Here is a 56395-nt window from a genome sequence, read left to right as displayed (position 1 = left end):
GCATCGAAGGGCCCGCCGACGAGGTCGCCCAGTGGCTTGCGGAGACCATGCGGCTCTTCTCCGTACGCCAGCACCTGATCGTCAACCGCCGGCTCGCCATCCAGGATCTGGGCGGCTACCCGGGCGACCGCGCCGAGGTGCTGGCGGACTACGTGAATCCGATGCGGCTGGCGGGCGGCGGGGGCGGTACCGGGGCGGGGACGAGCGCGCCGGACTTCGTCTCCGGCGGGCGGTACACGTTCACGCTGTCGCGTACGGAGAGCGGCTGGCGGATCCGTACCGTGACCGTCGACGAGAAGTGGCGCGGCACGGCGGGCTCGCGCACCGCCGGCTGAGCCCGCCCTCCGGGTGCTTCCGCCTTCCGGCGCCGGGGAAGAACTGCGGAACGGGAGCCCAGGGGTGACACTGCTGACCAGGCGGGGACGAGGAGGCGCGGCATGCGGATTCCGGCCGGTCGGCGCGAGCGGTGGCAGCGGATTCGGCGGTCCGGCCGGTGGCACGCCTGCCTCGCGCTGTTCGCCGGTGCGCTTCCCGCGCTCGCCTTCCCCGCCCCTTCCTTGTGGTGGCTCGCCTACGTCGGTCTGGTGCCGTGGCTGCTGCTGATCCGGTCCGCCGGTACGGCGCGCCGCGCGGCGCTCGACGGCTGGCTCGGCGGGATGGGCTATCTGCTCGCTGTGCACCACTGGCTGCTGCCGAGTCTCCATGTGTTCCTCGTGATCCTGGCGGCCCTGCTCGGTCTGCTGTGGGCGCCGTGGGGGCTGCTGGTCTTCCGGACGCTGCGCGGGCCGGCGCGCGCGGGTTCCGCCGCGGCCGCGGTCGTGGTGGTGCCGTGCGGGTGGCTGATGATCGAGCTGGTCCGCTCCTGGGAGGGGCTCGGCGGTCCCTGGGGGCTGCTCGGCGCGAGTCAGTGGGAGGTGGCTCCGGCACTCCGCGTGGCATCGGTCGGCGGGGTGTGGCTGGTGAGCCTGCTGGTGGTCGCGGTGAACACCGCCGCAACCCTGCTGTTCGTGACCGCGGCCGCCCGGACGGTCGCCGTCGTCGCCGTCGTGGCGTGTGCCGTGGCGGTGTCGGCGATGGCCCGGTGGGCACCGCGGCCCGAGCCGTCGGGCGTGGCCAGGGTCGCCGTCGTACAGCCGGGCGTGCTCGCGGGACCCCGCAGTGTCGAGCGGCGGCTCGCCGTCAGTGAGCGGTTGACCGGCTCGCTGGCGGGACGCGGTCTCGATCTGGTGGTGTGGGGCGAGAGCAGTGTCGGTGTGGATCTCTCCCGGCACCCGGACATCACCGCCCGGATCGCGGCCCTGTCGCGCCGGGTGGGCGCCGATGTGCTGGTCAACATGGACGCCCTGCAGACCGACGGGGCGGGGCGGACGGGGATCTTCAAGTCCGCGGTGCTGGTGGGGCCGGACAAATTGACCGGAGATCGGTACGACAAGATGCGGCTGGTGCCGTTCGGCGAGTACGTTCCGGCCCGTTCCGTCCTCGGATGGGTCACGTCCGTGGGCAAGGCGGCGGGCAGGGACCGGCTCCGCGGCACCCGTCCGGTCACGATGGAGCTTCCCGGAGCCGACGGGGGGAAGGGACTGCGCATCGGGCCGCTGATCTGCTTCGAGTCCGCGTTCCCCGACATGAGCCGGCGGCTGACCCTGGACGGCGCGCAACTGCTGATCGCCCAGTCGTCGACCGCGTCGTTCCAGCACAGCTGGGCTCCCGAACAGCACGCCTCGCTCGGAGCGCTGCGAGCCGCCGAGAACGGCCGCCCGATGGTGCATGCCACGCTCACCGGCGTCAGTGCCGTGTACGGCCCGCAGGGTGCGCGGATCGGCACCCCGCTCGGTACGGATACGAGTGCGGCCGAGGTCTTCGACGTACCGCTGGCGTCCGGTACCACCCTCTACGTGCGGCTGGGCGATTGGCCGGTGCACGGGGCGGCTGCGGTGCTGGCCGTGTTCTGCGCGTACGAGGGGGTGCGGTCGCTCAGGAGGCGTGACGGGGCCGGGGCGAGGGGCGCCGAGGCGTCGGTGGCCGCCTCGCCCGGTGAGCCCCGGGGCTGAGCCGGGGTGGGCCGGAGGCCGGTCTCCGGACTGTCCCGGACCACTCGCCTGCACGCCTGCCGCGCCTGCCGCGCCTCGCGGCGCGGGATGCACGACGCCATCAGCCCCGCGAACGCCCGGCGGCGGCTCGTCGCACCGCCTACGCCACCGGGGATCCCGCGGCCACCGCGTTCTGATACGTCGTCGCAAGAAGCCGCGATCACGCTGGTCGTACCCGTGGCGCGGACACCCCCCTCGCACCCCTGACCAGCATTGACGCCCTGCCCATCACGGACTGCGGCGGCCGGGACCGCTTTTATTGAATATCGAATTCCGTTTAATGGCAGTGAAGTGCCGTGCAAAATCGGCCTTTATCAAGATGTGATCACGATACGAAGACCCCGGTTGCTGTCACCTCGCCGAGAAGTTAAGACTTGATCACCTCCACCCCCTCCCGCGAGGGGTCGCCCACACCCTTTCGAGACCGGGTTGAATGATGGCGGAAAATGTATGTGGAGTTCGGCGCGAGAAAAGGGTATTGATGAAATTCCGAATGCGTGCAGCGACCGTGACTGTCGGAACCGCCCTGGCCGTATGGGGGCTTGCTGCTCCCGTCCAGGCCGCCACCCCCACCGTCAACGGTTCCGTTCAGGCTCAGGGGACGATCCAGTGCACCCCGGAGAGCAAGACATATACCGTGAAATCGAAGCCCGCGCCGGTACTCTCCGGCCCGTCCAACAAAGCGACGCAGATCGACGTCGCCTACCCCGGAAACAAGGTGCGCAGCTATTACCACTGTGTCAATGGCGGCAACATGTACGTCTGCATCGGCCTCTGCAAAGTCGACGACAACGGCGTCAAGGGACGCTGGGTATTCCGTGGCTACCTGAGCTGATTTCCCACCGCGGTGCGGCTCACTCTCCCTGGACCCACCGCTCGATGACGGGCTGCGCGAGGGCCTGGCACGGAGAGGTGCCCGCCGAGCCGGGAGAACGGGATTCCCCCATGCCTCCACCGGCCCTGGGCGTCGGCGTGGCCGTTCGACGCCCGGTCCGTGAAGAGCTGCCGGCCGGCGGGGTTCCAGGAGCGGGACAGGCACGGGCTTCCAGGATCATGGGGTTTCCGACGCCCCACGACCCGAGTGAAGACCGTGCCTGTCGGCGCATCAGCGCCGATGCCACCCGCCGTTGACCGGCTCCGCGAGCAGTCCTGACGGACCATCGATCCCCTGGACGCGAAATCACACCCTTGACCAGCAGGAACAGCGGAACGCTACGGCCCTAGACGCAGTCCAGGTCGCGCAGGACACGCTCGCACAGCTCGTGCGTCTGCAACGCGTCCCTGGCGCTCAGCACCTTTCCGGCCCGCACGGCGTCCAGGAACGACAGCACGCTCTGCTCGATGCCGCGCTGACGGGCCACCGGCACCCAGTCGCCGCGCCGGCGTACGCTCGGCTGGCCCTTGTGGTCGATCACCTCGGCAAGGTTCACGACCTCGCGCTTGGAGTCCTGGCCGGAGACCTCCAGCCGTTCCTCGGTCGAGCCGCTGAGCCGGTTCATCATGCCGATCGCGGTGAATCCGTCACCGGACAGTTGCAGGACGACGTGGTGCATCAGACCGTCGCGGATCCTGGCCTGTACGACGGTGTGCTCGATCGGCCCCGGGACGAGGAAGCGCAGGGTGTCGACGACATGGATGAAGTCGTCGAGCACCATGGTGCGCGGTTCCTCGGGCAGGCCGACCCGGTTCTTCTGCATGAGGATCAGTTCACGCGGGTGCTCGGCGCACTGCGCGTAGCCGGGCGCGACCCTGCGGTTGAAACCGACGGCGAGGCTCGTCCCACGCTCCTCGGCAAGGTTCACCAGCCCTGCCGAATCGGCGAGTTCGTAGGCCAGCGGCTTGTCGACGTACGTGGCGACGCCGGCGTCCAGCAACCGGCCCACGATCTGGGGGTGCACGGGGGTGGGAGCGTGGACGAACGCGGCGTCCAGCCCCTCGGCGAGCAGCGAATCGAGGTCGGTGTGGCGCTGCCCGGACGGGATCCGGTGGGCCTCGGAGACCGCGGCCAGAGTGGCGGGGGTACGGGTCTGCAGATGCAGTTCGACCCCGGGCAGGGTGGTCAGAACCGGCAGGTACGCCTTCTGCGCGATGTCGCCGAGCCCGATGCAGCCGACCTTCACAGGGGTCTCCCTCTCACTGTTCGGCACCGGCCGGCGCGGTGTCACCGGGCGAGGGAGCCCCGTCGGGCTCTTCGAGCCGATGCCTACCGCGATGGCCTGTGCGCGTCCTTCGTCCGGGCAGCATACGTGTGCTGCGGCGGCTGCCAGTCGGCGATGCCGTCGAAGGTGCGCAGGACGAGAGTCGGTCCGAGCCGCGAGACGGCGGACATCAGGGCATCGCGCAGCATCACGGAAGGGACCCCGGTCAGGCGCATCAGCCGGGACGCCTTTGCGGCCTTGCGGACGACGGCCGTTGTGCGCGGCAGCCGGTCCGCGGTGTAGGCGGCCAGGCCCGCACCGAGGTCCCCGTCCGGCGTCATGTGGTGGGCGAGCACGATCGCGTCCTCGACCGCCTGGTTGCCGCCCTGGCCGAGGCTGGGTGCCATGGCGTGGGCGGCGTCTCCGACGAGGACGGTGCGGCCCCGGTGACAGGACGGCAAGGGGTCGATCAGGTGGTGCACGTCGTTGCGGAGCACCTGACCGGGCTCGGCGGCGGCGATGGTCGAGGGGATCGGGTCGTGCCAGCCACCGAAGCGGCGCATCAGCTCCGCCTTCTCGTCGTCGACGGCGTGGGCTCCGGCGGGGGCGACCGCGGCCCCGTAGGCGTAGATCCTGCCGTCCTTGAGCGGCTGGGTGCCCCAGAGGGCGCCGCGCCCCCACGTCTCGTGCGGCGCGAAGGGCCGCCCGGCCGCGGGGACGACCAAGCGCCAGGTGGTGAATCCGGCGTACGAGGGCCCGGGGTGGGCCGGGAAGAGTACGCCGCGTACACCCGACCTGATGCCGTCGGCACCGATCACGAGGTCGGCCTCGATGGTCCCGGACGCCGTCCGGACGACCGCACGCGCACCGCCCGCCGCCCCGGGGTCGAGCAGTTCTGCCGCAGTGTCGGTGCGGACGGCGGCTTCGGGCAGGCGGCTCACCAGACGGCCGACGAAGGTGGCCCGGTGCAGCAGGACGATGGGGCCGCCGAACCTCTCGGTCGCGGCGGCGCTGCTCGTACGGGAGAGCCAGCGCCCGCTCGGGGTGCGCATGCCGCCCGCGCCCTGCCAGGCGGCGAGGGACCTGATCTCGTCGCCGAGGCCGATGACGTCCAGGGCGCGCTGGGCATTGGGAGCGAGGGCGATGCCCGCGCCGACGGGTTCCAGGGAGGCGGCGCGCTCCAGAACGGTGACCCGCCAACCGCACTCGTGCAGGGCCACCGCCGCGGTGAGGCCGCCGATTCCGCCACCGACGACGACGGCGTGGGGTTGCTCCATCACTCCTCCTCGAAACTACACCTGTAGTGGCGATTGCACCGTACTACAGATGTAGTTCCACGGGTAGGTTGACCCCATGGCCACACGCACCACCGGCACCTCCCGGGCCGACCTCATCACCGATGCCGCTCTCGCACTCCTCGCCGAACGGGGGATGCGCGGACTGACCCACCGAGCCGTGGACGAGCGCGCCGGGCTCCCCCAGGGTTCGACGTCCAACTACGCACGCACCCGGCAGTCCCTGCTGGAGGCGACGGTGCGACGGCTGGCGGAGCGCGAGGCGCGGGTGCTCGCACCGGGCGAACTCCCCGTTCCTGGCGCCGGACAGGCACCCGGCCCGCACACCGGCCGGGGACGCGGCACACAGAACGGCCCGCACACCGGCCCGGAGGCGCTGATCGCCGCTCTCGCGCTCGCCCTGCACCGGTATCTCACCCGCCATCCCGAACTGCTCGTCTGCCGCTACGAGCTCGCTCTCGAAGCCACCCGCCGCCCCGAACTGCGGAAGTTCTTCGACGCGACGGGCCGGCAGTTCCGTGAGCCGCTGACGGCCCTGATGACGGCGGCCGGATCGGCCGAGCCCGAGCGGCACGCCCTGTCCCTGGTGGCCTGGTGCGAGGGGCTGATGTTCTCGTGCGCCGCGGGTTCGTACCACCAGTCCGTCCCGACCGAGGAGGAGTTGCGCACCGGCTTCGCCGAACTCCTGCGCGGGATGCTGGGATCCGACGGGGCATTGCGCTGACCGGAGTCACTCGTGCGGGCCAATCCGGGCTTCCCGGCTCACCGGGAAGCCGATCCGCCCAGCAGAGTTGATCAGGTGCAACGAACCAGAACCACCGTGAAGCTCCTGGTCGGCGTGGCGGTCACGACGCTGTCCGGCTGTGTGTCCGTGACCCCGCATCCGGACGTTCCGCCCCGGCCCGGGATCAGCAGCCCCGCCCAGGACCTGGCACCGCAGATCGCGCGGCCCCCGGTCCACGACAGCCTGGAGGTGGTACCGGCCCCGGGGCCGTCCGCCTCCGCCTCCGCCCCGACGGCCGGATCGCCTGCGGGTACCGGCCGCGCCGCCGCTCCCGTGCCGCGGCAACGGAACCGTCCCGGGGCGGCGCAGCCCCGCCGGCGTCATGCCCCGCCCGCCGTGACCGTGCCCGTCCCGGCCCTGCCGGCCCCCGTCGCCGGGAGGGACGTCTGCGCACTGGGACGGGGATACGGGCACTGGCCGGCCGGCAGCCCCCAGTCCCGGATCTGCGAGAACACCTACGGCCGCTGAGACCGGTACGGAAAAGACCCTGCCGGGTCCGGTACGGAAAGGAACCCGCCGAGCCCGGTACGGGAAGAACGAGCGGGTGGCCCGTCCGCCGTGGACGGGCCACCTCTCACATCTCCCGCAGTCACATCTCCCGCAGTCTCAGCTCCAGCCGTGCGATCGCCGCGCGGACCCCTCCCCCGTAGCCGTCGTCCGACCCGTCCTCGGCGAGCACACCGGAGGCGGCATGGGCCCGGTCCAGATGGGTCCGGGCCGCCTCGGGCCGCTGGAGCTTCACGTAGTCCGCCGCGAGGTTGAGATGGAGCGAGGGGTAGAACGCCCGCACCGCCGGCACGTCGGAGTGCTGCGCCGCCCGCTCGTCCGTCAGGCTGTCGGCCGCAGTCAACGCCCTCAGGTCCCAGGCCAGTTCATCACCGGGATCGTCCTGGGTGTCGGCCATGTAGTGGGCGAGGGTGCACCGGTGCAGGGCGTCGCCGTCCTCGCCGATCTCCGACCAGAGGTCGCCGAAGCGATTGCGGGCCTCCTCCCGGTCACCACCGTGCAGGAGCATGATCGCCTGGCCGATCCTGGTCATGACGGCATCCTTCGACGCCTCCCGCTGCTCCGCCACTGCGGCCTCCCTGTCCCTTGTCCACCCGTTCCCGGCCGACCGTTCCCGATCGACGCTAGCCGCAGCCGCGGCCAATCCCGCTGAGGCTCGGGCGGGCGTCCGGGCCTGTCCACCGGGCGCCCGCCACCGGCCGGGGCCGGGACCGCGGTGTCAGCCCAGATCGGGGATGCGCCAGTCGATGGCCTCGTGCCCCTGCGCCGCCACCGCCGCGTTGATCTGCCGGAACGGGCTGGAGCCGAAGAACTTCTTGGCGGAGAGCGGTGACGGGTGCGCGCCCTTCACCACCACATGGCGCTCCTCGTCGATCAGCGGGAGCTTCTTCTGCGCGTAGTTGCCCCAGAGCACGAAGACCGCCGGATCGGGCCGCGAGGCGACCGCGCGGATCACCGCGTCGGTGAACTTCTCCCAGCCCTTGCCCTTGTGCGAGTTGGCCTCGCCCGCACGCACCGTCAGCACCGCGTTGAGCAGCAGGACGCCCTGCTGGGCCCACGGCATCAGATACCCGTTGTCCGGGACGGGCAGGCCGAGCTCCTCCTTCATCTCCTTGTAGATGTTCCGCAGGGAGGGCGGCGTCTTCACCCCCGGCCGCACGGAGAAGCACAGGCCATGTCCCTGGCCCTCCCCGTGGTACGGGTCCTGGCCGAGGACGAGGACCTTCACCTTGTCGTAGGGAGTGGCGTCCAGAGCGGCGAACACCTGGTCGCGCGGCGGATAGACCGGCCCCTTGGCCCGCTCCTCCTCGACGAACTCGGCGAGCTCCTTGAAGTACGGTTTCTGCAGTTCTTCGCCGAGGACGCCGCGCCAGGACTCGGGCAGCAGGTCGGTGTCGGTCACGTCAACAACCTCCGGTAAGTAATACGTTCTCCATCCGAGAACCTACCGGGGGCCACTGACAACGGACCCCGCGAGCCCCGCCGGGCCTACCAGCTGGCCTTGCGGTACAGCTCCCACATCTGCATGACCGTCTGCGGGTCCAGGGCGCGCTCGCCGCCGCCGATGTCCTCGCCCGACGCGACGTACAGCTTGCCCTGCCACAGCGGCAGCAGCCGCACGTCGTCGACCAGGATCTGCTGGGCCCGTTCGAACTGCTTGCTGACCGCGCCCCGGTCGCTCTCCTTGCGGGTCTGCGGCAGCAACTGCTGGGTGATCTCGTCCTTCATGTACGGCATCCCGGTGATGCTGTCCTTGCCCACGAAGGGGGCGATGAAGTTGTCCGGGTCCGGGAAGTCCGGGAACCAGCCGCGGCCGAAGACGGGGTACGCCCCCTTGGTGAAGCCTTCCTGGAACTCCTTCCAGGGCTTGCTCTTCAGCGTGATCTTGAACAGTCCGGAGGCTTCCAGCTGACGCTTCAGTTCGTCGAACTCCAGCGCCGTGGAGGAGCCGTACCGGTCGGTCGTGTACCAGAACGTCATCGAGACGGGTTTGGTGAGGCCCGCTTTGACGAGGATCCGCTTCGCCTTGTCCCGGTCGGGGTCGCCATAGGCGTCGAAGAAGCTGGTGGTGTGTCCGGCGATGCCCTTGGGGACCATGGAGTACAGCGGCTCGGCCGTGCCCTGGTAGACCTTGGCCACCAGCGCGTCACGGTCGACGAGCTGGGCGACGGCCCGCCGCACGGCCACGTTCCCGGCGGCCGGATCCTCGGGGTTGAAGACCAGGAACCGGATGTCCGCGCCGACGGTCTCCACAATCTGCAGATTGCTGTTCTTGTCCTTGTTGTCTTCCAGGCTGACGACCTCCTCGGCGGTGAGGCCGCGGTAGATCGCGTCGATCTCGTTCTTCCTCAGCGCGGCGACCACCGGGGCGGATTCCTTGAAGTACCGGATGGTCACAGCGTCGTTCTTGCGGTTGGCGAAACCGTTGTAGCCCGGATTCCTCACCAGTTCGGCCCGGTTCCCCGGCTTGTACGCATCAAGGAGGTAGGGGCCGGATCCGGTGACCTTTCCGTCACTGCGGATCTTGTGCTTCGAATAGTCACTGGGCGCCACCAGCGACATCGCGGGCGTGGCGAGGATGAAGGGGAAAGTGGCGTCCGGCTTGGTGAGATGGAAGACGACGACGTCGTCCCCCCTCGTCTCCACCCGGTCGAGCGAGCCGAGCATGCCGACGGGGCCGCCCTTGACATTGAGCTCCGAGATCCGGTCGATGGAGTACTTCACGGCCTCGGCGTCGAGTGTGTCGCCATTGGAGAATTTCAGACCCTTGCGGAGTTTGCACCGGTAGGCCGTGCTGGTGGCGTCGGTGAACCTGCACGACTCCGCGGCATCGGGCTCGGGGCTGGTGCTGCCGCTCGGAAAGCTCACCAGGGTCTGGAAAACATTCCGCATCAGTTCCCAGGAGTTGTCCCACGCCGCCGCCGGATCCAGGGCGGAGGGTTCACTCGTCGTACCGACGACTATCTTCTGCTCCACTTTCGAGCCGCTGTCGGCAAGAAATCCGCAACCTGCCAGCAGAGAAAGGGAAGCAAGGACTGCAGCGGCCTGCAGACTGGCTCGGTAGAACACGTGAACGCTCCTCGATCAGCCATGGGTCGGCAGACCATACCGCAGCGCCCCGTCGGGTCAATCTCCAGGCCCGACAGGGCACTTGAGTCAATCAGGTCCAAAACCGCTCAGGCCGTTCTCAGCTCACGCCCGCGTTCAGGAAGATCCCGCCGTCGACCACCAGAGTCTGTCCCGTGATCCAGTCGGACTGGCTGGATGTGAGGAAGGCGGCGGCACCGCCGACGTCCTCGGGGACCCCCAGCCGGCCGAGCGGATAGGCCGCGGCGGCCTCCGCCTCACGGCCCTCGTACAGCGCCCGGGCGAATTTCGTCTTCACGACTGCGGGGGCGATCGCGTTGACCCGGACGACCGGCGCGAACTCGTGCGCAAGCTGAAGGGTCAGATTGACCATGGCAGCCTTGCTCATGCCGTACGCGCCGACGAACGGCGAGGCGGAGATACCGGCGACCGAGGCGATATTGACGATCGCCCCGCCGTTCTCCTTCTGCCAGGCCTTCCAGGTCTGCTGGGCGAACCCGAGCGCCGAGACCACATTCGTCTCGAAGACCTTGCGGGCGACATTGAGGTCGAGGTCCGCGATCGGGCCGAAGACCGGGTTCGTGCCGGCGTTGTTGACCAGGAAGTCGACCCGGCCGAACGTCTCCATGGTGTGCTCGACCGCCGCCACCTGGTGCGCCTCGTCGTGCGCCTTGCCCACCACACCGATCGCGCGGTCGGAGCCGAGCCGCTCGACGGCCTCCTTGAGAGCGTCCTCGCCCCGCCCGGTGATACAGACCCGGTCGCCGCGGGCCACGAGTGCCTCGGCGACGCCGTAGCCGATGCCCCGGCTCGCGCCCGTGATCAGCGCGACTTTCCCACTGTCCTGCACAGCCATGATGTCCGTAACCCTCCGGATCAGTTGAGCGGTCCGCCGGCTACGTACATGACCTGACCGGAGACGAAGCCGGCCTCGTCGCCCGTGAAGAAGGCGATGGCGTTGGCGATGTCCTCGGGGTGGCCGACACGCTGCACCGGGATCTGGGTGGCGGCGGCGGCCTGGAACTCCTCGAAGCCCATGCCGACCCGGGCCGCGGTCTGCGCGGTCATCTCGGTGACGATGAAGCCGGGGGCGACGGCGTTGGCGGTGATGCCGAACTTGCCGAGTTCCTTGGCGAGGGTCTTGGTGAAGCCCTGCAGACCGGCCTTGACGGCGGAGTAGTTGGCCTGCCCGCGGTTGCCGAGCGCCGAGGAGGAGGAGAGCGAGACGATCCGGCCGAACTTGGCGTCCACCATGTGCTTCTGCACGGCCTTGGCCATCAGGAACGCGCCCTTGAGGTGCACGTTCATCACGGTGTCCCAGTCGGACTCGGTCATCTTGAAGAGGAGGTTGTCGCGGAGCACACCCGCGTTGTTGACGAGGATCGTCGGGGCGCCGAGCTCGGCGGCGACCCGCGCGACCGCGGCCTCCACCTGGGCGCTGTCCGACACATCGCAGCCGACGGCGAGGGCGGTGCCCCCGGCGGCGGTGATCTTCTCGACGGTGTCCTTGCAGGCCGCCTCGTCGAGGTCGAGTACGGCGACTGCGCGGCCCTCGGCCGCCAGGCGCACCGCGGTGGCGGCGCCAATGCCCCGCGCCGCTCCGGTCACGACGGCGACGCGCTGCTCGGTGGTGGACATGCTTGGTTCTCCTCGCCCTTGGATCGCGGCTCAGCGGACGTCAGGGGGCCCGGCACGGATCGTCCGTGTGCGCGGAACCTCCCCGATAACTGAGCAACCGCTTAGTACCTTCAGCAGACGAGACGCTAGAAGCCCTGGCACCCGGTGTCAACGGCGCACGGCCGCAGGGGCGCATGTCACACCCGGCGGCGCCGCTGCCACCGTGGTCACGGGCGACACCACCGGGGTGGGGAGTCAGCGCACCAGCAGGTCCAGCAGCCGTTCGACCTCGGCCTCAGGGTCGTCCGTGAGGCCGCTGTGCACAGGGCTCGGCTGGACGACCGTGGAGCGCGGCGCGATCAGCCAGCGGAAGCGGCGGCCTGCGTCGTCCCCGGCGGCCTGACCCGCGTCCGAACCGCCGCGGCAGACACCCTCGACGGCACGCAGGGCGGCCCGCACACCGACCACATCGGCGGCCGGGTCAAGGGCCTTCAGTTTGACCTCGTCGAGATGGGTGCGGGCGGCGACGAAGCCCCGCGCGCGGCAGTAGACGACCACGCCCGCGTTGAAGAACTCGCCGCGCTGCACCCGCGGCACCACGCGCAGCAGCGCGTACTCGAAGACATCGCGCTCGCTCACCGTCGGCCGTCCTTGTCGTTCTTCTCCTTGGTGGGGTGCGGCCACGGGGTGAGGTGCTCGGTGAGCCAGCCGGGGGCCTGGGACGGCTTGGGCTCGGTGGGGCCCTCCAGCGTGATCCGCTCATGGATGGTCGCGGCGCGCGGCAACAGCGCCTCCACATAGGCGCGGCGCAGCTCGTCCGTGGAGTCGAAGCCGGGCTCGTCCACCAGCCATTCGTCGGGGACGTCGGCCGCGACCTCGGTGAGCAGTTCCTCGGTGACCAGGGGGGCGAGCTCGGCCGCCGCCGCCGCGATGTCGGGGGCGAAGGGGGCCAGCGCGTGGTCCGAGGCGTTGTACGGCTTGGCGGCGGATGTCCGGACGCCGGGCCAGTTGTGGTGCCAGATCATGGTGGCGCCGTGGTCGATGAGCCACAGGTCGCCGTGCCAGATCAGCATGTTCGGATTGCGCCAGGACCGGTCGACGTTGTTGATCAGTGCGTCGAACCAGACAACCCGGCCGGCTTCCCTGGAGTCCACCTGGTAGGCGAGCGAGTCGAAGCCGATCGACCCGGGCAGGAAGTCCATCCCCAGATTGAGCCCGCCGCTGGCCTTCAGGAGCTCCTGCACCTCCTGGTCGGGCTCGGCGAGCCCGATGACCGGGTCGAGCTGGATCTGCACGAGGTCGGGGACGCGAAGGCCGAGCCGGCGGCCGAGCTGTCCGCAGATGACCTCCGCGACCAGCGTCTTGCGCCCCTGTCCGGCACCGGTGAATTTCATGACATAGGTGCCGAGGTCGTCGGCCTCGACGATTCCGGGGAGCGATCCACCTTCCCGCAGGGGCGTGACGTACCGGGTCGCGCTCACTTCTTTCAACATTTTCCCAGGCCACCAAACGCTTCAACCTTGGAATCCACGATCTGCTCCTGTTCGCTCACCCTCGGAGCCGGCCCCGATCGGCCCGGGGGAGAATCCGGGGAGTTCGGTTGGCGCCTTGGTCCCTCTGGCTCCCCCGGCATTCCGTCGATGACGGTGCGTTCCCCTGCGTCCGACCTCCGGCATGAAGTGAGCATAGTAACCGAGAGTGACAGTCGGCGATGAGTGCCCGAGCCCCCGCGCCAACGCCACCGCGGGCTCCCTCACCTCCGGCGTGATGCGGAGCCGTGTGGAGCCGCGCTCGGCGCTCCTCGTTCTACCGAGTCTCAAGAGGCGGCCGACGGCTCCACCCTCGTGTGCGTCTCCGGCGGCACCGGGAAACGCCTCAGCAGCTCCTCCATCCAGGCGGCCGGATGGGTGGCCGACGCCGCGCCCCCGGGAAGGGCACGCGCTCTGCGGATGCCCTCGATCAGCGCCGCCGTGGCGGCCCTGGTGGTGTAGCGGTCGGCGACCCACCGGCGGCCCGCCCGCCGCACCTCGTCCTGGTCGGGCAGGTCGAGCAGCTCGAGCGCCTTGTCGGCCAACTGAGCCGTTTCGAGCTCCGGGATGCGCCACGCGGACGGCGAGTCGAACAATTCCGCACCGCCGCCACCGGCGTATCCGGTCACCAGGCAGCCGCTGGCCATCGCCTCGGCCGGGGGCAGGCCGAAGCCCTCGCCCTCGGGCGCTCCCAACGCGATGAACACCGACGTTTCCGAGAACACGCGAGCGACTTCCTCGTGGGGAACCGCGTGGATGTCGTACAGATCGATGCCGGTGGACCGTGGGTCGGCATGGAGCAGGCGGCGAAGCAGCGTGCTTTCGATCGGACGTTTGCGGGACATCCATGCGATGCGTCGAACCCGCCCGGTCGATGCCGGCCGGAACAGCTCGGTGTCGATGATGTTCGGCACCAGGTGCGGTTCGAACTCGGGCAGGGCGCGGCGGAGCATCTCGACGCCCGCCTGCGAGATCGCCCACAGAGCCGGCCGCACCGGCCAGCCCGGGTACGGGCCGGGGTCGGGGCAGGTCAGGAAGTTGAGGTAATGCCCCTGTGAATAGATGACCTTGTGCCCGCCGGGTGCCGGGTCGTGGCCCGGCACCACGCTGACCTCGTGCAGCACGAGCACGTCCTCGGGCCCCAGATCCAAGGTCATGCCGGACAGCGTCGGCACGTCGTCGTCGAACCACGTGTAGCGGAATCCCGGCGTGGGGGTCCAGCGGAACGCCTCGACGCCGGCAGCCCGCAGCAGCGAGACCTGTTGGTTCAGTACGCGAATGCCGCCCAGCGGAAACTGGAACTCGAACGACGCGTAGATGACTCGACCAGCCACCGTACCTCCCCGAGAGACAACGATCGGTGAGACCTCATCATGAGGAAATCTCTTCGAAGTTCTCTTCACACCATGCGAGTTGGCTCGTTGACGGCCCCATCGGCCTGGTCCCGAAGTTCGTTGCGAAAGCTGGGGTGAACGGCCCGGCGGCCATGGCTGCAACGGCACCGGAAACCAGGTCGAACGGCGTGCCGTCCGAAGCTGCGACGTCGGTAGGTGGATAGGTCTCGGTCGTAGGCGTAATTCGCAGGCGGATTGGCTGGAAGTGGCGCTGCCTTCTTGAAGCCACGTACTTGCTCAGCGGCTGGGACCGTTACTCGTACGTTCAGGGTGACAGCGAAGTCCACATGTGCCACCGGCCCCCTCGCAGCATCCTGCGTACCGTCATCGATCGGCTCCGGGTCCACCCACGGTCCCGAGGGCCGAGGAGCTCCATGGCGCCGAGGCGGCGTTGCGCCCGTTCGCCTCCGTGAGGGCCGGCGCCGGCCGACGGCCGTATGCGCTATAGTTGATCTTGCAAGTTCGCCGCAACCCGCGGCGACTGGCGCTGCGTTGGTGGTCCAAGGAAAGACGCCCCGCTTCCTGCGGGGAAATGCAGGTGCAAGGCCTGCCCAGCGCTCACTCACAAGGCCCTTCCCCGGCGGGGGAAGGGCCTTGTCACGTTCCCCGCGCTTCCTGGAGAACTTCCGCACGGCTCTCACCCGCGAAGTCCCCGCGACAGCAACCGCGAGGCGTGCGGCACCGTGCGCGCGGGCCGGACGCGGCGCCGGTCAAGTTGCCCTGGCGGTCGCACGGTCATCCCCTGCGCGTACGGGCCGGACGCGGCGAAGACAAATCCCCGCCGACAACGGTTGATTCCCATGGGCCGGAGGGGTGATGTCACCGACGGTTCCGTCCGGTGGGGCACCGGGGCAGGTGAGACCACCCCGGTGCCGACAGTCCGCCTTCGCCGCGGTGACAGCGCGCCTCAGCGGACCGTCACGTTGAAGACCGGCGAGGCCGTGGTGCCGCTGACCATGCGCAGGTCGTTCTTGCCCTTGAGCCCGAGCTTGACGCCGAGCGAGTAGGAGCCGTCCCGCGCGATGCTCACGGACGCGGGCAGGCTGACCCACTTGCCGTGCTGCTTCTGCTGAAGGGTCACCTTGCTGCCCGCCTTGAGTCCGGTGGTCTTGCCCGTGACCCGGAACAGCTGCCAGGCGCGGACGGAGGACACCGACGGCTTGGCCGTGATGCCGGCCTTGGCTGGCACGGCCTTCTGCGCGACGACCGGGGTTGCGGTGTGCGCGGCCGGGGTTGCTGCCATCGCGCTGCCCGCGAGGGCGAGGGAAGCCGCACCGAGAACACCGACGACGGCCAGGCGCAGGGAGCGCCGCTTCGAGATCATCACAGATCTGTCCCTTTCCATGGTGAGAACAGCCTTTCGCGCCAAAGGGCACCTACGTGTCGATTGGCGTAGTCACTAGAAACGACGGCACGGCGGAGGCAGGCGTTCATCGGAGTTTGTCGCTGTCTTGTAACAGCCGTGCAGGGCCGGGGAGATGACGCCTGGAACAGCTCGGCGCCGAGACGGCGGCCGACGCCCCCACGACCTCGAATGGACTCCGCCCTCCCGGCCGGATGGGCGCACAGTGACGGGCGAGGGGGTGGCGCACCCCACCGTCCACGTACCGCAACGGATGGGGAGGCTCGGGTCTGACCTGCGGAGGAATTACCAAACGGTGACCCTGCCGCTCCTGCCGGGGCGACCGAACGTTGCAATCATACGATTGGAAGAATCTGATCGAATACGTGAGGTTCAGACGTGGCCGACGAAATCTACTTCAGCAACAACTACAACGACCTGTCACAGCAGCACGGCACCGGTGCGGGTTTTCAGTTCGAGTTCCGGTGCTCGCGCTGTTCGGACACCTGGCGTTCGCCGTTCGAGCCATTCAGATCGGGCCAGGCGGCCAGTTGGATCGGCAAGGGAGCCAATGCCGCCTGGAGTCTGCTGGGTGGCAACGCCGGCACCATCCGCAATGCCGCCGACGGGTTGGCCGGTGCCACCTGGGGCGGCGCGAGGGACACCGCGTTCCAGCGCGCGATCGACAACGCGCAGGGGCACTTCAACCGGTGCCCCCGCTGCACCTCGCACGTCTGCGGACAGTGCTGGAACGTCGAGCAGGGCCTCTGCCTGCAGTGCGCCCCCGACACCGCCGCCGAGGCGGAGGCCGCCCGTCGGCGCGGGATGAACGACTTCGTGGCGGATCGGTCCTACGCCGCCGGGCAGATCGCCGGGCAGGGCTACGACGTGGGCGCACCCCGGCAGTTGGTCTGCCCGCAGTGCCGTACGGAGACCCGCGGCGGCGCGTTCTGCCCGGGGTGCGGCCACCGCCTCGCCCAGAACCCGCAGTGCGGTTCCTGCAGCGCAACCGTGCCGCAGGGCGCCGCGTTCTGTCCGGGGTGCGGTTCGCGGCAGTAGGGGTTCCCCATGAGGCGCTGCACCATGGGCGTGCGGCGCCTGGTCCGTACGCCGTTGCCGTCACACACGAGGGCCGGGTTCCCCGCCGCATGTTCGCGAGCCGCGGACCCGGCACGTGTTCTGTGGGGTCCCGGGTGGTCAGGGGTGACCTGTGCCGCCGAACCTGGACTGATCGCCGTCGAAGTCGGGCCGTACGTAGTTCGTGCCAATGAAGGTGGTCCGCCGCAGGTCAAGGTGGGTGGGCCGCTGTCGCGAGAGGCAGCGTGGGTGCGGATCGTCACCGACGAGGACGATCCAGCGGTCGTTCCGCAACCGTGTCAACGGCATCGCAGCACTGGCTCTTCGGCACTTTCCGTGAAGCGGACGATCTTGAGGTGGCCCTTCCTTCGGAGTGTGCCGTCGTGTCAACTGCTCGGATCCGATGCCACGCGTGCGGAACCACCTACGCCCAACTCACGCTCTGATAGACGGATTTCGTGGCGCCGACAGGGATGCTGCCGTACCGTCGCACCATGCGGATCGGACGGCACTTGTCGACGGTGGCGGTCCTGGGTGGCCTGCTGGTGAGCGGGTGCACCTCGTCGGGTGGGGCGGCGAGACCTGCTGCCCCGAGTGCCTCCGGTGACGAATTCGAACCCTCCTCCATGCAGCAGATCATGGACTCCCGGCTGAACCGGGGGGTCTCCGAGCTGAGCGAGGGTGTCGTCCACCGCCCCAAACCGGACCGCCCCCTGGGGATCTCACCCTGCCGACTGGTGGAGCTGGCCAGCGATGCGCGCATCACTGACGAGGGGGCGAACACACGCAAGGCGGTCCCCATTCCGGCCCTGTACGAACTGCGGTCGGAGCGCTTCAACCCCGGATTCAGCGTCAGCATTTACCTTCTGCCCCGGCGAACCGACACATCCAAACTGCTCGCCCAGGTGCTCACCGCGGCCCGCGGCTGCGGCCCTCGCACCGCCAACGCCCCGGCATCCACCATCTCCCGTTCCAAGGCGCCGGTTACCACCGCCGCACAGATCACCGCGGGTAAGCACGGCCCGGGGGTGGCCGTCCTCAGTGACGCCCGGTACCAGGCAGCGCCACCATCACCCGGGCCCGACTGGACTATCGGGCCGGACGGGAAGCTCGCCCTCGTCGGCAAGCTGCCCACTGCGTCGAGCCCGCCGCTCACACCGACCGACACGTCCGTGGAGTACGGCCAGGCGTTGGTCTACGGCACAAACGGCCGCTTCCTCGTCGAGGTGCTCAAAGTCGCCGAGAACAGGCCACTGGACCCGACCCCGGCGCCCGGCAAGCAGCCGAGCGGCCCGGCGTACACCAGGGCGCAGGAAATCCTCGAAACCGTACTGACTGGCTTCCAGGGCGTTCCCGAGTAGGCATCAAGTCCGGTGAAACCCATCGCGGCGATCCTCTTGCGGTCTACGTCCGCGCGGATACGGCCCTGCGAGCGGTCCACCGGTTCTGTGTGGTGGTCGCACCCGAGCAATTGTCAAATCTTATGGATTGGCGCCCCATGGCAATAGACCTCGACCGTTTGCCAAGTGATCTTGACTGGTCTCAGGCTTCTGTCACTTGATTTTGACTGGCCTCCCGGCGTTGTCTGGCAGCCGTCCGAATTTCTGCCAGGGCGCGCTCATGGTCGACCGGTGGAGGCTGGAACTGGCCCGGGGCCAGCCGGACGTGCTCCTGCCAGGAGTCCTGCCAGAACTCCACAGTCCAGTCGGGCCATCGCTCTGGCATCTCGTATGCTTCGGCCGACGCCCCGAGCACCCACCAGCCGACCCGGCGCTGCAGCGGATCGATGTGGATGCCGGCATCGGCGGGTACCCGGCACATTCCGTGTTCGGGGCCGCCCGACAGCCGGTGGAGCAGTGCGGCCCCCTCCCGGATCGGGTGGTCGGCGACATTCGCCACTGCATAGCAGCGGTCCGGGCCGACGGTCACCACTGCAGCCATCGGCTCGGGGTCGGCCAGCTCCTCGTCCTCCGGTTCCAGCAACGGTCCGCAGGAAGTGCCGCGCCCGCGGTCACGTACGTGCGCCGGGTCCAGTCCCAGGTAGGTCCGCAGCTCGGCGGGGCCGTCGTAGGCCCACCGCACGTCCCACCCCGGCCAGGCTTCCCGCAGCAGTTCCAGGGTCGCGGTCCGGTACCGCATCAAGGTGCTCTCCCTGGCAGTACGCGTCGTCCAGCCACCAGTCGTCCACCCCCAGGCGCTGGACCATCGAGAGTGCTTCGGCCGGTCCCGCCAGCAGGTCGAGGTCGAGGCCCACCGCACCCCAGCGGGAGAGGTACAGCTCCCAGGCTGTCCGGCGCTCCGGCGAGCTGCTGCCGGACACCGCCCTGGCCGTGTCCGGGGGACGCATCTCCGATCTGGGCGACGACCGCCGGATCCGCGGGCTCGCGGACTCCGCGACGACGGTGATCGATCTGAAGCGGCTGCGCGCATGGTTGGTGCCCGAGGTGTTCGGCAACGAGGGGGACGAGGAGGAGGAACCGCTGGACCGGATGCTCCTCTTCGCCCGCTTGCGCAGCGGCGAGCCGGTCTTCCGCACAGGGGACGCGGCGGCCCGCTGACCGCCGTACGCCGCCCGGGGCGACCGGGCGGCGTGGCGCCTACGGACGCAGCGCCGCCAGCACTCGGCTGCGGAGGAGCTCGTACTCCGCGCGGAGCCGCACGATCTCCGCGGGCCGTTCGATCACCTCGCCGCCGACCACCGTCTCGTGGGGGCCGAACTGCTCGCGTGTGAGATCGACTTCGATCCCCATGCCCAAGCGGTTCCACCAGTGGTAGTCCACTTGTTCACCGTCGACATGGACCTCGCCGCGGATCAGCTCACCGCCCAACAGGTCGTGCACCACCAGGGCGGTGACACCGCACTGGTCGCGCGCCGGGTTGTCCGGGCTCCAGTCCGGGCGGTGGTCCGGCGTTGTGGTGTCCGCGCCCCAACCGCCGCGGATGGCCTGCTCGAACTCGTTGAAGTTGCTCAGTGTCATGTCGCTCAGCCTCGCAGGCCCCTCTGACAATCACGCGCGGCCGATCGCACCCGACGCGCGGTCTCCCCCAGGTCCGGACCGCAGCCGGAACCGGGGCCGCGTTGTCCGGGGCCCGCCTGTCATGGTGTCTCCATGACGACACCGTTCGACTCCTCGATTGACGACCTTCCGGACGAAACCCGTTGCTTCCCCCGGCAGTTCGCCCGGACCCGCCGCTTCTCTCTGGGTGTGCCCCGGCAGTTCAGCGTCTCGCCGGACGGCGCGCGGGTGCTCTTCGTGCGGTCCACGTCCGGTACGGATCAGGTGAGCCGGCTCTGGCTGTACGAGGACGGCCACGAGCGGATGCTCGCCGATCCGCTCGGGCCGGACCACGGCGACGCGTCCTCCCGCGCGGTGCCGCCGGAGGAGCTGGCCCGCCGCGAACGGGCCAGGGAGACCTCGTCGGGCGTGGTGTCCTACGCCACCGACACCCAGGTGCGGATCGCGGCCTTCGCGCTCGGCGGCGAACTCTGGGTGGTGCGGACGGACGGAGGCGCTCCGCGCCGGATCGCCACAGCCGGTCCGGTGGTCGATCCCCGGCCGTCGCCGGACGGCACCCTGATCGCGTACGTCTCCGGAGGTGCGCTGCGGATCGTGTCGGTGGAAGGGGCCGACGACCGTGCGCTCGCCGCCCCGGACAGCGCGCGGGTGACGTACGGACTGTCCGACCATGTATCGGCCGAGTCGATCGGACGCCCGCGCGGCCACTGGTGGTCGCCGCGGAGCGATGCGCTTCTGGTGGCACGGGTGGACACCTCGATGGTGCGGCGCCGCTACATCAGCGATCCGGCCCACCCGGAGCGGCCTCCGCGCGAGCTCGCGTATCCGGCGGCGGGGACCGCGAACGCGGAAGTGTCGTTGCACCTCGTGCGGGTGTCCGGGGAGCGGCTCACGGTCCGACTGCCCGCGGCCGCCGGGGAGGACCACCCCGAGGGTGTGTGGACGGACCGGTCGTTCGAGTACGTGGTGACGGCGGCGTGGGACCGGCACGGCCCGCTGGTCTCCGTGCAGACGCGCGATCAGCGTTCGGTGCATGTCCTGGCAGTGGATCCCGCCACGGGAGAGACGCGGACCCTGAGCCGGGCCCATGACCGTGCGTGGGTGGCGCTGAGGCCGGGTACACCGCTGCGGCTCCCTTCCGGAGCGCTCGTCGTTCCCGCGCGGCCGGGGGGCGACACGCAGGGGCTGGCGGTCGGTGGCGGAAAGACGCCTCCGGGACTTGAGGTCCGTGAGGTGCTCGGCGCCGTCGGGGACAGGGTGTTCTTCACCGCGAGCGAGGAACCGACCGAGGTCCACGTCTGGTCCTGCGCGAACCGGCCGCCCGAAGACGGTCTCCACGGTCTCGTCCGGGTCAGTGCGGCACCCGGTGTGCACACGGCGTCGGTCGGCGGCCCCACCCTGGTGCTGGACAGCAGGACCCCGGACGGTCAGACGGTGTCCGTGCTGCGCGACGGGGTTCCGGTGGGGCGGATCGCGGTTCTCGCCGAGACGCCGCTGGTCACCCCACGGGCCGCGATGCTGAGCCTCGGGAAGCGTGAGCTGCGCAGCAGGCTGTATCTGCCGTCGTGGCACCGGGCGGGCGACGCCCCGCTGCCGGTGCTGCTCAGCCCGTACGCGGGTCATGGCATGCAGGTCGTCCTGAACGTGCGTACCTGGTGGGTCGCGGTCGCCCAGTGGTTCGCCGAGCAGGGCTTCGCGGTGCTGGTCACGGATGGCCGCGGCACTCCGGGGCGTGGGGAGGCATGGGAGAAATCGGTGCACGGCGACCGGCTGACGGCCGTGCTGGAGGACCAGGTCGACGCGCTGCACGCCGCTGCCGCACGGTATTCGGCGCTGGATCTGACACGGGTCGCCATGCGCGGCTGGTCGTTCAGCGGCTACCTCGCGGCTGCCGCCGTGCTGCGCCGTCCGGAGGTCTTCCACGCGGCGGTCGCCGGTGCCGCGCCGGCCGACCGGCGGCTCTACGACACCCATTGGGAGGAACGGTTCCTCGGCCACCCGGATGTACTTCCGGAGAATTACGAGCGCAGTTCGCTGCTCCCGGAGGCCTCCGGGCTGACGCGCCCGCTCATGCTGGTGCACGGAATTGCCGATGACAATGTGGCCGTCGCCCACACGATGCGGTTCTCCGCCGCGCTGCTGGCCGCGGGCCGGCCGCACACGGTGCTGCCGTTGTCCGGGTCCGGCCATCTGGTCACCCAGGAGGAGACGGCGAGCAATCTGCTGCTGCTGGAGCGAGACTTTCTCAAGAAGTCTTTGAGGTGTTGAACACGGGGGTCCCGCTGCGCGTACCCGCGGTCGGGCACGGACGTGGTGACCACCGAGGTCGTGAACAGAGAGCTCGCGAACATCCAAGTCGCGAGCGTCGCGGAAGGGAATGCCGGAATGAACACATCGCAGGACCACGAGGTACGCCCCGGGCGTCGGGCCGTTGTCACAGCGGTCGGGGCCGTCTCGGTGACGGCCGTACTCACCGCGTGCGGCAGTAAGAAAGAGTCGGGCGGCTCCGGCGGCTCCGGCGGCTCGGGCCGCTCGGGCGGCTCCGGCGGCTCGGACGCGGTCGAACCGGCCGCTTCCGGAAGGAGCCGCGGCGGCGACGTGCTGGCGAAGACCACCGACATTCCGGAGGGTGGCGGAAAGATCTTCGCCGACCGCGACGTCGTGGTGACACAGCCCCAGGCCGGTTCCTTCAAGGCGTTCTCGTCGAAGTGCACCCATCAGGGATGCGCTGTGTCGAGCGTGTCGGACGGCACCATCAACTGCCCGTGCCACGGCAGCAAGTTCGACATGGTGACCGGCAGCGTGACAGCGGGTCCGGCGCCCAAGCCGCTGCCCACCAGGGCCATCACGGTCGAGGGCGGTTCGATCACTCTCCCGGCCTAAGGGCTCTTGCCCCGTGAGGTCGGGCCCGGCCGGCCGCGCTCCGCCGGACGGGTCTTCGTCCGCCCTCGGCCGCGCCAGCAGCCGAGCACATCATCGGTGGTCGTGAGGGTGGCGACCAGGGCGAGTGTGTTGCGGATCATCGCGGGGGTGTAGTCGGCCGGCACCCCCGCGATGGCATCGGACGGCACCACCGCCGTGTAACCGAGATTCACCGCGTCGAACACGGCGTTGGGAACGGCGACATTGGCCGAGACCCCGGTGACGACGAGCGTCCGGCAGCCGAGGTTGCGGAGCAACGCGTCCACATCCGTACCGGCGATGGGCGAGAGGCCGTGCAGCCGGCGCACGACGAGGTCCTCGTCCGCCACCTCGATGGGCGCGGCGATCCGTACCGCCGTGGTGCCCGAGTGCTGTTGTACGGGCAGCCGTCCGGCGGCCCGGAAGAGGCGGGCGTTGTGGTTGGCGCCCCGCCCGTCGGGGCGACGTTCGGCCACCGCGTGCAGTACCTGGACCCCGGCCTCGTGGGCGGCCGCCACCAGCCGGGCGACGCGGTGGAGGGCACCGGAGGACCTGGCTTCCTCGGCCAGTTCGGGCAGTGCGCTGCCGGGGCCCACGACGCCCTGCTGGCATTCGACCGTCAGAAGCACGGTGGTGGCGGGATCGAGCTGCTCGGCGAGCTGTTCCTTCGGCGGCACGGCTGCCCCTTTCGGCGGCGGATCGGGCGCGCGAGGTTAACCGCCATTGCGTGATGAGGGAAGAGGCCTCATGATTTCTGACACATAGTCAGCTATCGGGAGGGGGCGCCCATGGCCGCCATTCAGCGACGGGGCCGTCGGATCATGATGACGGACGAGGAACGCGACAGTTATCTCGCCGAGCAGCGCACCTGCCGGGTCGCCACCGTGTCCGCGGACGGCCGCCCGCACCTCGGCGCCCTCTGGTTCGCCTGGGACGGCACCTCGCTCTGGCTGTACTCGATCACCCGCAGCCTGCGCTGGTCCCAGCTGCGCGGCGATCCGAGGATCGCGGTGGTCGTGGACGACGGGGTGGAGTACGCGGATCTGCGCGGCATCGAACTGTCCGGCGAGGCCGTCCCGGTCGGCGAAGCGCCCCGTACGGGCGAGTCCTGCCCCGAACTCGAAGCGCCGGAGAGGCTGTTCGCGGCGAAGTACTTCGCGATGGACACCATGCCGCACGACGGGCGGCACGCCTGGCTGCGGCTCACCCCGGAGACCATCACCTCCTGGGACTTCCACAAGCTCGCGGGCCCGTCCTCGACCTGAGCACCCAACGGCCCGGGAGAAGGACCCGCCCCGACTGATCGTGACAGCCGGCGCCTCCTCCGTGACCGCGAGGACGCGATGCCGTACACCAGCGGTTCAGCGATAAGCCCTGCCGCGTACGTAAGCGATGACGAGGGTGACCGCGGCGATGGCGCACACCAGCATGCCGATGGCCAGGAAGGCGTAGCCGGCCTCGCTGATGCCCGATTCGGTCTCGACGATGGCCATTCCGCCGCCACCGGGGATCCGGCGTTCCTTGTCCGGGTGGTCCGCGACGTAGAGGATCATCGCGGCGACCGCCGCCGCGCACACCGCGGCCCCGGCCAGCGGCCAGCCGCCCGCCCTGCCGTACCAGGGGACCCGCGGTTTCAGAGCGACGTGCGGGCACCGTGTCAGCAGGGCGCGCCCCAGGCCCGCGGCACGTCCGGCGAGTCCGTCCGTCCGGAGCCGAGTGCCGTCGTCGAGGCCGATCTCGATGCGGTACCCGTTGCCGAGCCGGGTCGCGAGGGCGTTCACCGCATCGCCGTCGACGTGGAGCGAGGTGACGCGGTTCCAGGACCAGCCCGCGGTCCCGCGCCGGGATCCGTGGACCAGACCTCCCTGGCGTACCTCGAAATACTCCCCGGGCTCGCCACGCACGGCCCGCGCGATCTGGGACACCGCAATTGCTACCGCGCCCAGCGCGAGGCCGAGCAACAGGCCGATCGCCTTGTTGCTGCCCGCCGACCCGTCGCCGGTCGCGGACACGCCCCACGCACCCACCCAGCCCGGCGGGATGGCTATGAGCAGCGCACAGCCCGCGTTCACCCACCGCTTCCGATGGTCCACCGCGTGCCGACTGATCACCGGGCCGAGGTCTTCGAACGCGTCCATTCCTTCGATACCAGTCACCGGGGAAGTCAAGCATCCGGATTGCCGGCTCCTCAAGATCCCATCAGGAGCAGGCAGTCGGCACCGTCGCGCTTGGATCTCCAGATGCTTGTCAATGACGAGTTGGCGTGTGCATCTCCCGGCCGGCCATCCGTAGCGCCGCCACCGCCGCCCTGATCGACGGGCGCCGGTCCGCGTCGGTACGCCACACGGCGTGGACGTGCCGTCGCATCTGCTGCCGCACGGGCACGAGCCGCACCCCGTCGGGCACCGGACCACGGCCCAGCCGAGGGGCGACGCAGACTCCCACCCCCGCCGCGATCAGGGCGAGCTGGGTGTGGTGCTCGCCCGCCAGATGCGCGATGCGCGGTTCGATGCCCTTCGAGCGCAGGGTGAACATCAGCCAGTCGTAGCAGAACTCGCCCTCGGGCCAGGACACCCAGTCGTCGTCGGCGAACTCCTCCAGGTCGACCTCCGCCCGGTCCGCGAGCCGGTGACCGGCCGGCATCGCGATGTCCGGTGCGTCGTCCAGGAGTTCGGCCTTGGCCAGTCCGCCGGGCACCGGCAGCCGCTTGTTGCTCCAGTCGAGCACCACCGCCAGGTCGACGTCCCCCCTGATGACCGCACGGATCCCGTCCTCGGGCTCCAATTCCCGGGTGCGTACGCGCAGTTCGGGGTGGTCGGCATGGAGCGTGCGGAGCACTGCGGGGAAGAGCCCGCGCGCCGCGGTCGGGAAGGCGGAGAGCCGGATCTCGCCCACCACCTCGCCGCGCTGCGCCTCGATGTCGGACTGGGCCAGCTCGACCTGGGAGAGAATCCGGGCCGCGTGGTCGGCGAGCAGCTGACCGGCGTCGGTGAGCCGGACACCGCGCCCGTTCTTGGTGAGGAGCTGCTGCCCCACCTCCCGCTCCAGCTTCGACATCTGCTGGGAGACCGCGGACGTGGTGACATGCAGCCCCTCGGCGGCGCCGCTGACCGAACCGTGCCGGGCGAGGGCATCCAGGGTGCGCAGGCGCTCCAGATTCAACATGTAAGCAATGCTACGCGGATTCCCGCATAAAATCTCACTTGTCCTACGTGGTTGTTTTCGCCATCGTTGACGGCATGAGCGCGCCCGCCAATCCGAGCCCCCCTCCTCCCGCCGAGTTCCCCGCCCCGCCCCGGCCTGCCGGGACGGCCGCCCCCTCCCCCGCTGCGACGCCTGCTTCGGCGCCCACTTCGGCCCCCGCCCCGGCGCCTGCCGCGCGTCCGCGGCTGGACTGGCGGATCCGCTTCGGAGCGCTCTCGCTCATCTGGGGCTTCAGCTTTCTCCTGATCAAGGTCGGGACCGAGGGATACGCCCCGTTCCAGGTCACCCTCGGCCGCCTCCTGTCCGGCACGGCGGTGCTGGCCGTCGCGATGGCGGTACGGCGGGAGCGGCTGCCGCGCGGCATCCGCACGTGGGGGCATCTGGCCGTCGCCGCGTTCTTCCTGAACGCGCTGCCGTTCTCGCTCTTCGCCTATGCCGAGCTGACCATTCCCTCGACGCTGGCCGGAATCTGCAATGCGACCTCGCCCCTGTGGGGCATGCTGCTGTCGCTCGTCGCGCTCTCCGAGGACCGGCCGACCCGTCGCCGCGTCGCCGGACTCGGGCTCGGTTTCCTGGGTGTACTGACCGTGCTGGGTGCCTGGCAGGGCTTCTCCGGACTGGACCTCAGCGGTACGGCCATGGCGCTGCTCGCCTCCCTGAGCTATCCGATCGGCTGGATCTACGTCCGCAGAACGCTGGCAGGCAGCAGTTCGTCCACCCTTTCCCTGACCGGCAGTCAGCTCTTCCTCGGTACGGCGCAGATCGCTCTGGTGACCCCGCTGTTCACCTCGGCACCCGACGGATTCCCACTGCTCCCGACCCTTGCCGTGGCCGCCCTGGGAGCGCTCGGCACGGGCCTCGCGGTGCTGGTCCAGTACGGCCTGGTGGAGGAGGTCGGACCGACGACCGCGCAGATGGTCACCTACTTCATCCCGGTCATCGCCACCGCTGCCGGAGTCGTCGTGCTCGGCGAGCGGCTGAGCTGGAACACTCCGGTCGGCGCCCTCGTGGTCCTGGCGGGCGCCGCCCTCACCCAGAGCAGGGCGCGCCGCGCCGGGGCAGGGGCTCAGCCGTAGTTCATCGGTTCCGCCGGTCCGGCCGCCGCCGCCAACGCGTCGGCCAAGGGCTCGATGTCGGCCTCGGTGAGCGGTGAGACGGTGAGCCGGACGCCCTGGGGCGCGGTCATCCGGAACCGCGCGCCGGGCGCCACCGCCCAGCCCGCGTGCAGCAGCCGGGCCACGGCCCCGGTCTCGTCGCTGACCGGCACCCAGACGTTCATGCCGCTGCGCCCGTGCGCCTCCACGCCCCGCCGCTCCAGCGCCCGCACGAGTGCGTCCCGCCGCTTCCCGTACGCCCGCGCCACCTCGCCGGGGTCGACCGCGCCCGAGGCCCACAGGTGGGCCACGGCCTGTTGCAGCAGCCTGCTGACCCAGCCGGGGCCGAGCCGCTGCCGACCCGACACCCGGTCGACCGTGACCGGGTCGCCGGTCAGCACGGCGACCCGCAGATCCGGCCCGTACGCCTTGGCCACGGACCGCACGAACGCCCACCGGTCCGTGGCGCCCGCGAGCGGGTGCAGCGGCACGTCGACGATGGCGTGTCCGTGGTCGTCCTCGACGAGCAGGACGCCCCGGTGTCCGGCCAGGACGCGCCGCAGCTCACGGGCCCGCTCGGCACCGATCGCGGCTCCGGTCGGATTCTGCGCGCGGCCGGTGACCACGAGCGCGCGGGCACCGGCGTCCAGCGCGCGTTCCACGGCACCGGGCAGCGGTCCGTCGTCGTCGAGCGCGACGGGAACGGGGCGCAGCCCCAGTGCCGGCACGAGGTCCAGCAGGCTTCCCCACCCCGGGTCCTCGACCGCCACCGCGTCACCGGGTCTGAGGTGCGCGACCAGTACGCGCTCGATCGCGTCCAGGGACCCGGAGGTCGCGACCACAGGACCGGCCGGCACTCCGTCGGCATCCAGGGCGGCGCGCGCGAGTGCGGCGAACTCCGGGTCCACCGGAGCCTGTCCGTACATTCCGGGCTTCCGCGCGTACTCGCCCGTGGCCGCCGCGAACGCCTCCCCCAGCGCGGGCAGCAGCGCCGGATCGGGGTTCCCCTCCCCCAGGTCCCGCACCCCGGGCGGCGCCTCGACCCGGAGCGAACCGCGCGCCGTACTCGCGGGGCGCGGTCGCACCCTGCTGCCCCGGCGGCCGGCCGTCTCGATCACTCCGCGCTCGCGCAGCGTGCGGTAGGCGGCCGCCACCGTATTGGGGTTCACCCCGAGCAGTTCCGCCAACTCCCGCATGGGTGGCAGCACTTGCCCCGGCGCGAGATCCCCCGAGCCGACCCCGCGCTCCACACTGGCGGCAATTTCCGATGCGCGCCGCCCCACGATCCGATACTCTCCTAGCACAAACTGGATTATGCACTAGTGCAATGGAGTACGCAATGTCGGACACCGCAACGCCGCAGCCCACGGGCCCGGACACCGGAGCCGGATACCCGCCGACCGGACGCACCGTCCCGACCCGTTCCCGCGAACGCGCGGCGTACGACCGGGAGCTGGTCCACTCGATACTCGACGAGGCGTACGTCTGCCATCTCGGCTTCGTCCGCGACGGCGCACCGGTCGTCCTGCCGACGCTCTTCGGCCGCGTCGGCGAGCGCCTCTACGTACACGGCTCGACCGGCTCCCGGCCGCTGCGGGAGACCGGCCGGACCGACCCCGGCCTGCCCGTCTGCCTGACCGTGACGCATGTCGACGGGCTGGTACTGGCCCGCTCCGCCTTCCACCACTCGATCAACTACCGCTCCGTGGTGGTCCACGGCATCGCCCGCACGGTGACCGACCCGCAGGAGCGGCGGACCGCCCTCGACGCGATCGTCGACCACGTGGTGCCGGGCCGGTCCGCGGACTCGCGGCCCGCCGACGAGAAGGAACTGGCCGCGACCGCGGTCATCCGCCTGGACCTCCAGGAGGTCTCCGCCAAGATCCGCACCGGCGGCCCCAACGACGAACCCCGCGACCTCGCGCTGCCGCACTGGGCCGGCGTCGTCCCGCTCGACCACGGCTATACGGCTCCGCTCCCCGCGGACGACCTCGATCCCGCCATCGGGGTGCCGGATTACATCACCGCGCTCTGAACCGCCACCGGGGTGGACGGGTCCGGCGCCGGAGGCACGGGCCCGTCCGCCCCTGCCGCTCAGGCCGGTACGGCCGCCCGGCGGCGGACGTGCGCAGCGCGGCGCGCCTCGTCGAGATCCTCGTCAGAAACGACCGCCCGCGCCGGGCGGCAGGCGGCAGGCGGCAGACGGCAGACGGCAGACGGCGATAGGTACGGCCGAATCCATGATCGTCAGATCACGTCACGGCGCGTCCGGCCGACAGCTCCCCCTCGGCGGAGCCATGCCCCTCGTCAGGTCCCGCCACGTACCCCTCGCGCCGTCGCGACGCGACGGGGCCGGAGGGCGTCCTCGGCGTCGCCGACTGGGCGATGAAGGCACCGATCAGCACCATGGAACCGCCGATGAGCTGCGGCGCCGACAGGTGCTCGCCGAGCATCACCCAGGCGAGCACGGTCGCGATGACCGCCTCCAGGCACGCGACGACACCCGCCACCGCGGGTGAGAGCAGCCGTACCGAGATCACACCGGTGATGTAGGCGACCACCGTCGCCATCAGCACGATCCAGACGAGCAGAAGCCATGCCGGCACGTCCGTGCCGTCCATGCCCGCACTGCCGCCCAGAACCGGCCAGTCCATGTTCCACGGCCGTGCGACCGCGGTGAGGACGACCGTACCGATCAGCAGCCCGTACGAGATGACACCGATCGGGTGCGGCGGCTCGACGCCTTCCGTCCGGTCCGCGCTCCCCTGGTCCGACAGAACGAAGTACCCGACCTGGCAGCAGGCGGCACCCAGTGCGAGCAGCAGCCCTGTCACGTCGAAGCTCAGCCCCGACCAGACCTCGACCACACAGGCGAGTCCCCCGACGGCGAGCACCACACCGATCGCGGCACTCCGGGTGACCGGACGGCGCTGGACGAAACGCACCCAGCCGAGGACGAGCGCGGGCGCCAGATACTCGACGAGAAGTGCGACGCCCACGGGGACGCGGGAGATGGCGGCGAAGTAGAAGGCCTGCACGCCCGCGACGGCGAGCAGCCCGAACCCCAGCAGCAGAACCGGCCTGCTGCGCACGAGATCCCGGTGGCGCCAGGCGACGGGCAGCATGACGAGGGCAGCGCCCGCCACCCGTAGCCACACCACATGGAGCGGATCGAGTCCCGCCTCGATGAGCGGCTTGGCCGCGACCCCTGAACCACCGAATGCGAACGCCGACACCAGGGCAGGTCCCAGGCCGGCGCTTCTCCCCTGAGACGCGTGCATCGGCACATCATGACAGCTGGCGTCAGGAGCGTCACCCCGGTGACCCCTGACGCGCACCCCCCGTCAGCCGCTCGGCTCCGCCGCGGCCTTCGCCATCGACTCCCCCAGCCCTGCGACGGCCAGGCCGTCCATGTAGTCGCGGACGCGGGTGATCAGTCCGTCATGAACATGCACGACCAGCAAGCCGGGCACGGTGAAGGTGCCGCTCACGGACGGCAGCGCACCGACCACGACGTGCTCGCCGATGATCACTTCCGGATCGGCGGTCTCGTGGATCTCCCACTCCTCGACGGCTTCCACCCGGACGGGACTCGCACCCCAGGCCGCCCGATAGCCGGCGCGCACCTCTTCGCGCCCCACGAAACGCGGGGGAAAGCCGGGGGACACGAACGGGAACTCGTGCAGCGCGTCCACGGCGTACAGGTCGGCGAGGTCGTCCGCGGACTTGTCGAGCATGGCCCGGTGGTAGCAGCCCAGCACCTCGCGCGGGGTACGGGCCAGGGGTTTCCTCGGACCTGGCACAGAACTCGCTCCGCTCCACTCCACTTGCTCGCTCCTCACTCACTCAACGCGTGTTGACCCCATGACCGTACGAGTCCGCGCAGGTTCGGTCAACGCCTGTAGAGTGAATCCGTGACCGCCCCTCGCGCCACCCGCGCCGACCGCCGTCGCGCCACCGAGGCACGCATCCTCGACAGCGCACGGGAACTGTTCGCCGAGCGGGGCTTCGACCGCACCACCATCCGCGCCGTGGCAGCCGCGGCAGATGTCGATCCGGCCCTGGTCATGCAGTACTTCGGGTCGAAACGCGAGTTGTTCACCCAGTCCGTGCAGGCGTCCCCCGCCCTGTTGGCCGGCGCCGACGCCGACACCCTCGTGGATCAGTTGCTCACCGCACTCGGCCTCAAGCTCGGCGGCCTTCCCGACGGCGCCCTGGCGATGATGCGCTCCATGCTCACCGATCCGGCCGCGGCCGATCAGGCCCGCGCGAGACTCGGCCGGCAGATCGACAGCATCGGTGCGGCGCTGCCGGAGGCCGACGACCCCGAACTGCGCGCCGCGCTGGTCGTCACCACCATGGTCGGCGTCACCATCGGCCACCAGCTCCTGGGCCTCGACGCCCTGCGCGACGCCCCCGCCGACCGTATTGCCGCCCTGCTCCGTCCGGCCTTCAAGGCCCTGACGGAACCGCCGCGCTGAATCGGCCCCGGGGCGTCGGGCCTCAGCCCCCGGTCTCCTGCCGTCCCTGGCCGGACGCCCCCGCGATCCGGGCCGCGAGCTGCCCCGCCTCGACGCCGGCCCGCTCCAGCACCTCGACGGCCCGGCACTCGCGGTCGGTGGCCAGCGCCACGAGCAGATCGAGCCCGCCGGCCCGCGCGTCGCCGCGCGACTCCGCCCGCACGCGGGCTCCGGCCATCGCCGAGGCGGCCGAGGGCGACCAGCCCTCCGCCCCCGTGTCCCGCACGGCGGAATCCGGATCCCTGACGACCGGAACGGCACCGGAGTCCTCCACCGCACCCTGCCAGCGGAGCCCGTATCCGATACTGCGCTGGACGAGGTACCCGAGCACCTTGGCCAGTTGCGGTCCGCCCTCGAAGGCTGCCCGCACCTCCGGATCCGATTCGATGAGGGAGTGCAGGAGATGCGCCGTGTCGATCTGCCGGTCGCCGTCGCGCAGTGCGCGCCTGCGGGCACCCGTCACCACGGCGGCCAGCTCCACAGTGAGTCTGGCGTCGAACCCAGCACGGTTCGGTGCGGGCTGCTGAGGGATCCGCGGCGTCCGGTTTTGCACATCTCTCACCCCATCAGTCCCGCGGCGCGGGAGCATCGCCAGAGGGGCCCATCTAGGCATCCCACGCAAGTTGGGCACACCCGAGCGGTTCCTCCTCCTTACGGATGAGATCTCGCCATTCCGGGATCCGATCCGGAAAAACGGCGCGCGCCGCCTTGCGCCGCGCCCCCGGAGCAACCGGGAGCCGCCCCGGGAACGTCCCAGAGGCCACACCATCCATACGGCGGCCGAAAGGGGGCTGCGGACGTGTCCTGGCTGGTCGCCCTGCCGGCGCTCGACGGACGGGAGTACGTATACCGGGTCCACGCACCGGCGGACGCACTGCGCGCCGACCTCTTCTGGGCCGCGTTCCACTGCCATGACGACGGCCCGCACCCGCGCGCCTGCGACCGGTTCGATGCCGCACTGATCTGGCGGGCGGCACTGGAGGAAACGGGACCACGGATCTGACGGTTCATCAGTATTGAATGTTCACGTCACTGCGGCTACGTTCCGCGACACCGTAACCCGCCGAGAAGGGGTGGTCGCATGGCCGAAGTCAGTGCAGAAGCACGCATCGAAGCACCGGCCGAGAAGGTCTGGGCCCAGCTGACGGACTTCACCGCGTACGGCCAGTGGAACGCCACCCACACCAGCTTCCCCAAGGGCGCCCCTGCGGCACTCGAACTCGCGGCGACCTACGAGGAGAACATGAAGCTCATGGGCTTCCCCGCCGAAGTGACCTGGACGGTGGCGGAACTGGAGACCGCGCGCCTGCTGGCCACCAGGGGCAAGGGGCCGATGGGCGTCAACCTGGCCATGCGCTACTCACTGACGCCCGACGGCGATGCGACCACGGTACGCATCGACGGGGAGTTCACCGGCGCGGCCGTCTCCCTGATGGCCGGCAAGCTCAAGGACTCGGCGACCGCCGCGCTCACCGAGTCGCTGCGCAGGCTGGACGGCCTGGTCGCCGCCTGACGGGCGCCGGACGGACCGGAAGGGGCCTCGCGGCTCGGCCGCGAGGCCCCTGGCACCTTTGCGCGTTGCACCTTTCACCCGCGGGCTCAGTGCTCGTCGGCGAGGATCAGATAGAGCTTCTTACGGGCATCGCCGATGACCGCGAGGGCCTTCTGACGCTGATCGGCCGAGCCGGTCTTCCAGACCTGACCGAACGCCTCCATCAGACCGAAACCGGCCTGCCGGATCTCGTTGACGCTCTCCCAGTCGACCCCCCGCCCGGCATCCTCCCAGGGCGCGTCGGGACCCGACTCCGCCTCGGTGCGGCCCGTTTCGGTGAGCGTGAAGAGCTTCTTGCCGCCCTCGCTGGCACTGACGATCAGGCCCTCGTCCTCCAGCAGCTGAAGAGTCGGATAGACCGAACCCGGACTGGGCCGCCAGGCCCCGCCACTGCGCTCGCCGATCTCCTGGATCATCTCGTATCCGTGCATCGGCCGGTCCTTCAGCAGCGCCAGGATCGAGGCACGTACGTCACCGCGGCGCGCCCTCCCCCGGCCACCGCCTCGACCGCGCCCGCCACCGAAGGGGCCGCCCCCGAAAGGACCGCCGCCGAACGGCGGACCGAACTGCCCGAAGGCCGCCCGCCGCCCCTCGAAGCCGCCCCAGCCTTGATGGCCGGGCCCGCAGTGCCCATGTCCATGCCCGTGCTCATGCTCGTGTCCGCGTGAACGCATCGCCACACTCCTTCCATCGTTGATCTGTCGCGATGCGTCAACGATATATCGGAACCGATCGCTTGACAATCTCCTCGGCTGAGGGGGGCCGTTCTCGCCGAAGCCGATCGCCGTCTCGTCCCGCCCAGTCGCGCTACGGGCGATCAGGCGTGCGGTGACAGGCCGTCGTCCACGGGGACGTTCTCGGCTTCCAGCGTCATGCCGGAGTTCCTGGCCTGCTCAAGGATCAGGGCGGCGAAGTCCTCCTCCACATGCCCTGCCCCGATCGCACCGGCGACGAGCTGGGCGGTGGCGGCGGCGAGCGGCATCGGGACCTCCAGCTCGCGGGCTGCGGACAGCCCCAGATCGAAGTCCTTGCGCAGCAGCGGCATGGTGAACGTCGGCGTGAAGTCCAGGTTGACCAGCGCCGGTGACTTGTAGCGGGTGTAGACCGAGCCCAGCACGGAGCCGTTGAGGAATTCCAGAAGGGCGGCACGGCTGACACCGCCCTTCTCCGCGAGAACGGTGACCTCGGCGAGCGACTGGGTGAGGACACCGAGGAGGACGTTGTGCGCGATCTTGACGAGGCGGGCGGCCTCGTCCTCTCCGACGTAGGTCACCCCGCGCCCCAGCAGTGCCAGCACCGGTTCGACCTGGTCGAACACCGCGCGCGAGCCGGAGACCGCGACGGTCAGCCTGCCTGCGGCGATCACCTGCGGGTTCCCGCTCACCGGTGCGGCCAGGAAGTCGGTCCCACGCCTGGCGGCCGCTTCGCGGATCAGCGCGGACATCTGCGCGGAGACCGTGGAATGGTCGACCAGCACCCCCGGTGCGACATCCGGCGAGGTCAGCAAGGCGCCAGGGCCCGTGGTGACCGCCTCCAGGTCGGCCGAGGCGGAGACCATGGTGAAGACGACGTCCCGGTCGGCCAGACCGGCCGGCCGGTCGACGATCGCGGCTCCCCGTTCGGCCAGCGGTTCGGCCTTGGCGCGGGTCCTGTTCCAGACGGCTACGTCGTGCCCCGCGTCCAGCAGCCGGGCGGCGAGCTGGAAGCCCATGCGGCCGGTACCGATCCAGCCGATGCGAGGGCGGTCCTGGGCGGCATACATCATTTCTGTACCTCGATCCTGGAAGACGGTTCGACCTGTGCGGCCCTCCTGCTCACCGACCGGACCGCGGCACACGGCCGACAGGGTGCCGACACGCCACGGCCTCTGTGTCGGATTGCACGACCGTCCCGCCCTGCCCGAGGCAGTCGGGACGGAGTCCTGCTGAACCACACCCGCGTATGCGAGCAAGGGCGAGTCTGCGTCCCCGCACACGCGCGCGGCTTCAGGCGCAGCCGCAGACCCTCCAGGCGGGTGACAGCGCGCCTCGCCCGGACCGCGTCGACCGGGTGGGATGCGACGGCGACCGACTTCGGTGAGAACGGACAACGGGCCGCTCCTTCCCGGTGAAGCCTCCGTGGGCCCTCACCGGGTGCCGACGAGAGCGTCGGCCACCGGCCGGAGTTGCTGTTCGGGCGCTCTGACCACGAGCCGGGCGCCGACGGCCGTGACGGCACGGTCGGCCCGCCCGCACCGGCGGCTTCCCGGCTCTGCCGGGCACTCGACGGCACGGCACCGTCGTACGCGAAGGCGCACCGCGGCGCCTCGGTGCCGGTGTACGCGCGGTCGAAGCATCACGGACGGCGGGAGCCACGCCGCGCCCGACGGCGCCCGCGCCGAGGAACCGGTCGGCGGGCCGCCTTCCTCACCCCGGCGGCGCGCACCGCGCACAGGAGTGCCGGGGCCGCTGTCGGATCCGGCGGAACCCACCCCCGCCACCGGCCGGGCATTTCGGTCCAGCGATACGGAATTGGCCTTGTCCTGCCGCTTTCCGCCGCACGTACGGTCACGTCATGAGGATCCGAATCGTCGACACATTCACCGACCGCCCCTTCGCCGGCAACCCGGCCGGAGTCCTGCTGCTGGACTCCGACGCATTTCCCGACGACGCACAGCTCCAGTCGATCGCCATGGAGGTCAACCTCTCCGAGACCGCCTTCGCCCACCCGCTGCCGCCGGGCGGCGAGGCGGACTGGGCGCTGCGCTGGTTCACCCCGACCACCGAGGTCGACATGTGCGGGCATGCCACCCTCGCGACCGCCCACGTCCTGCACACCACTCGGGCGGCGAGCGGCACGGTGCGTTTCGCGGCACGGTGCGGGATCCTCGCCGCGACCGCCCACCCGGACGGCACGGTCACGCTCGACTTCCCCACGGCCCCGCTGACGCCGGAGGCCGTCCCGGCCGGGCTGGCCGCCGCTCTGGGCGCGGAGCCGCTCTCCGTCCACGACACCGGCCCGCACATCGGCGACCTGGTCGTGGAGCTGTCCGACGAGGCGACCGTACGGGGGCTGACTCCGGATCTGGCCACGGTGGCCCGCCTCTCCCGGCGGGGCATCGTCGCCACGGCCGCCGCCGAGGACCCCTCCCGCGGCTACGACTTCGTCTCCCGCGGCTTCTTCCCACGCGTCGGGATCGACGAGGACCCGGTGACCGGCAGCGCCCACACCGCTCTGGCCCCCTTCTGGTCGGCCCGCCTCGGCCGTGACGAGCTGACCGGACTACAGGCCTCCGCCCGCTCCGGCCTGGTCCGCACCTCGCTGCGCGGCGAGCGCACCCTGCTGACCGGCAACGCCGTCACGGTCATCGACGGCGAGCTGCTCGCGGCGCTCTGAACCCTCCGACGACCGCACAGCGGGGGCGTACGGACCACTCCCGTACGCCCCCGCACCGAACACCGCCCACGGACCACCGCTCGTGGACCGCCCTCGCCGCACCACCCGCCGACGCCCCGCCTCTCCCCCTCCGGCGCCGGCCCCCTGCCGTCGGCCGGCCACCCGGCTCACGGCGTGGGCAGCCACTCCACCTTCCCGGCCAGCAGGGCGTATCCGACGAACGCCCCGATGTCCAGCAGCGCATGCGCCGCCACCAGCGGACCGACCCGCCCCCAGCGCCGGTACAGCAGCACGAAGACCACTCCCATCACCATGTTCCCGATGAAGCCGCCGATGCCCTGATATAGGTGGTACGAGCCGCGCAGCACGGAACTCGCCACCAGGGCGGCCATCGGCGTCCACCCCAACTGCCCGAGTCTGCGCAGCAGGTACCCGACGACGATCACCTCCTCCACCACGGAGTTCTGCAGTGCGGAGAGGATCAGTACCGGGAATTTCCACCACACGCCGGGCAGCGACTCCGGGACCACGGTCAGATTGAAACCGGCCGCCCTCGCCACCAGGTAGAACGCGAGCCCGGCGCTGCCGATGCCCGCCGCGACCAGCGTGCCGCGCCCCAGGTCCGGCCACGGCCTGGTCCGGTCGAAGCCGATGGCGCGAAGGCCGGTTCCCTCTCTGATCAGCAGATGGGCGACGAGGGCCACGGGCACCAGAGCCGTCGCGATACCGAAGAGTTGCCAGGCGAGATCCAGCCATGGACGCCCCGGTGCGTAAGAGCTGTTGAGCGTCGCGGCCTGTTCCTTCAAACCCCCTGGTTTCGTCAGCGATCCGAAAAAACTGATCAGGGCAGACACCCCGCTGGCGCCCAGTGAGAGAGCCAGTACCAGTACCGTTTCGGACCGCAAGATCCGTCGCGAAACAGCCTCTTGGGGAAAAGAATCAGCCACGCGCCCCGCCTCCACCTGTACACCTGCCTTGAGTTGTGCATTCACGCCCCATGCCCCTCCCCGTCCCGCTAGGGTCTCGAATGCAGGTACGAAGATCATGCGCGACCGGCCGGGGGACAACCACCATGGGCGATGGTGTGGTCCCCCTTTTCCTTGTTCATCCTCAAGGAGGGGCACCACCGACATGGGACGTCACAGCTTGCCCGACGACCACGCAACCGACGGAGGCGGGGACGGTCCGCCGCCGCGCCGTCGGCGGACCGTGGTGATCGCGACCGCGCTCGTCCTCGCCGTGGCCGCGGGAACGGCGGTCGCGGCGCAGGGCGGTCTGCTGTCGTTCTCGAAGTCCTGCGCGGACTCCGCCGTGCATCTCTCCATGATGGCCTCGCCGGACATCGCCCCCGCCGTGCGTGCCGTCGCCGACAAGGCGCGCGAGGACGATCTGCGATCCGACGGCCGCTGTCTGTACGTGCGGGTCGTCGCACGCGATTCCTACAAGGTCGCCGACGCCCTCTCCTCCGGGACCCGTGCTCCGGACTACCAGCTCTGGCTGCCCGACTCCGACCTCTGGCTCGACCGGGCCAAGGGCTCCGGCGAAGGCGTCCCGATCACCCCGGGCGACTCCATCGCCGCCTCCCCCGTCACCCTGGCCATGGTGCCGTCGGCGGCCAAGAGACTCGGCTGGCCGAAGAAGAAGTACTCCTGGGCCGGGCTGACGGCCGCGACCACGGACTCGGACAAGGTGCGTCTGGGCTCGGCGGATCCGGGACGCAGTGCCACCGGGCTGCTCGCGCTCTCCAGCATCGGCACGTCCTCCGGGAAACAGGGCGGTGACAGCGACACCAGGGTCGCGGCGACCGCCAAACTGCTCGCGCAGCGCATGTCGGACGGGGACACCCAGGTGCTGGAGACCCTGGCGCAGAGTGATTCGGGCGCCGAGCAGGGCAATCCGGAGCGCAACCAGGCGGTGCTCCTCTCCGAGCAGGCCGCGTTCGCCCACAACGCGGAGTCGACCGGCGGCGGACGGCTCGACCTCTTCTACCCCGAGGACGGCGCCCCGCTGCTCAACTACCCGTACACGCTGGTCGACGAGACCAGGATGAGTACGTCCGAGGGCCGGGCGGCGCTGCGGTTCATGACACTGCTGAACGAGCCGGGCGCACAAGCCACCCTGAAGGAGCACGGCTTCAGGAACGCGGACGGGGCGGCCGGGGAGTCCGTGGTCGCGTCGGCGGGTGGCAGAAAGCCCCAGCCGTATGCCGCCCCGGCCGCCGCGGCGCCGTCCGCCGAGGAGCTCCAGCAGACGCTCGGCATGTGGACGATCACGGTGCAGAGCGCGCGGCTGACGACGGTCGTCGACGCCTCGGGTTCGATGGCCACGATCGTGCCGGGGCGCAACCAGTCCCGGATGGATGTCACCAAGGCCTCCCTGATCCAGGCCCTCAACCAGTTCACCCCGAACGACGAGATCGGGCTCTGGGAGTTCGCCACCGCGCTCGACGGCGACAAGGACTACCGCAGGCTGGTACCGACCGGCCGGCTCGGCGATCCGGCCAAGGGCGGCGGTACCCACCGCGAGAAGCTCACCGCGGCCTTCTCCGCGCTGCAACCGGTGCCGGGAGGCGCGACCGGCCTGTACGACACCGCGCTGGCCGCGTACAAGGACGCGCAGGCGACGTATGTGAAGGGCAAGTTCAACGCCGTGGTGATCCTCACCGACGGATCGAACCAGGACGACCGCTCCATCTCCCGCAGCGCCCTGATCGCGGAACTGAAGCGGATCGCCGACCCGGAGCGTCCGGTACCGCTCCTCGCCATCGCGGTCGGCCCCGAGGCCGACCGCGAGGAGGTCAACGAGGTGGCGAAGGTGACCGGCGGCGGGGGCTACCAGGTCACCGACCCTGCCGACATCCAGGCCGTGATCCTGCAGGCCGTCATGACGGCGGGACAGGGCAACCACGCCGCCCGGGAATAGCGCTCCGCACGGACGGGAACGGCGGCGGACGCCGTCACCCGCCCCGGCGGGGTCACCGCGCGGGCACACCCGTCGGCCAGTTGTGCACGGGTTCGCCGCTGTGCATCAGTTCGGCGTACCGGCGAGTGGTCGCGGCCAGTGCGGCACGCCGTTCGAGCCCGGCCTCACGTGCCCGGTGGTAGCTGTCCACCTGCCAGGACGCCCCGTTCACCCGTCGTCTGCAGCGCTCCTCGATGACTCCGAGGTAGCGGTCGCGGTCCGCGGGCTCGATGTTCCAGGCATCGAGCCCCGCGGCAGCCAGCGGCAGCAGTTCGTCCCGTACGAGCTTGACGGCCGGCACCCGGGTCACCCCGCCCGACCGTCCCGGACGCGGCCACATCAGCTCCGCGTCGATGCCGTGGCGGCAGGCGGTGTCGAAGTTCTCGGCCGCCGCTGCGAACGGAAGCCTGGTCCATACCGGACGGGGCTCCTCGGCGAGCGCCCGCACGAGCCCGTAGTAGAGCGCGGCATTGGCGATCACATCGGTGACGGTGGGACCGGCGGGCAGGACCCGGTTCTCCACTCGCAGATGGGGTACGCCGCCGACCAGTCCGTACACGGGCCGGTTCCAGCGGTAGACCGTACCGTTGTGGAGCACCAGCTCCTGCAACTGCGGTACGCCGCCCTCGTCGAGCACCCGCAGCGGTTCCTCCTCGTCGCAGATCGGCAGCAGCGGCGGGAAGTAGCGCAGATTCTCCTCGAAGAGCTCGTACGCCGAACCCGTCCACCGCTCGCCGAACCAGGTCCGGGGCCGCACCCCCTGGTTCCGGAGTTCGGGCGGCCTGGTGTCCGTGGCCTGCTGGAAGAGCGGCGGCCGCGACTCCCGCCACAGCTCCTTGCCGAACAGGAAGGGTGAGTTGGCGCCCAGGGCGATCTGGACCCCGGCGACGGCCTGGGCCGCGTTCCAGACGGCTGCGAAGCGCGCCGGTGTCACCTGCAGATGCAGCTGAACCGATGTGCAGGCGGCCTCGGGGGTGATGGAGGAGGAGGTACAGGCCAATCGCTCCACACCCTGGATATCGAGGAGGAAATCCTCGCCCCGGGCAGCCACCATTTGATCGTTCAGCAGTGTGTAGCGGTCCGCCTTCGAGAGGTTCGCGGCAACGAGGTCCGCACGCCCCAGGGTGGGCAGAATTCCGATCATCATGATCCCGGCATCGACCTCACCCGCCTTCCGATGGGCATATCCGAGGCCGGCCCTGAGCTCTTCGGCCAGCTGATCGAAAACGCGACCGTCCAGGTGGTGCGGGACTATGTTCACTTCCAAATTGAACATGCCGAGTTCGGTCTGGAAATCACGGCTCGCGATCCGAGGGAGCACCTCCCCATTCATCATCTTCGGCACGCCGTCGGCGCCTGCCAGATTCAGCTCGATCTCCATGCCCATGAGGTTGCGGGGACGGTCGAACCTCCGCTCCGCCAGGAGCCTCTCCAGCCCCTCCAGGCACTGGTGGAGCTTCCTCCGGTACCTGTGCCGATCGGACAGATCAAAGGCGCCCGCCACGACCTTCTCCCCCATCGAAGCGTCCCTCCCTCGAGTGGGCGGCCCGCGGCCCAGGCCGCTCGCGTCACGATCGATAATGCCCAGGCGGGGTGATCCATAACGCCCCGCGATCGCCATGCACCCAGTAATCTGTGGACGGCTGTCCGGGGCACATTCCGTCGGCATGGTGCAGTTCGCATTTTCCGCCGCCCGGTGCGTGATGAAAACGCCGACGTGTTTCGGCCGACCGCTTCGAGGGAAAAATCCCTGGCGGTGGCTGCGCCGCTGACGACGAATCAGCAGAATCACCGCATAATAAAGTCTTGATACCGCCTTGTCGGCAATACCTGAGACGGCTAGTGGAATCATTGTGTGAACACGTGTCGTATAAACTTTGCAGACGAGGCAGAGAGTTGACGCACCGGCCCAGTCACCGGCCTCCTCTGGCCCCGCATGCCGACAGCGCCGTCTGCACCCGCCCACGCACCACCGTGTCTCCGAAGTGAGAGGCGACCCACTATGCCGCTGCATGTTCCCCCGGCCCCCGCGCCCGCTCTGCGCAGCGTCCTCGCGGCACTCGGTTCACCCACCGCAGTCCGCGAGGCCCGCACACCGGCTCTCCGATCCGCCCAGGGCCCGCTGAGCCCCGAACTCTCGCTCCCCGTCCATGCAATGGAGCGGATCGGCCCGAGCGGGCTCGCACCCGCCACCCGGCTCGCCGCGTGGCGGTTCGTGATCCGCGGCTCGGAGCAGGCAGTCGCCGCGGCGGACACCATGCTCACTCCGGACGGCTGGGCCTTCTCGCACTTCTTCGAGGGTCCTTACATCGCCTCGACCGAACTCGCCCTGCGTCAGGCAGAGACGGTGACACCTCACTACCAGCCACGGCTGCTGTCCATTCCGGAGCTCTACATGCTGGCCCTGTGGCTGCACTCCGACGCCGATGCCGACCCGGCCGGCGGGGCACTCGCCCCCGCCGATCTCCTCGTACCACTGGCTCCCGCACCGCCGGGCATCGCGGCCCATCGCCCGCACCGGGTGGCCGACCTGCTCCGCGTGATGACGCTGCGCATCACCCCGGGCCCCGGTCCCCTGCTCGGATCGCCCGCCTGACAGCGACCGCACCCCGCACCACAGCGCTGTGCGGGACCGAGACGCGCGCCGCAGCGCGCGCGGGGGGCGCATCCCGCCCCATCCGGACTAGCCCAGTCCGGTCACCCCGAACCACCCGAAGTGACAGTGCAGTTGCGCTGAACCGTCCAGCCGGGTGACGCGTCCTCGGAGTAAGAAGAAGTGCTGCCGCGAAATCCCTGCGGATTGACGCCCGTAGGGCAACACTGGGACCGGACCGATCGATACGGGGGGCGGCCATGAACACTTCGTCAAGCCGCAGGACATTCACCACAACGCAGCGAAAGAACCCACCCATGTGCCAGCATCAGCCACCATGCCCGACCGCCGACTCAGCCGACCGGGAGGCCGCCCGCCTGACGGCCCACCACCCGGAGCAGGGCTGGAGCCTGCTGTGCAACGGCGTCCTGCTCTTCGAGGACACCGGTGAGCTGCTCCCGGACGGGCAGATCATCGCCCCGCACCGGCCTCTGGAGACCGGCCGGGTGGTGAAGGCCGCCTGACCCCGGCCCGAACGGACTGGGGCCGGCCCGGAGACTTCTCCGCACCGGCCCCGACGCATGTCCGCGTCACGCCCTGCCGCTCATGACTCAGTTGTCGTACTCGTCCAGCGGAGGGCAGGAGCAGACGAGGTTGCGGTCACCGAAGGCACCGTCGATCCGGCGCACCGGCGGCCAGTACTTGTCGGCGGCCGAGACACCGGCCGGGAAGACCGCCACCTCACGGCTGTAGTCGTGCTTCCACTCCCCGCCCAGCATCGCCGCGGTGTGCGGGGCGTTGCTCAGCGGGTTGTCGTCCGCGCTCCACTCTCCGGAGGCCACCTTCTCGACCTCGCCGCGAATGGCGATCATCGTGTCGCAGAAACGGTCCAGCTCCGCGAGGTTCTCACTCTCGGTCGGCTCGATCATCAGCGTTCCGGCGACCGGGAACGACATGGTCGGCGAGTGGAATCCGTAGTCGATCAGGCGCTTGGCGATGTCGTCGACGCTGACGCCGGTGGCCTTGGAGATCGGCCGCAGGTCCACGATGCACTCGTGCGCGACCAGCCCGGCCGGGCCGTTGTACAGGATCGGGTAGTGCGGTTCGAGACGCTTGGCGATGTAGTTGGCCGCGAGCACGGCGACCTGCGTCGCACGCTTCAGGCCCTCACCGCCCATCAGGCGTACGTACGCCCAGGAGATGGGGAGAATACCCGCCGAGCCCCACGGCGCGGCCGAGATCGGCCCGATACCGGTCCGGGGGCCCGCTGCGGGCTGCAGCGGGTGGTTCGGCAGGTACGGCGCGAGGTGCGCGCGCACGCCGACCGGGCCAACGCCGGGACCGCCGCCGCCGTGCGGAATGCAGAAGGTCTTGTGCAGGTTCAGGTGCGAGACGTCGCCGCCGAACCGGCCCGGCTTGGCGAGCCCGACCAGCGCGTTGAGGTTGGCGCCGTCGACGTACACCTGGCCGCCGGCGTCGTGCACCTCGGCGCAGATGTCGGCGACGTGCTCCTCGAACACACCGTGCGTCGACGGGTACGTGATCATCAGCACGGCGAGCTCGTCGCGGTGCTTCTCGATCTTGGCGCGGAGGTCCTCTATGTCGACCTCGCCGTCGTCGGCCGTCTTCACCACGACGACCTTCATACCGGCCATCACGGCGCTGGCGGCGTTGGTGCCGTGCGCGGAGGACGGGATGAGGCAGACGGTCCGCTGCTCGTCACCGTTGGCCCGGTGGTACGCCCGTACCGCCAGGAGGCCCGCGAACTCGCCCTGCGAGCCGGCGTTCGGCTGGATCGAGACGGCGTCGTAGCCGGTGACCTCGGCAAGGCGCTCCTCCAGCTCACGGATGAGGGTGAGGAAGCCCTGCGCCTGCTCGGCCGGCGCGAAGGGGTGCAGCGCGCCGAACTCGGGCCAGGTGATCGACTCCATCTCGGTGGTCGCGTTCAGCTTCATGGTGCAGGAGCCGAGCGGGATCATGCCGCGGTCCAGGGCGTAGTCCCGGTCGGCGAGCTTGCGCAGGTAGCGCAGCATGGCCGTCTCGGAACGGTGCTGGTGGAAGACCGGGTGGACGAGGATCTCGTCGGTGCGCAGCAGAGCCTCGGGCAGCACGTCGGCAGCCGCGGCGTCCAGCGCCTCGATGTCCCCGTCGGCGCCGAACGCGGCCCAGACGGCGGCGATCTGCGCCCTCGTGGTGGTCTCGTCGCAGGCGAGGGAGACCAGGTCGGCGTCGACGAGCCGCAGGTTGACACCGCGCCCGCGGGCATCGGCGACGACGTCGGCGGCCTTCCCCGGAACGCGCACGGTGAGGGTGTCGAAGTAGGTACCGGTCACGACGTCGATGCCGGCGGCGCGCAGGCCCTCGGCCAGGATCGTCGCGTAGCGGTGGGTGCGCCGGGCGATCGTCCGCAGCCCGTCCGGACCGTGGTAGACGGCGTACATCCCGGCCATGACGGCGAGCAGCACCTGAGCGGTGCAGATGTTGCTGGTGGCCTTCTCCCGGCGAATGTGCTGCTCGCGGGTCTGCAGCGCCAGCCGGTAGGCCTTGTTGCCGTCCGCGTCGACGGAGACGCCGACGAGGCGGCCGGGCAGGCTGCGGGCGAACTTCTCGCGCACGGCCATGAAGCCGGCGTGCGGCCCGCCGAAGCCCATCGGCACACCGAAACGCTGCGTGGTGCCGACCGCGATGTCCGCGCCCAGGTCGCCCGGCGAGGTGAGCAGGGTCAGGGCCAGCAGATCGGCTGCGACCGTGACGATCGCGCCGAGCTCGTGGGCCTGCTCGACGACGGGCCGGATGTTCCGCACGGCCCCGGAGGCGCCCGGGTACTGCACCAGGACACCGAAGACACCGCGCTCGGCGATCTCTGCGGGAATGCCGTCGGAGAGGTCTGCGACGACGACCTCGACACCGGACGGCTCGGCACGGGTCTCGATGACGGCGATCGTCTGCGGCAGGGCGTCGGCGTCGACCAGGAAGACGCCGTTCTTCACCTTGCCGACTCGCCGCGAGAGCGCCATGGCCTCGGCGGCCGCGGTGCCCTCGTCGAGCAGGGAGGCACCGGAGGTGGGCAGCCCGGTCAGTTCGGCGACCATCGTCTGGAAGTTGAGCAGCGCCTCCAGACGGCCCTGCGAGATCTCCGGCTGGTACGGCGTGTAGGCCGTGTACCAGGCGGGGTTCTCCATGACGTTGCGGAGGATCACCGGCGGGGTGAAGGTGCCGTAGTAGCCGAGCCCGATCATCGGGGCCAGCACCTGGTTGCGGTCGGCCAGCGCACGCAGCTCGGCGAGGACCTCGGCCTCGGTGCGGGCGGCCGGCAGCCGGAGCGCCTCCGCGCTCTTGATGACATCGGGCACCGCGGCCGCGGTCAGCTCGTCCAGCGATCCGTAACCGACCTGGGCGAGCATCTTCGACTGCGCCTCGGCATCGGGACCGATGTGGCGCTGTTCGAATGGAATGCCCTGCTCCAGCTGGGAGAGCGGAGTGCGACGGGGGGTCATGGTGGAGGCCTCCTGGTCTGTCACGACCTGCGAGGGGCACCACGGCGCGGGTGCCCGAACGGCCTCCCCCTCTGTCATCTCAACCTGAGAGCTTCACCGGCGCGCCCTGCGGCGTACCGGCTTTCACCGTCGGTGAGGAGGGGAACCGTACCGGCACTCGGCCGCACGGAACCCGCCCTGCTTTCCAGAGTGACCTCGTCCGTGCGGTACGGGGGCCTGAGAGATTCCGGGGAGGATTTGCTCCTTCGGCGCCTCCGGATTGACTCCGGAGGACTCTCCCGCACGGGGTCAGCAGCCGTCACCAGCCTACCAGCGGGGTTCGTGGCGGAATTCTCGAGTGGCCAACCCCCCGGATCTGCACTTCTGTAGAGCTTGTGGAGTAGCCCCGACGAGTGGGAGGGACCGTGCAGACCGACATCGATCCGCGCAGCCTGATCGGCCGCAAGGCCTTCGACCGCAAGGGCACCAAGATCGGAACCGTGGACGAGGTGTACCTCGACGACGCGACCGGTGTGCCCGAGTGGGCGGCCGTACGCACCGGACTCTTCAGCCGGGACGCGTTCGTCCCCCTGGAACCCAGCGAGTTCGTGGAGGACTCGCTCCGCGTCCCCTTCGACCGCGCGCTGATCAAGGACGCACCCGACTTCGGCGTCGGCCGTCATCTCTCGCCGGAACAGGAGCTCCAGCTCTACCGGCACTACGGTCTGGACTCCTCTCCCGAGGAGACCGGCCCGGACAGGGACTTCGGCAGACTGGCCGGCCAGGACGAGTAGTCCACCGGATTCCGCACCAGCGGCAGCGGATCGGCCGGTTGCAGCTCCGCGTCGTCGATCCGGAACGTACGCACTCGGCCGGGCGCCGACTCGGGCTCCTCGAACCGCACCGTCACCCGGCCGACACCGCTGCCCTGCACCCAGCCGTGGCCGTAGACCTCATGACGCACGTCGTGTCCTGCGGGCCAGCGCCGCGCGGCCAGCTGTTCGGAGGTCTCCGGGGGCTCCTCCCGCGCACCGCCCGCCGGCTCGCCCCCTTCGTCACCCGCCTCCGCCGTCTCTTCGGCCGCTTCCCCGGTCGCGGCCCGCTCACCGGCGGCCTGCGCGAAGAGGTCCTCCTGCGTGTAGTCGGCGAGCCCCGTGACGCCCACACCCAGGAGCCGTACGCCCCCAGTGGTGTCCACAGCCTCCAGGAGCCGTGCGGCGGCCTCCCGGACCACGGTGGGGTCGTCCGTGGGGCCACGGAGCGTCTCGGACCTCGTCAGGGTGGAGAAGTCGTACCGGCGCACCTTGAGCACCACCGTCCGCCCGGACCGCCCCGCACCCCGCAGCCGCTGGACGCATCGGTCGGCCAGCCGCTCCACCTCCGTCCGGACCCGCACCCGGTCGTGCAGGTCCGCGTCGAAGGTGTCCTCGACCGACACCGATTTCGCGTCCCGCTCCGCGACCACGGGCCGGTCGTCGTGGCCGAGCGCCATACGGTGGAGAGAGCCGCCGTGCGCCTTTCCCAGCAGGCGTACGAGCTCTGCCTCCCCCGCCTCGGCCAGGTCGTCGACCGTCGTCATCCCGGCACGGCGCAGATGGTCCGCCGTCGCGGGCCCGACGCCGGGGAGGATCCGTACCGGCATCGGCGCGAGCAGCTCCCGCTCCGTGCCCGGTTCGATGAGCGCCAGCCCGTCCGGCTTCGCCTGCTCCGAGGCGATCTTGGCCAGCATCTTGGAGCCGGCCAGCCCGACCGAGCCGGTGAGCCCGGTGACCGCCTTGATGGCCGTACGCAGCTGCTCACCGATCTCCAGCGCGGAAGCCGTGTCGTCGGCCGCCCCTCCGGCTTCCAGGTCCACGAATGCCTCGTCCAGGCTGAGCGGCTCCACCAGCGGGGAGAGCCGCCCCAGGAGCTCCATCACCTGGTCGCTGACCGTCCGGTACAGCAGGAAGCGGGGCACCAGATAGGCCGCGTTGGGGGCGAGCCGCCGGGCCTGCGCCATGGGCATCGCCGAGTGGACCCCGAAGCGCCGTGCCTCGTACGACGCGGTGGCGACGACTCCGCGCGGCCCGAGCCCGCCCACCACGACCGGTTTTCCGCGCAGGCTGGGCTTCGCCGCCTGCTCGGCAGAGGCGTAGAAGGCATCCATGTCCAGATGCAGGATGGTGGGCGCTGCTCTCACATCAACCGATGCTCCCCCATGGCACTGACAATGGCCCCGCCCGGCTCGTCGTCCCGGTCAGCCGGCGCGGTTGCGCCGCCGCGCGAGCTCATCGGCGGGGTTGTTCCCGATCAGTGTCTCGCCGGTGTCCACGCGTTCACCGTGCAGCTGCGACAGCGCGACGTCGACGTCCTGCCACACCACGCCCACGGCGATGCCGAAGACACCCTGGCCGCCCTGGAGCAGACTGACGACCTCGTCCGGCGAGGAGCACTCGTAGACCGTCGCCCCGTCGCTCATCAGCGTCATCCGCTCAAGATCCTGGAAACCGCGGGCCCGCAGGTGCTGAACCGTGGTGCGGATGTTCTGCAGAGCGACGCCCGTGTCCAGGAAGCGCTTCACGATCTTCAGCAGGACGACGTCCCGGAAGCTGTAGAGCCGCTGTGTGCCCGAGCCGTAGGCCGGACGGACGCTCGGTTCGACCAGCCCCGTGCGCGCCCAGTAGTCGAGCTGCCGATAGGTGATCCCCGCAGCCGCGCAGGCCGTCGGCCCGCGATATCCGATGTCGTTGGCCGATGCCACGCCGCCCCCCGCCACCGCCGCCGGTTGAACCGGTTGCCTGATGGTGTGGTCGGCTGTACTCCCCTGCTGCGGATACGGCCCACCCGCTGCCGTACCGTCGCCGCTGCTTCTCACGCCGACCTCCGTCCTTGACCTGCCATCTCGAAGGTAGGCAGTCACTCGGGGTGCGTCAACGATCGCCACACTCGGCACGCCGAGTGATAATCACCCTGAGGGTGGTTTCCCGTGACTCGTGAGCGGGAAAGGCTTGTCGAATGCGCTGACGGCGTCCCCGTAGAACGGTCACTGACTGTTGGTACCGAAGTCCTCCGGTGAGATCTGATCGAGGAACTCGCGGAACTTCTCCACCTCGTCCTCCTGCTCGTCGGGGATGGCGATGCCCGCATCGTCGAGCACCCCGTCACTGCCGTAGATCGGCGTTCCGGTGCGCAGCGCGAGCGCTATGGCGTCGGACGGCCGCGCGCTCACCTCCACCCCGCTGGCGAAGACCAGCTCCGCGTAGAAGACCCCTTCCCGCAGGTCCGTGATGCGGACCTCGGTGAGCTCCTGGCCGACGGCCTCGAGCACGTCCTTGAAGAGATCATGGGTCAGCGGCCTGGCCGGAGCCATGCCCTGCTGGGCAAAGGCGATCGCGGTCGCCTCACCAGGACCGATCCAAATGGGGAGGTACCGGTCGCCTCCCACTTCACGCAGGAGCACGATCGGTTGGTTGGAGGGCATTTCCACCCGGACACCCACAACGTCGAGCTCGTTCACACAGCAACCCTAGGACGTGCTCGGCAGGTTTGGGTAGTCGGGCACCGACGAGATCAGTGGAGCCGGACCCGCAGAGCGGTCTGCACAAGGGCCGAATGAAGCCGTACGGACAGCTCGGCAAGCTCCCTCGCGGTGGCCTCCGCATGTGCTCTGGTCTGCGGATTCCGGTGCCTACGCAGGGGTGCGACCACCTGTTCGATGAGCCCCGCCTCGCGATCCGCGGCTGCCCGGATGGCGCGGAGGTGACGGGGTTCCAGACCGAATCGGCCCAGATCCGCCACAAGCTTGGCCACCGTGACCATCTCGGCGTCGTAGCCGCCCTCGGCGCCGGGAGTGACCAGACCGTACGATTCCCACTCATCCAGGTCACTCTCGGTGACCTCCGTCACCGCAAGCAGCTCGGCGCGGCCGATCCGGGCCGCGGTCGCCCGCCCGGACTCGGCGTCCCGGCCGCCGTCGGCCAGGTCCCGGGGGCCACCTCCGGACGGCAGGGCGGACTGCTCGCCCCGGGCGAGCGCGTCCAGATGCTCGCGGATGACCTTCAGCGGGAGGTAGTGGTCCCGCTGCATACGCAGCACCTGGGCGAGCCGCTCCACATCGGCCGCACGGAACTTGCGGTAGCCGGAGGGGGTCCTCTGCGGCTCGACGAGCCCTTCGGCCTCCAGGAAGCGAATCTTGGAGATCGTGACCTCGGGAAACTCGTCCCGCAGCTGCAGGAGCACCGTGCCGATGCTCATCGGGCGGTCGTCGGCGGTGGCGGTGCCGTGACCGGCACCGCCCGTCGGTGTTCTCAGCATGGACCTTCCCTGACGGGTCAGATGCCCCGCTGGCTCGCGTAGAAGACCAGCCGGTACTTGCCGATCTGCACTTCGTCGCCGTTGGACAGCGGGACGGAGTCGATGCGCTCACGGTTGACGTAGGTGCCGTTCAGGCTGCCCACATCCCCGACCGTGAAGCTGCCGTCGGGCTCCCTGTGGAACTCCACATGCCGCCTCGACACCGTCACGTCGTCGAGGAAGATGTCGCTCTGCGGATGGCGGCCGGCCGTGGTCAGCTCGCCGTCCAGCAGGAAGCGGCTGCCGGAGTTCGGACCACGCCGCACCACGAGGAGCGCCGAGCCGAGCGGAAGAGCGTCGACGGCGGCCTGCGCCTCGGGCGAGAGCGACGGCAGGAGCGTCTGCCCGGTGGCCTCCGCCTCGTACGCCTCGAGGCCGGAGATGGAGATGGTCGAGGTCGTCTCCGAGGCACGCTCGGGAATTCCACCCCTCAGCGGCGCACCGCAGTTGGAGCAGAAACGACTGGCCTCGGCGTTGCGATGCCCGCACCTCGTACAGACCGGCATGGACGAACCCTCCTGCCTCGGGGTGAACCCTCCACCCGTACCTGAGGTTGACGGTTCTCCGGAACCTATGCGGCCGGCACCGGCAGGGTCAACAGACGACGCGCCGGAAGCGCCCGAATTGTCACTGCCCGAACCCGACATCTGATCGCGGAAGAGCGGGCGCTCCGCACCCTGCTCGTCTGCCTGGCCATGACGCGGTGCGCGATGGCGGGCAGCCTCATCGCGAGCGCTCTTGCCGAACAACTTCCCAAACAACTTCACGGGCGATTCCCCTTGACCGAAATAGACCCGCCCGTGGGGCAGGACGAACCCTGAATGAACACACCTGCCGACCCGGACATCTGAACAACGTCCGTATCCACTCGACAGTTTCCACCACGCACCACCATTACGATGCGGCGACCCCCCGCAACCTCCTGCCCGTATCCGTCGCCCCTTCTGCTCCGCTGCTTCACGGGGACGACGACCGAGCGTAGTCAGGCTGCTTCGCCGGTCGCAAGACGTCCACGGCGATGTCGTCGGCCTGCTCCACATGCACGGTGGCCTGCTCCTTCTCCAGCGTCTGCACCACACCGCCGGGGATGTTCAGCGCCGGCTCCAGATCCTGGGGCTTGCCGATCACCTTGAACTCGTACGGCGCGGTGATCTTACGGCCGTCGACCTTGACCTTGCCGCCATCACCGGAGAAGTACGTGTTGGCAACCACTCTGACGCCGTTGACCTCGATCGCCTCGGCACCCGCCGCACGCAGCTCCTGGAGCGCGTCCAGCAGCATGTCCGCCTTGACCCCGTTGCCCGGGTCGTTGACGGTGAGGGTGATCCCGGGCCCGTGAGCTGCCACGGTGCCCGCGAGGACCCCGAGTTGCCGTTCCTTCTCCACCGTCTGCTTACGCGCCTCCTCAGCCTGGTCGGAGCTGTTCTCCAGCTCCGTGCGCTGAGCGTCGAGACGCTGCTTCTCGTCCTCCAGACGCTGCGTGCGGTCGTCCAGCTCGTCGAGAATACGGACCAGGTCCTCCTGGCGGGCGCCTCGCAGCGCGCTGTTGTCGCTGGTCGAGCGGACCTGAATGGCCAGCCCGAGACCGAGGACGAACAGCAGCAGCGCGACGACGAGTTGGGCCCGGGTCACTCGCGGCGGCCAGAGCCCTGCGATCAGCCGCTGACGGCCTGTGAGCTCCTTGACCGGGTCGGCCGGCCGCTCGCCGGGGTGCTCCTCGCCGCTGGGAAGTTCTTCGTTGCTCATACGCCTCAGGCCCGGAAGACGTGCCGGCGGATGGCCGCGGCGTTGGAGAAGATCCGGATCCCGAGCACGACCACCACACCGGTGGAAAGCTGTGCACCGACGCCCAGCTTGTCGCCCAGGAACACGATCAAAGCGGCCACGACGACGTTCGACAGGAACGACACGACGAACACCTTGTCGACGAAGATGCCGTCGAGCATGGCCCGCAGACCACCGAAGACTGCGTCGAGAGCAGCCACGACGGCGATCGGGAGATAGGGCTCGACCACCGCCGGCACCTCGGGCCGGACCAACAGTCCGACCACGACTCCCACGACGAGGCCCAGTACGGCAATCACGATGTGCCCTTCCCTGTCTCTGCCGCACCACTGCCGGTGTCTGCGGCCTTGTAAGGCTCTGCTGTACGTACGATCAGGCTCGGCGCGACCGGGAGGCTCACCTTCTCCTGGACGGACATACCCGTCCGGATGTCGAAGGTGTCCTTGAGCGCCTGCAGATACTGGCCGTCGGCACTGTCCTGAAATGCTCTGCTCAACGACTTCCCGTCCCCCACTGCCAGTACCGTGTACGGCGGCACGAGCGGTCTGTTGTCGACCAGTATGGCCTCGCCGGCCGCGCGGATCGCCGACAGGGCTGTCAGACGCTGTCCATTGATCGCGATCGCTTCTGCACCGGACTGCCACAGGCCGTTGACGACCCGCTGCAGGTCCCGGTCGCGAACCCGCCCGGTGTCGGAGAATCCGCTGGTCTCCCTCGGCCCGCCGCCGCCCTGGTCGGTGTCCTTTGCATCGTCGACGACGAGTTTCACGCCGGGTCCCTCCACCGGCGTCGCCCCGGCGAGCAACGCCACCAGCTCCCCCTGGTCCCCGCCGTGCTTCTCCAACGCCTTGCGCTGCCGACTGCCCACATCGTCCCGGAGCTTGTCGACCGCCACCTCAAGGTCGTCCGCCGCCGTCGTCTCGCCGTCGATACGGTCGATCAGCTCTTCGCGCTCCTTTGCGAGGACCGGCGCGGAGACGCGCGCCTGCGCGGCCCCGAGCGTGACGACCAGGGCAGCGAGCACCAGACAGGCGGCGAGGCCGAGTTTCGCCTTGAGCGTGCGGGGCAGCCCCGCGCTTCCGTCGGCCGTGCGACGCGCCGACGCCTCGGCGTACCCGTCGTCCAGGCTGTGGTCCATCACATTGGTCAGCAGCGACATGGACGCGTCGGGGCGCGCAGGGGCAGAGTCGGTACTCCGATCGGGGGGCTGCTGCGACATGCCGCACATCGTCGCACGTCGCCACTGCTACCGCCGAATGGCCCCACCGGTGTGCCCGAAGGCGTCGAGCGACGCCGCCGGGCACACCGCTGGAACCCTCAGTGACCTGCGCTGTCCACGACCGCGGCCCACTCGTCCAGCAAGGCCTGCGCGGAGGCGTCGTCCGGGCCCTCGGCCCACAAATGGGTGACCGCCTCGGCGGGGTCCGGAAGCACCATCACCCATCGCCCATCGGCCTCGACGACCCGCACACCGTCCGTCGTATCGACGCTGCGGTCCCCGGCGGCCTCCACGACCCGGCGCATGACCATGCCCTTGACCGCCCAGGGTGTGGCCAGATCACGGCGCAGGACGTGGGCGCGGGGAATGCGGGCGTCGATCTGGCTGAGAGTGAGCTGGGTCCTGGCGACGAGCCCGAGGAGTCGCACGAAGGCGGCGGATCCGTCGAACACACTGCTGAATTCGGGAACGATGAAGCCGCCCCGGCCGTCTCCACCGAAGATGGCGCCTTCCTCACGCCCCACGCGCGTCAGATCGTCGGGCGATGTCGTCGTCCATTCGACCTGCGTGCCGTGGTACGCCGCGACCTGCTCGGCGACCCGTGTCGTGGTCACCGGCAGCGCCACCCGCCCGCTGCGCCGCTCGGCCGCCACCAGGTCGAGCATCACCAGGAGCGCCCGGTCGTCCTCCACGATCCTGCCCCGTTCGTCGACCAGGGAGAGCCGCTCGCCGACCGGATCGAACCGCACACCGAACGCGGCCCGGGCCGAGGAGACGATCTCGCCCAGCCGCACCAGCCCGGACCGCCGGGTGTCGGCGGATTCGGTGGGCCGTGATTCGTCGAGCCCGGGATTGATCGTCAACGAATCCACGCCGAGCCGTCCCAACAGGCTGGGCAGAACAAGGCCGGCGCTGCCGTTGGAGGCGTCCACGACGACTTTGAGACCCGCGTCGGCGATCCCGGTGGTGTCCACGTTCCGCAGCAGCGATCCGGTGTACGAATCGAAGACACTGGACGGGAAGTGCAGATCCCCGATCTCCCCGGGAAAGGCCCGGCGGTATTCCTGGCGCGCGTAGACCCGGTCCAGCTTCCGCTGGCGCGCCTGGGAGAGGTCCGCGCCCCGCTCGTCGAAGAACATGATGTCGACCGAGTCGGGCACGCCGGGAGACGTACGGATCATGATGCCGCCGGCGCTGCCCCGCGCGGTCTGCTGGCGCGCGACGGGCATCGGTACGTTCTCCAGGTCCCGTACGTCGATGGCGCTGGCCTGAAGCGCCGAGATCACCGCTCTCTTCAGCGCACGGGCACCACGGGAGTGATCACGTGCGGTGGTGACCGTCGAGCCCTTCTTGAGGGTTGTGGCATACGCCCCCGCGAGCCGCACCGCCAGCTCCGGCGTGATCTCGACGTTCAGAATCCCGGACACACCGCGGGCCCCGAACAGATGGGCCTGTCCGCGCGACTCCCAGATCACCGAAGTGTTGACGAAGGCGCCGGCTTCGATGGTCTTGAACGGGTAGACACGGACATTCCCCTGAATGATCGATTCCTCACCGATCAGACACTCGTCCCCGATCACCGCACCGTCCTCGATGCGGGCGGCCCGCATGACGTCGGTGTTCTTTCCGATCACACATCCGCGCAGGTTGCTGTGCTGGCCGATGTAGACGTTGTCGTGCGTCACGGCCTTGTGCAGAAAAGCCCCGCTCTTGACGACCACGTTGGACCCGATGACCGTGTGCTCGCGAATCTCCACTCCGGCTTCGACCTTTGCGTAGTCCCCGATGTAGAGGGGCCCCCGCAATACCGCGTCGGGATGTACTTCCGCGCCTTCCGCGACCCATACACCCGGCGAGATCTCGAAGCCGTCGATCTCCACGTCGACCTTGCGCTCAAGGACGTCGGCCTGGGCCTTCACATAGCTCTCATGGGTGCCGACGTCCTCCCAGTAGCCCTCTGCAATATAGCCGTAGATGGGCTTGCCCTCCTTCATGAGCTGCGGGAAGATATCTCCGGACCAGTCCACCGAGACGTCGGCCTCGACATAGTCGAACACCTCGGGCTCCATCACATAGATACCCGTATTGACGGTGTCCGAGAAGACCTGACCCCAAGTGGGCTTCTCCAGGAAACGTTCGACCTGACCCGCCTCGTCGACAATGGTGATGCCGAATTCCAGAGGATTCGGTACGCGGGTCAGGCACACCGTCACCAGCCCGCCCTTTTCCTTGTGGAAGGCGATGAGATCGGTGAGATCGAAGTCAGTGAGCGCATCACCGGAAATGACGAGGAAGGTGTCGTCCTTCAGCGCTTCCTCGGCATTCTTCACGCTCCCCGCAGTGCCGAGCGGTTTCTCCTCGTTGGCGTAGCTGAGCTCCATCCCGAGCTCTTCGCCGTCCCCGAAGTAGTTCTTGACCAACGAGGCGAGAAACTGGACCGTTACGACGGTCTCATTCAGCCCGTGCCGCTTGAGCAGCCGAAGCACATGCTCCATGATCGGCCGATTGACGACGGGCAGGAGCGGCTTGGGCATGCTTGAGGTCATGGGGCGAAGACGAGTGCCTTCGCCGCCAGCCATCACGACGGCCTTCATGTCGGAAACGTCCTCCTTGAAGAGACGACGGTCTGGCCGACTTCGCCCGTCGGGGCACCATCCGGGTCATCAGCGGCGGGCCGGCCACACTGCGCGGCACCGCATCAACGAGCTCAATCGGCTACTGCATCCGCCTTGACCAGCCGGCGGACCTGAACCACATAGAGGATCCCTGCCCACCAATAGAGCGTTGTACCCCAACCTGCGAACGCCCATCCGAAAACAGCGGCCAGCGATGCCAGCCAACCACTTCCGTCGCTGAGCAGCAACAAGGGGAACGCGTACATCAGGTTGAACGTGGCAGCCTTCCCCAGGAAGTTCACCTGGGGCGGCGGATAGCCGTGACGGCGGAGGATTCCCACCATCACGAGGAGCATCAGCTCGCGGGCCAGAAGTGCCGCGGTGAGCCAGAGCGGCAGGATCTCCCGCCAGGTCAGGCCGACGAGGGTGGAAAGGATGTAGAGACGGTCCGCAGCCGGGTCCAGGAGCCGGCCGAGGCTGCTGATCTGGTTCCACCGGCGGGCGAGCTTGCCGTCGAGATAGTCACTGACCCCACTGAGCATCAGCACCAGCAGTGCCCAGCCATCACTCTTGGGCCCGCCGAACTCAGGGCGAAGAATCAGCCACAGGAAAAGCGGAACCCCGACAAGGCGAGCCATGCTGAGGATATTGGGGATGGTGAGTACCCGGTCCGTCTGAACCCGAGTCTCCTGGACCTCCACCCGGGGGCCTCCTGTGAGAAGAACGTGCCAATGATGCCCCCTGACCTTACCCGCCGCCGTCGGCGCCGGGTGCACAGGGGTAACGCAAGAAGTCGTGAACGCAGAAAAGCCCCGTGCCACAAGGGCACGGGGCTTCTCACAAAAGGAGTTCGGCGGCGTCCTACTCTCCCACAGGGTCCCCCCTGCAGTA

The 56395-nt window shown here is 69.8% G+C and carries 56 protein-coding genes and 1 riboswitch (1 of these 57 cut by a window edge); of the genes, 21 read left to right on the top strand and 35 right to left on the bottom strand.

Annotated features, from left to right (window positions below; all coding sequences use genetic code 11):
• The 3 genes from ACFVT1_RS33640 to ACFVT1_RS33630 form a co-directional block, all read left to right on the top strand.
• On the top strand, positions 1–335 hold the 3' portion of the coding sequence (locus ACFVT1_RS33640) for a nuclear transport factor 2 family protein (RefSeq protein WP_389802487.1). 154 nt of this gene lie to the left of the window's left edge; 335 of the gene's 489 nt are visible here — the last part of the coding sequence; its start codon lies beyond the left edge, outside the window; it ends in the stop codon at positions 333–335.
• A 102-nt stretch (positions 336–437) separates the two neighbouring features.
• On the top strand, positions 438–2051 hold the full coding sequence (gene lnt / locus ACFVT1_RS33635; RefSeq protein ID WP_389802484.1) for an apolipoprotein N-acyltransferase: 1614 nt from the start codon (positions 438–440) through the stop codon (positions 2049–2051).
• A 532-nt stretch (positions 2052–2583) separates the two neighbouring features.
• On the top strand, positions 2584–2925 hold the full coding sequence (locus ACFVT1_RS33630; protein WP_389802481.1) for a hypothetical protein: 342 nt from the start codon (positions 2584–2586) through the stop codon (positions 2923–2925).
• A gap of 385 nt (positions 2926–3310) precedes the next feature.
• Here ACFVT1_RS33630 and ACFVT1_RS33625 read toward each other — a convergent pair whose 3' ends face one another.
• Together ACFVT1_RS33625 and ACFVT1_RS33620 are read right to left on the bottom strand one after the other, a co-directional pair.
• Complete coding sequence (locus tag ACFVT1_RS33625) at positions 3311–4210, bottom strand: Gfo/Idh/MocA family protein (protein WP_389802478.1); 900 nt, start codon at positions 4208–4210, stop codon at positions 3311–3313.
• Positions 4211–4293: 83 nt separating this feature from the next.
• Positions 4294–5505 (bottom strand): FAD-dependent monooxygenase, encoded by a 1212-nt coding sequence (locus tag ACFVT1_RS33620; protein ID WP_389802476.1) that lies wholly within the window; start codon positions 5503–5505, stop codon positions 4294–4296.
• A 76-nt stretch (positions 5506–5581) separates the two neighbouring features.
• Between ACFVT1_RS33620 and ACFVT1_RS33615 the strand changes: the two genes are divergently transcribed.
• Together ACFVT1_RS33615 and ACFVT1_RS33610 are read left to right on the top strand one after the other, a co-directional pair.
• Positions 5582–6247, top strand: a complete 666-nt coding sequence (locus ACFVT1_RS33615; RefSeq protein ID WP_389802473.1) for a TetR/AcrR family transcriptional regulator — start codon at positions 5582–5584, stop codon at positions 6245–6247.
• Positions 6248–6322: 75 nt separating this feature from the next.
• Positions 6323–6775, top strand: a complete 453-nt coding sequence (locus tag ACFVT1_RS33610; RefSeq protein ID WP_389802470.1) for a hypothetical protein — start codon at positions 6323–6325, stop codon at positions 6773–6775.
• Between the two features lie 121 nt (positions 6776–6896).
• Here ACFVT1_RS33610 and ACFVT1_RS33605 read toward each other — a convergent pair whose 3' ends face one another.
• From ACFVT1_RS33605 to ACFVT1_RS33565, 9 genes are all read right to left on the bottom strand, one after another.
• Positions 6897–7382, bottom strand: coding sequence for a hypothetical protein (locus ACFVT1_RS33605; RefSeq protein ID WP_389802468.1), 486 nt, complete (start codon positions 7380–7382; stop codon positions 6897–6899).
• Between the two features lie 150 nt (positions 7383–7532).
• On the bottom strand, positions 7533–8216 hold the full coding sequence (locus tag ACFVT1_RS33600; protein ID WP_362207639.1) for a uracil-DNA glycosylase: 684 nt from the start codon (positions 8214–8216) through the stop codon (positions 7533–7535).
• A gap of 86 nt (positions 8217–8302) precedes the next feature.
• A complete protein-coding gene (locus tag ACFVT1_RS33595) occupies positions 8303–9883 on the bottom strand; it encodes an ABC transporter substrate-binding protein (protein WP_389802465.1) in 1581 nt (526 codons plus the stop codon).
• Between the two features lie 118 nt (positions 9884–10001).
• Positions 10002–10757 carry an SDR family oxidoreductase gene (locus tag ACFVT1_RS33590; RefSeq protein WP_389802464.1) on the bottom strand — a complete coding sequence of 252 codons (756 nt, stop codon included), beginning with the start codon at positions 10755–10757 and terminating at the stop codon, positions 10002–10004.
• A gap of 20 nt (positions 10758–10777) precedes the next feature.
• The gene (gene fabG / locus ACFVT1_RS33585) at positions 10778–11539 is read right to left on the bottom strand and encodes a 3-oxoacyl-ACP reductase FabG (protein WP_389802461.1); all 762 of its coding nucleotides are present in this window, start codon (positions 11537–11539) and stop codon (positions 10778–10780) included.
• Between the two features lie 234 nt (positions 11540–11773).
• Positions 11774–12157, bottom strand: coding sequence for a DUF3037 domain-containing protein (locus ACFVT1_RS33580; protein ID WP_389802459.1), 384 nt, complete (start codon positions 12155–12157; stop codon positions 11774–11776).
• On the bottom strand, positions 12154–13011 hold the full coding sequence (locus ACFVT1_RS33575) for a HipA family kinase (RefSeq protein ID WP_389802456.1): 858 nt from the start codon (positions 13009–13011) through the stop codon (positions 12154–12156). Before ACFVT1_RS33575 ends, ACFVT1_RS33580 begins: the two co-directional genes overlap by 4 nt.
• Before the next feature lie 323 nt (positions 13012–13334).
• The gene (locus tag ACFVT1_RS33570; protein ID WP_389802454.1) at positions 13335–14381 is read right to left on the bottom strand and encodes a glycosyltransferase; all 1047 of its coding nucleotides are present in this window, start codon (positions 14379–14381) and stop codon (positions 13335–13337) included.
• Between the two features lie 967 nt (positions 14382–15348).
• The gene (locus ACFVT1_RS33565; RefSeq protein ID WP_389802451.1) at positions 15349–15765 is read right to left on the bottom strand and encodes a hypothetical protein; all 417 of its coding nucleotides are present in this window, start codon (positions 15763–15765) and stop codon (positions 15349–15351) included.
• 417 nt (positions 15766–16182) lie between these two features.
• On the opposite strand from ACFVT1_RS33565, the gene ACFVT1_RS33560 reads away from it, so the two are divergent.
• Together ACFVT1_RS33560 and ACFVT1_RS33555 are read left to right on the top strand one after the other, a co-directional pair.
• Positions 16183–16842: a zinc ribbon domain-containing protein gene (locus ACFVT1_RS33560; protein ID WP_389802449.1), complete on the top strand. Its 660-nt coding sequence runs from the start codon at positions 16183–16185 to the stop codon at positions 16840–16842.
• A 512-nt stretch (positions 16843–17354) separates the two neighbouring features.
• Positions 17355–18221: a hypothetical protein gene (locus tag ACFVT1_RS33555; protein ID WP_389802446.1), complete on the top strand. Its 867-nt coding sequence runs from the start codon at positions 17355–17357 to the stop codon at positions 18219–18221.
• A 181-nt stretch (positions 18222–18402) separates the two neighbouring features.
• Here ACFVT1_RS33555 and ACFVT1_RS33550 read toward each other — a convergent pair whose 3' ends face one another.
• A complete protein-coding gene (locus tag ACFVT1_RS33550) occupies positions 18403–18999 on the bottom strand; it encodes a hypothetical protein (RefSeq protein ID WP_389802444.1) in 597 nt (198 codons plus the stop codon).
• Positions 19000–19190: 191 nt separating this feature from the next.
• On the opposite strand from ACFVT1_RS33550, the gene ACFVT1_RS33545 reads away from it, so the two are divergent.
• A complete protein-coding gene (locus ACFVT1_RS33545) occupies positions 19191–19418 on the top strand; it encodes a hypothetical protein (RefSeq protein WP_389802441.1) in 228 nt (75 codons plus the stop codon).
• A 39-nt stretch (positions 19419–19457) separates the two neighbouring features.
• On the opposite strand, the gene ACFVT1_RS33540 is transcribed toward ACFVT1_RS33545, so the two are convergent.
• On the bottom strand, positions 19458–19838 hold the full coding sequence (locus tag ACFVT1_RS33540; RefSeq protein ID WP_389802438.1) for a hypothetical protein: 381 nt from the start codon (positions 19836–19838) through the stop codon (positions 19458–19460).
• A gap of 132 nt (positions 19839–19970) precedes the next feature.
• Here ACFVT1_RS33540 and ACFVT1_RS33535 point away from each other — a divergent pair, with 132 nt between their 5' ends.
• Together ACFVT1_RS33535 and ACFVT1_RS33530 are read left to right on the top strand one after the other, a co-directional pair.
• Positions 19971–22145 carry a prolyl oligopeptidase family serine peptidase gene (locus tag ACFVT1_RS33535; protein WP_389802435.1) on the top strand — a complete coding sequence of 725 codons (2175 nt, stop codon included), beginning with the start codon at positions 19971–19973 and terminating at the stop codon, positions 22143–22145.
• A gap of 117 nt (positions 22146–22262) precedes the next feature.
• Positions 22263–22760 (top strand): Rieske (2Fe-2S) protein, encoded by a 498-nt coding sequence (locus tag ACFVT1_RS33530; protein WP_389802432.1) that lies wholly within the window; start codon positions 22263–22265, stop codon positions 22758–22760.
• On the opposite strand, the gene ACFVT1_RS33525 is transcribed toward ACFVT1_RS33530, so the two are convergent.
• Complete coding sequence (locus ACFVT1_RS33525; RefSeq protein WP_389802429.1) at positions 22757–23455, bottom strand: cysteine hydrolase; 699 nt, start codon at positions 23453–23455, stop codon at positions 22757–22759. The two genes, ACFVT1_RS33530 and ACFVT1_RS33525, sit on opposite strands and share 4 nt — an antisense overlap.
• A gap of 111 nt (positions 23456–23566) precedes the next feature.
• Between ACFVT1_RS33525 and ACFVT1_RS33520 the strand changes: the two genes are divergently transcribed.
• Positions 23567–24043, top strand: a complete 477-nt coding sequence (locus ACFVT1_RS33520; RefSeq protein ID WP_389802426.1) for a pyridoxamine 5'-phosphate oxidase family protein — start codon at positions 23567–23569, stop codon at positions 24041–24043.
• A 96-nt stretch (positions 24044–24139) separates the two neighbouring features.
• Here ACFVT1_RS33520 and ACFVT1_RS33515 read toward each other — a convergent pair whose 3' ends face one another.
• A complete protein-coding gene (locus tag ACFVT1_RS33515) occupies positions 24140–24934 on the bottom strand; it encodes a hypothetical protein (protein ID WP_389802423.1) in 795 nt (264 codons plus the stop codon).
• A gap of 91 nt (positions 24935–25025) precedes the next feature.
• Positions 25026–25943, bottom strand: coding sequence for a LysR family transcriptional regulator (locus tag ACFVT1_RS33510; RefSeq protein WP_389802420.1), 918 nt, complete (start codon positions 25941–25943; stop codon positions 25026–25028).
• A 74-nt stretch (positions 25944–26017) separates the two neighbouring features.
• Here ACFVT1_RS33510 and ACFVT1_RS33505 point away from each other — a divergent pair, with 74 nt between their 5' ends.
• Positions 26018–27058 carry a DMT family transporter gene (locus tag ACFVT1_RS33505; RefSeq protein ID WP_389802417.1) on the top strand — a complete coding sequence of 347 codons (1041 nt, stop codon included), beginning with the start codon at positions 26018–26020 and terminating at the stop codon, positions 27056–27058.
• Here ACFVT1_RS33505 and ACFVT1_RS33500 read toward each other — a convergent pair.
• Positions 27049–28380, bottom strand: a complete 1332-nt coding sequence (locus ACFVT1_RS33500) for an aminotransferase class I/II-fold pyridoxal phosphate-dependent enzyme (protein ID WP_389802414.1) — start codon at positions 28378–28380, stop codon at positions 27049–27051. The genes ACFVT1_RS33505 and ACFVT1_RS33500 overlap by 10 nt on opposite strands.
• 35 nt (positions 28381–28415) lie before the next feature.
• Between ACFVT1_RS33500 and ACFVT1_RS33495 the strand changes: the two genes are divergently transcribed.
• The gene (locus ACFVT1_RS33495) at positions 28416–29111 is read left to right on the top strand and encodes a pyridoxamine 5'-phosphate oxidase family protein (protein WP_389802411.1); all 696 of its coding nucleotides are present in this window, start codon (positions 28416–28418) and stop codon (positions 29109–29111) included.
• 217 nt (positions 29112–29328) lie between these two features.
• On the opposite strand, the gene ACFVT1_RS33490 is transcribed toward ACFVT1_RS33495, so the two are convergent.
• Together ACFVT1_RS33490 and ACFVT1_RS33485 are read right to left on the bottom strand one after the other, a co-directional pair.
• Positions 29329–30357: a DMT family transporter gene (locus tag ACFVT1_RS33490; RefSeq protein ID WP_389802408.1), complete on the bottom strand. Its 1029-nt coding sequence runs from the start codon at positions 30355–30357 to the stop codon at positions 29329–29331.
• A 63-nt stretch (positions 30358–30420) separates the two neighbouring features.
• Positions 30421–30879: a nuclear transport factor 2 family protein gene (locus tag ACFVT1_RS33485; protein ID WP_389802406.1), complete on the bottom strand. Its 459-nt coding sequence runs from the start codon at positions 30877–30879 to the stop codon at positions 30421–30423.
• 111 nt (positions 30880–30990) lie between these two features.
• Here ACFVT1_RS33485 and ACFVT1_RS33480 point away from each other — a divergent pair, with 111 nt between their 5' ends.
• Positions 30991–31557 carry a TetR family transcriptional regulator gene (locus ACFVT1_RS33480; RefSeq protein ID WP_389802403.1) on the top strand — a complete coding sequence of 189 codons (567 nt, stop codon included), beginning with the start codon at positions 30991–30993 and terminating at the stop codon, positions 31555–31557.
• Positions 31558–31579: 22 nt separating this feature from the next.
• Here the strand turns inward: ACFVT1_RS33480 and ACFVT1_RS33475 are convergent, their stop codons facing one another.
• Positions 31580–32149: a Clp protease N-terminal domain-containing protein gene (locus ACFVT1_RS33475; protein ID WP_389802563.1), complete on the bottom strand. Its 570-nt coding sequence runs from the start codon at positions 32147–32149 to the stop codon at positions 31580–31582.
• Between the two features lie 246 nt (positions 32150–32395).
• Between ACFVT1_RS33475 and ACFVT1_RS33470 the strand changes: the two genes are divergently transcribed.
• Positions 32396–32599 carry a hypothetical protein gene (locus ACFVT1_RS33470; protein WP_362207415.1) on the top strand — a complete coding sequence of 68 codons (204 nt, stop codon included), beginning with the start codon at positions 32396–32398 and terminating at the stop codon, positions 32597–32599.
• Between the two features lie 78 nt (positions 32600–32677).
• Entirely contained in the window at positions 32678–33109 is a 432-nt protein-coding gene (locus ACFVT1_RS33465; protein ID WP_389802400.1) for an SRPBCC family protein, read from the top strand.
• Between the two features lie 86 nt (positions 33110–33195).
• Here ACFVT1_RS33465 and ACFVT1_RS33460 read toward each other — a convergent pair whose 3' ends face one another.
• Together ACFVT1_RS33460 and ACFVT1_RS33455 are read right to left on the bottom strand one after the other, a co-directional pair.
• Positions 33196–33822, bottom strand: a complete 627-nt coding sequence (locus tag ACFVT1_RS33460) for a PadR family transcriptional regulator (RefSeq protein WP_389802398.1) — start codon at positions 33820–33822, stop codon at positions 33196–33198.
• Between the two features lie 143 nt (positions 33823–33965).
• Positions 33966–34913: an NAD(P)-dependent oxidoreductase gene (locus tag ACFVT1_RS33455; RefSeq protein WP_389802396.1), complete on the bottom strand. Its 948-nt coding sequence runs from the start codon at positions 34911–34913 to the stop codon at positions 33966–33968.
• A 788-nt stretch (positions 34914–35701) separates the two neighbouring features.
• Here ACFVT1_RS33455 and ACFVT1_RS33450 point away from each other — a divergent pair.
• Entirely contained in the window at positions 35702–36523 is an 822-nt protein-coding gene (locus tag ACFVT1_RS33450; protein ID WP_389802394.1) for a PhzF family phenazine biosynthesis protein, read from the top strand.
• 167 nt (positions 36524–36690) lie between these two features.
• Here ACFVT1_RS33450 and ACFVT1_RS33445 read toward each other — a convergent pair whose 3' ends face one another.
• Positions 36691–37470 (bottom strand): CPBP family intramembrane glutamic endopeptidase, encoded by a 780-nt coding sequence (locus ACFVT1_RS33445; RefSeq protein WP_389802561.1) that lies wholly within the window; start codon positions 37468–37470, stop codon positions 36691–36693.
• A gap of 184 nt (positions 37471–37654) precedes the next feature.
• Here ACFVT1_RS33445 and ACFVT1_RS33440 point away from each other — a divergent pair, with 184 nt between their 5' ends.
• The gene (locus tag ACFVT1_RS33440; RefSeq protein ID WP_389802391.1) at positions 37655–39445 is read left to right on the top strand and encodes a substrate-binding domain-containing protein; all 1791 of its coding nucleotides are present in this window, start codon (positions 37655–37657) and stop codon (positions 39443–39445) included.
• Positions 39446–39497: 52 nt separating this feature from the next.
• On the opposite strand, the gene ACFVT1_RS33435 is transcribed toward ACFVT1_RS33440, so the two are convergent.
• Entirely contained in the window at positions 39498–41003 is a 1506-nt protein-coding gene (locus tag ACFVT1_RS33435) for a glutamate-cysteine ligase family protein (protein WP_389802388.1), read from the bottom strand.
• Between the two features lie 483 nt (positions 41004–41486).
• On the opposite strand from ACFVT1_RS33435, the gene ACFVT1_RS33430 reads away from it, so the two are divergent.
• Both ACFVT1_RS33430 and ACFVT1_RS33425 read left to right on the top strand, forming a co-directional pair.
• A complete protein-coding gene (locus tag ACFVT1_RS33430) occupies positions 41487–42080 on the top strand; it encodes a hypothetical protein (RefSeq protein WP_389802386.1) in 594 nt (197 codons plus the stop codon).
• 314 nt (positions 42081–42394) lie between these two features.
• A complete protein-coding gene (locus ACFVT1_RS33425; protein WP_323183800.1) occupies positions 42395–42601 on the top strand; it encodes a DUF5999 family protein in 207 nt (68 codons plus the stop codon).
• 87 nt (positions 42602–42688) lie between these two features.
• Here ACFVT1_RS33425 and gcvP read toward each other — a convergent pair whose 3' ends face one another.
• Positions 42689–45574, bottom strand: coding sequence for an aminomethyl-transferring glycine dehydrogenase (gene gcvP / locus ACFVT1_RS33420; protein ID WP_389802384.1), 2886 nt, complete (start codon positions 45572–45574; stop codon positions 42689–42691).
• A 194-nt stretch (positions 45575–45768) separates the two neighbouring features.
• Positions 45769–45865, bottom strand: a riboswitch (glycine riboswitch).
• Positions 45866–45978: 113 nt separating this feature from the next.
• On the opposite strand from gcvP, the gene ACFVT1_RS33415 reads away from it, so the two are divergent.
• Entirely contained in the window at positions 45979–46347 is a 369-nt protein-coding gene (locus ACFVT1_RS33415; protein ID WP_389802381.1) for a PRC-barrel domain-containing protein, read from the top strand.
• On the opposite strand, the gene ACFVT1_RS33410 is transcribed toward ACFVT1_RS33415, so the two are convergent.
• The 10 genes from ACFVT1_RS33410 to ACFVT1_RS33365 form a co-directional block, all read right to left on the bottom strand.
• Positions 46272–47732, bottom strand: a complete 1461-nt coding sequence (locus ACFVT1_RS33410) for a DNA polymerase IV (protein WP_389802378.1) — start codon at positions 47730–47732, stop codon at positions 46272–46274. The genes ACFVT1_RS33415 and ACFVT1_RS33410 overlap by 76 nt on opposite strands.
• A gap of 57 nt (positions 47733–47789) precedes the next feature.
• On the bottom strand, positions 47790–48407 hold the full coding sequence (locus ACFVT1_RS33405; RefSeq protein WP_389802375.1) for a MerR family transcriptional regulator: 618 nt from the start codon (positions 48405–48407) through the stop codon (positions 47790–47792).
• 168 nt (positions 48408–48575) lie between these two features.
• Entirely contained in the window at positions 48576–49049 is a 474-nt protein-coding gene (locus ACFVT1_RS33400) for a bifunctional nuclease family protein (protein WP_006123076.1), read from the bottom strand.
• Positions 49050–49102: 53 nt separating this feature from the next.
• The gene (locus ACFVT1_RS33395) at positions 49103–49846 is read right to left on the bottom strand and encodes a MerR family transcriptional regulator (RefSeq protein ID WP_389802372.1); all 744 of its coding nucleotides are present in this window, start codon (positions 49844–49846) and stop codon (positions 49103–49105) included.
• A 17-nt stretch (positions 49847–49863) separates the two neighbouring features.
• Positions 49864–50652 (bottom strand): FHA domain-containing protein, encoded by a 789-nt coding sequence (locus ACFVT1_RS33390; RefSeq protein ID WP_389802369.1) that lies wholly within the window; start codon positions 50650–50652, stop codon positions 49864–49866.
• Between the two features lie 190 nt (positions 50653–50842).
• Positions 50843–51631, bottom strand: coding sequence for a DUF881 domain-containing protein (locus ACFVT1_RS33385; RefSeq protein ID WP_389802366.1), 789 nt, complete (start codon positions 51629–51631; stop codon positions 50843–50845).
• Between the two features lie 5 nt (positions 51632–51636).
• Positions 51637–51969 carry a small basic family protein gene (locus ACFVT1_RS33380; protein ID WP_003970459.1) on the bottom strand — a complete coding sequence of 111 codons (333 nt, stop codon included), beginning with the start codon at positions 51967–51969 and terminating at the stop codon, positions 51637–51639.
• Complete coding sequence (locus tag ACFVT1_RS33375) at positions 51966–52889, bottom strand: DUF881 domain-containing protein (protein WP_389802363.1); 924 nt, start codon at positions 52887–52889, stop codon at positions 51966–51968. The genes ACFVT1_RS33380 and ACFVT1_RS33375 overlap by 4 nt, the downstream gene beginning before the upstream one ends.
• A gap of 98 nt (positions 52890–52987) precedes the next feature.
• Positions 52988–55483, bottom strand: coding sequence for a sugar phosphate nucleotidyltransferase (locus ACFVT1_RS33370; RefSeq protein ID WP_389802360.1), 2496 nt, complete (start codon positions 55481–55483; stop codon positions 52988–52990).
• A gap of 113 nt (positions 55484–55596) precedes the next feature.
• Positions 55597–56205, bottom strand: a complete 609-nt coding sequence (locus tag ACFVT1_RS33365; RefSeq protein WP_362207353.1) for a CDP-alcohol phosphatidyltransferase family protein — start codon at positions 56203–56205, stop codon at positions 55597–55599.
• Positions 56206–56395 lie beyond the last annotated feature (190 nt).

This window comes from Streptomyces sp. NPDC057963 (assembly GCF_042887155.1).
GTDB lineage: Bacteria > Actinomycetota > Actinomycetes > Streptomycetales > Streptomycetaceae > Streptomyces.
Note: the sequence above shows the minus strand (reverse complement) of the source record. Positions and strands in the feature narration are given on the sequence as shown.

Excerpts from the sequence above, each read along its gene's own strand:
- lnt (WP_389802484.1), top strand. The coding sequence starts at position 438 with ATGCGGATTCCGGCCGGTCGGCGCGAGCGGTGGCAGCGGATTCGGCGG.
- ACFVT1_RS33630 (WP_389802481.1), top strand. The coding sequence starts at position 2,584 with ATGCGTGCAGCGACCGTGACTGTCGGAACCGCCCTGGCCGTATGGGGG.
- ACFVT1_RS33620 (WP_389802476.1), bottom strand. The coding sequence starts at position 5,505 with ATGGAGCAACCCCACGCCGTCGTCGTCGGTGGCGGAATCGGCGGCCTC.
- ACFVT1_RS33615 (WP_389802473.1), top strand. The coding sequence starts at position 5,582 with ATGGCCACACGCACCACCGGCACCTCCCGGGCCGACCTCATCACCGAT.
- ACFVT1_RS33590 (WP_389802464.1), bottom strand. The coding sequence starts at position 10,757 with ATGGCTGTGCAGGACAGTGGGAAAGTCGCGCTGATCACGGGCGCGAGC.
- fabG (WP_389802461.1), bottom strand. The coding sequence starts at position 11,539 with ATGTCCACCACCGAGCAGCGCGTCGCCGTCGTGACCGGAGCGGCGCGG.
- ACFVT1_RS33575 (WP_389802456.1), bottom strand. The coding sequence starts at position 13,011 with ATGTTGAAAGAAGTGAGCGCGACCCGGTACGTCACGCCCCTGCGGGAA.
- ACFVT1_RS33565 (WP_389802451.1), bottom strand. The coding sequence starts at position 15,765 with ATGATCTCGAAGCGGCGCTCCCTGCGCCTGGCCGTCGTCGGTGTTCTC.
- ACFVT1_RS33555 (WP_389802446.1), top strand. The coding sequence starts at position 17,355 with ATGCGGATCGGACGGCACTTGTCGACGGTGGCGGTCCTGGGTGGCCTG.
- ACFVT1_RS33550 (WP_389802444.1), bottom strand. The coding sequence starts at position 18,999 with ATGCGGTACCGGACCGCGACCCTGGAACTGCTGCGGGAAGCCTGGCCG.
- ACFVT1_RS33540 (WP_389802438.1), bottom strand. The coding sequence starts at position 19,838 with ATGACACTGAGCAACTTCAACGAGTTCGAGCAGGCCATCCGCGGCGGT.
- ACFVT1_RS33535 (WP_389802435.1), top strand. The coding sequence starts at position 19,971 with ATGACGACACCGTTCGACTCCTCGATTGACGACCTTCCGGACGAAACC.
- ACFVT1_RS33530 (WP_389802432.1), top strand. The coding sequence starts at position 22,263 with ATGAACACATCGCAGGACCACGAGGTACGCCCCGGGCGTCGGGCCGTT.
- ACFVT1_RS33520 (WP_389802426.1), top strand. The coding sequence starts at position 23,567 with ATGGCCGCCATTCAGCGACGGGGCCGTCGGATCATGATGACGGACGAG.
- ACFVT1_RS33510 (WP_389802420.1), bottom strand. The coding sequence starts at position 25,943 with ATGTTGAATCTGGAGCGCCTGCGCACCCTGGATGCCCTCGCCCGGCAC.
- ACFVT1_RS33505 (WP_389802417.1), top strand. The coding sequence starts at position 26,018 with ATGAGCGCGCCCGCCAATCCGAGCCCCCCTCCTCCCGCCGAGTTCCCC.
- ACFVT1_RS33495 (WP_389802411.1), top strand. The coding sequence starts at position 28,416 with ATGTCGGACACCGCAACGCCGCAGCCCACGGGCCCGGACACCGGAGCC.
- ACFVT1_RS33490 (WP_389802408.1), bottom strand. The coding sequence starts at position 30,357 with ATGCACGCGTCTCAGGGGAGAAGCGCCGGCCTGGGACCTGCCCTGGTG.
- ACFVT1_RS33465 (WP_389802400.1), top strand. The coding sequence starts at position 32,678 with ATGGCCGAAGTCAGTGCAGAAGCACGCATCGAAGCACCGGCCGAGAAG.
- ACFVT1_RS33460 (WP_389802398.1), bottom strand. The coding sequence starts at position 33,822 with ATGCGTTCACGCGGACACGAGCATGAGCACGGGCATGGACATGGGCAC.
- ACFVT1_RS33455 (WP_389802396.1), bottom strand. The coding sequence starts at position 34,913 with ATGATGTATGCCGCCCAGGACCGCCCTCGCATCGGCTGGATCGGTACC.
- ACFVT1_RS33450 (WP_389802394.1), top strand. The coding sequence starts at position 35,702 with ATGAGGATCCGAATCGTCGACACATTCACCGACCGCCCCTTCGCCGGC.
- ACFVT1_RS33440 (WP_389802391.1), top strand. The coding sequence starts at position 37,655 with ATGGGACGTCACAGCTTGCCCGACGACCACGCAACCGACGGAGGCGGG.
- ACFVT1_RS33435 (WP_389802388.1), bottom strand. The coding sequence starts at position 41,003 with ATGGGGGAGAAGGTCGTGGCGGGCGCCTTTGATCTGTCCGATCGGCAC.
- ACFVT1_RS33430 (WP_389802386.1), top strand. The coding sequence starts at position 41,487 with ATGCCGCTGCATGTTCCCCCGGCCCCCGCGCCCGCTCTGCGCAGCGTC.
- ACFVT1_RS33425 (WP_323183800.1), top strand. The coding sequence starts at position 42,395 with ATGTGCCAGCATCAGCCACCATGCCCGACCGCCGACTCAGCCGACCGG.
- gcvP (WP_389802384.1), bottom strand. The coding sequence starts at position 45,574 with ATGACCCCCCGTCGCACTCCGCTCTCCCAGCTGGAGCAGGGCATTCCA.
- ACFVT1_RS33395 (WP_389802372.1), bottom strand. The coding sequence starts at position 49,846 with ATGCTGAGAACACCGACGGGCGGTGCCGGTCACGGCACCGCCACCGCC.
- ACFVT1_RS33385 (WP_389802366.1), bottom strand. The coding sequence starts at position 51,631 with ATGAGCAACGAAGAACTTCCCAGCGGCGAGGAGCACCCCGGCGAGCGG.
- ACFVT1_RS33375 (WP_389802363.1), bottom strand. The coding sequence starts at position 52,889 with ATGTCGCAGCAGCCCCCCGATCGGAGTACCGACTCTGCCCCTGCGCGC.
- ACFVT1_RS33370 (WP_389802360.1), bottom strand. The coding sequence starts at position 55,483 with ATGAAGGCCGTCGTGATGGCTGGCGGCGAAGGCACTCGTCTTCGCCCC.